This is a genomic window from Planktosalinus lacus (genome assembly GCF_014640155.1).
Taxonomy (GTDB): domain Bacteria; phylum Bacteroidota; class Bacteroidia; order Flavobacteriales; family Flavobacteriaceae; genus Planktosalinus; species Planktosalinus lacus.
In genome coordinates this window covers 1-57671 of sequence record NZ_BMGK01000005.1, presented here as the reverse complement: position 1 = coordinate 57671, position 57671 = coordinate 1, and the positions used below count along the sequence as shown (strand labels likewise).

Genomic DNA, 57671 nt, shown 5'->3' with positions numbered 1-57671 from the left:
TTAAAAAAATACATTCTCTATCTCCTTTTATTTGTTTTTCAAGGGCTCTTTGCCCAAGAAACAATTAAAACCATGTTTTACAATGTTTTTGACTTTCCATCTGCTCCACCTTCAAACAGACCTGTGTTACTTAAAGGTATTTTAGATACTTATGATCCTGACATTTTTATGATTTGTGAATTGGAAAACGAATTTGGTGCAGACCTTATTTTAAACAACTCCTTAAATGCAAATGGCACTAGTTATGAGCGAGCGCCCTATTTTGATAATCAATCAGGAAATGCTGAGTTGCAACAAATGATGTATTTCAAATCAGAAAAATTTTCATTAGCTGCCATAGATATTATTACAACAACCGTAAGAGATATTAACAGATATCGATTATTGATGAACACCATAGACCAAGCAACAAACCCCTTGTATCTTGATATATACGTAACACATCTAAAGTCAAGTACAGGAACATCCAACCAGCAATTACGTTTGCAAATGGTTACTCAACTGACAAATTATCTGGCGGCAATAGATTCAGATTCTTACGTGATTTTTGCCGGGGATTTAAACGTATACACAGCTTCTGAACCTGCATATCAACATCTCTTGGATCCAGATAATTCAATAACATTTGCAGACCCCATTGATGCTCCCGGATCATGGAATAATAATGCCAGCTTCTCTTATTTACACACTCAAAGCACTCGTTTGAGTAGTTCAGGCTTTGGAGGAGGAGCAGGCGGTGGACTTGATGACCGCTTTGATTTCATTCTTCTTTCTGAGAATATGTTTGACAATCCTGAAATGACCTATGTAGAAAACAGTTACAAAGCTTATGGAAATAACAGTAATTGCTTTAATGACAGAATTGACTCTCCCGAATGCAATGGCTTATATGAACAAAGCTTGCGGGATAATTTATATTTAATGAGCGACCACTTACCTGTTGTTATGGAGCTTCAAACTGACAGAACTTTATCATCTTCAAACTTTACAGCGACAGAATTAATTACCTTCCCTAAGGGAAATGTTACTTCGGACATTTTAGAACTAAAAATAAATAACCAGGTTTTAAACCAATTAGAATTTGAAATTTATAATGTTTTAGGACAAAAAATAAACACAGTAAACAATTCAAATAACCAACAAATACAAATAGATTTATCAGGAGTTGCTTCGGGAATGTATTACTTAAAAGTTGCACCTTACAACAAAACATATAAATTTATTAAAAGATAATTGAAAAAGAAGATTAAATTTTTGTGTTTCATTCTGGTGTTGTGCACTTTAAATAGTATGGCACAACATGACCTCCATATTGATGTTAAGCTGGAAACTAAAGAGCATCTTCTTCAAATACGCCAAAAGATAGTTTATAAAAACACTTCAGAGAATACACTGGACACTATTTATTTTCTCGATTGGGCAAATGCCTTTTCAAAAAAAACAACACCTCTGGCTAAACGATTTACAGATAATTTTCAAAGCCAGTTTCATTTTGAACGAAGTCACAAAAGAGGTAAAACTATTGTTCATTCTATTTCAAACGAAGAACTCAATAATTTACATTGGGAACGTGGCAAAGAAAGGGATATTCTAAAAGCTACTCCTCACAAACCCATAAAACCAGGTGAAAGTTATACATTCAATCTGGTATATGAAGTGAAATTACCTGACAGTAAATTTACTCGATATGGACATCTCAAAAATGGTGACTATAATTTAAGGTACTGGTTTATAACCCCCGCAGTTTTTAATGAAGACTGGAAACATTTCAGCCATAAAAATCTGGATGACTTTTATATGCCGCTTTCAAACATTAATATAAACTTTAAAACACCAGATTATTTTCATTTAACTTCCCAACTTGATGTGTTGAGTCAAAGAAAGGAAAATGGTTTTAAAAACACACAACTCTTTGGAATTAAACGAAATGCAGCTACAATCTATCTCAACCAGGAGCCAGCTTTTGAAGTGATAATAACTGATGATCTTGAAGTTCACACCAGTATAGATGACAAAGGTTTGTATCCACCATTAAAAGCCATTCAGATTGACCGAATTATTAAGTATCTTGAACAAGAGCTAGGGCCCTATCCATTCAAAAAAATGGTAGTCTCTAATGAAGATTACTTGCAAAACCCTGCTTGGGGACTCAATCAATTACCTAACTTTATTAGACCATTTCCTGATGGTTTTCAATATGATATTGAACAACTTAAAACCATCACCGGTGTTTATATTAAAAACACCATTCAAATCAATCCTCGTGAGGAACACTGGCTATTAAGTGCATTACAAATATATCTAATCAAAAAATATACAGATCGCTATTATCCTGACATGAAAATAGTTGGCAACCTCAGTAAAGTATGGGGGTTAAGATGGTTTCACGGTGCTCAATTAAATTTTAATGACCAATATCCACTTTTACACTTGAATTCTGCACGCTTAAACATTGACCAGCCATTAACTACTTCCAGAGATTCGCTCATTAAATTCAATGCAGAAATTGCTTCAGGATATAAAGGTGGTGTTGGTTTAAATTACCTGGAAAACTATTTGGGTGGTGAAACCTTATCAAAAAGTATTCAGGAGTTTTACAATCAATATGCGCTCAAAAGCACTTCAGTCTCTTCTTTTGAAACTATCTTAAAATCAAACACTCAAAAAAACATCAATTGGTTTTTTGAGGAGTTTGTGAGCACAAACAAAAAGTTGGATTATAAAATTAAAAAAATTGAACCCAGTGATGATTCACTCAAAGTCACAATAAAGAACAGACGTGAAAACGCAATGCCCTTTCCTCTTTTCGGAATGTATAAAAAAAACATAGTCCATACCCAATGGCAAGAAGGTTTTGACAGCACACAAACAATCACCATCCCAGCTTATGGTGCAGATAGGGTTGCTATTGATTATCATCAAATCCTACCGGAATTCAACAAACGAAATAATTACAAAAAAACCAGTGGCTTGTTTAACAAACCTATTCAGGTTAGGGTACTACAAGATGTTGAAGATCCTGAATATCATCAACTTTTTGTCATTCCAATATTTGAATACAACTTATATGACGGCCTTACTATAGGTTCTCGACTATACAATAAAACAGTATTGGCAAAAAACTTTCTTTTCAAACTTGATCCTCAGTTTGGCTTTACTTCAAAAACATTTGTTGGTGGAGGTAGTTTAAGGTATTTTCATGATTTTGAAAACAAAAAAATGTACTCCCTTCGGTTTGGAACTTCTTATAACAGGTTTTCGTATAACACGGATTTATTTTACAATAAATTTAATTTTTGGAGCACACTTGCTTTCAGGGAAAAAAACCTGAGAAGTAATAAAAGACGTTTTATCAATTTAAGAAATGTCTATGTAAAAAGAGATATTGATCTAGATGTAGTTATTCCTGAAGAACCAAACTACAATGTTATAAATTTTCAATATGTCTATGCCAATGTAAACTTAATAGACCATTTTACTTATAAGCTTGATTATGAGTTGGCCGATAAATTTCAAAAAATATATGCCACTATCCAATACAGGAAACTCTTTTTAAATAACCGCCAATTAAACTTAAGACTTTTTGCCGGAGCTTTCTTAAAAAATAATGATCGCTCTGGTTCAGATTATTTCAGTTTTGCACTCGATCGTCCCACTGATTACATGTTTGATTACAATTACTACGGGCGTTCAGAAAGTACTGGTTTATTTAGCCAACAGTTGATTATTGCTGAAGGTGGTTTTAAATCAAAATTTGAAACCCCTTTTGCCAATCGTTGGATATTAACTTTAAATTCAAGCACCAACATTTGGCGTTGGATATATGCATATGGTGATGTGGGTATGGTTAATAACAGAGGTTTGGGTACTCAAACTTTTTTTGATACCGGTGTTCGACTCAATCTTGTTGCAGATTATTTTGAATTGTATTTTCCGCTATATACAAGTAACGGTTGGGAGCCAGGATTAGACAGATATGACCAAAAAATTAGGTTTATTGTCACTTTAAACCCTGAAACATTGTTCAGGTTATTTACCAGAAGATGGTATTAATAATATTGAAGAGAAGATTTATAGAAGTTCAATACCATCATCTTTAATTGCAATCATTTTATCTTTATACAAAGCACCGATTGCTTTTTTAAATAATTTTTTGCTCAAACCCAGTTGATTTTTAATTTCGTCTGGAGATGATTTATCGTGCAGGGGTAAAAACCCACCGGCAGCTTTTAGTTCTTCATAAATAAACTCAGTATTGGGCTCAATGCTTTTATAACCTTCAGGCTGAATGACCACATCAATCTTACCGTCTGATCGCACTTTTTTGATATAGGCTTCCATTTTATCACCGGTGCGAATGTCTTCAAAAATATTTTCGATGTAAATCAACCCTTCGTGCTTTTGATTGATAATGACATTTGCTCCTTTTTCAGTTAAATGAGACACCAAGATGTTTACTTTATCAAATTTCTCAACACTGATATTATCATTATTTAGGTATTTTTTTGTTTTACTGGAACCCACCAAGCGATTGGTCTTTTCGTCAAGGTACATATAAGTTATATACCAGTTTCCCGCTTTCATGGGCCTCGCCTGTTCTTTAAAAGGAACAAATAAATGTTTTTCAAGACCCCAATCCATAAAGGCTCCTATTTGATTGACTTCCTCACATCTTAAATAGGCAAATTGATGGAGTTGAATAAATGGTTCAAGAGTCGTAGCAACCGGACGTTCTTCATGGTCGAGATAAACAAAAACCGAAAGAGTTTGCCATATTTTAAATTCTTTGGGCACATACTTATTTGGAAGTAACACCTCGTTGCCTTCTTCATCTGCTAAGTAAAGTCCCTGAGGCGTTTCTCTAATTATATCAAGACGATTGTATTGACCTATTTGAATCATAATTGTGCACAATTTTGCTGCAAAGGTAATCTAAAGTCACAAAAAAAGCGCCTTAAAATGGAGGCGCTTTTCTTTAATAAAATTTTGTTGTTTATTTATATGCTGCTTCTTTTTTGAAATGCTTGGTCAACAGATAGTAAACTACAGCTCTGTATTTGTTTCGGTTTGATTTACCATAAAGCTCCATTACAGCGTCAATACCTTTATCAAGATTGGGACCATCGCTTAGACCGAGTTTACCTAATAAAAAGTTCTTTTTTACTGTTTCTAATTCAGAAGGGTCTGAACCTGAAACTGTTGCAGCATCTGCATTATATATAGAAGGACCACAACCAATAGTTACTTTTGTCAATAAATCCATATCTGGATTTACTTTGCATTTGTCTTTTAAATCTGCAGCATATTTTGAAATTAATTCCTCTCTTTTACTCATAATTTGATTTTTTAAGGGTTAATGTTTTAAATTTAACGATTTAACTAGTAAAATTAAGGGATTGAAAGTTAAATTAACATTAAAATTATTTAATGAATTTAAAGTAATCTAATAAAACCTGATCATTGAATTCTCTTGGGGTAAAAATTTCGAGAAGTCGGGGTTGTTTTGATTTATTGAAGAATTTTTTCAATGTATCTTCTAATTGTATTTCCTTGGTTACAGACATATAATCCACTTGAAACATATCACACAAACTACTGGCGTTTAAATTGTGAATGGTTTCAAAATAAGTGTCAAAATTTGGAGTGTTTTTGTCACCTGGAAGAATTCTGAAAATACCACCGCCATGATTGTTGATAAGAATAATTCTGAAATTTGCCGAAATATAATTGTTCCACAACGCATTGGAATCATAAAAAAAGCTAAGATCACCCGTTAGGAAAGTGACTGCTTCATTTGAAGTAACCGAAAATCCAATTGCAGTTGAAGTACTTCCATCAATACCACTGGTTCCGCGGTTGCAATAAACACTGATTGATGAATCAAGAGTAAAAAGCTGAGCATATCTTATTGCTGAACTGTTACTGATATGCAAAACACTGTACTTTGGTAACGTCTTAAATAAATGATTAAACACTTTTAAATCGCTATAATCGATGGTATTTAAATATTCGTCATGTTTTAACTCTCTGTATTTTTTCTTGAGAAGCCAGGTTTTCTGAAAATCAGATTTTTTTAATTTTGTTTCCTTAAAAAAATCTGTGAAAAAATCATTTGGGTTTTGCTTAAAGTGTTTTGACAAGGTAAAAAAAGTATCATAAGCCTTTTTATCGTCAATATGCCAATGATGAGTCGCTGGATATTTTCGTAAAAATGATTTTACTTTTTTTGATACAACCATTCCTCCTATTGTTACCAATATTTCGGGTTGTAGAGCTTCAAATTCTTCGGGTGTAAATGATGCAATCAGCTTATCTATGGAACATATAAAATGATCATGGTGTAAATTTGAGGTTGCTTCAGTAAAAACCAGTACACTGGGGTCTTCAGCGAGAGATAGAACAACTTCATTCTCTAAACTTTTCGGATTTAAAACTCCTGTTAAAATTATTTTTCGCTTAGATGAATTCCAGAGTGCTGCATATTCACTCAAATCTTCTTTGTTGGTTTCACTTTTATTGTTTACAGGTACATTTTGTGGAAACACAGATGTCTGATCACTTTTACCATATAGTGGTTCTTCAAAAGGGGCATTGATATGTACAGGTCCTCTTAACTCTATTGAAGAATTAATGGCCACATTAATTTGAACTTCATTTTCTTTTTGAGAAGTATCTTCAACTTTAAGATTTGCGGAATATAAAATGTGATTTTGAAATACATCTTCCTGTCTGATTGTTTGGCCATCCCCAATGTCAATAAATTCTGGTGGACGGTCTGCAGATATTACAACCAATGGAATATCACTGTAAAAAGCTTCAGCAATGGCTGGATAAAAATTCAACACTGCTGAGCCCGAAGTACAAACTACTGCAGCCGGATTACCTGTTTGCTGTGAAATACCCATTGCAAAAAAAGCAGCGGCACGTTCATCTACTATACTGTAAACTTTAAAATAAGGGTTTTCTGTAAAACCAATTGTTAAAGGTGCATTTCTTGATCCCGGACAAATTACAATATGCTGAATGTCTTTGGCTTGACAAAGCTGAACAATAGTCTGTGCTAAAGGAATGTTTGAATGAATCATCTACAAGACAAAGGTATCAAACAAAAGCAGCATAAAAAACAGAAATCAAGATAAAATTTGCATTATTGTACCCGCTTTGTGAACTGTTTCATTCCACTCATCTTCCGGGTTTGAATCCTTTGTAATTCCACCACCGACATATAATGTTGCGATGCCTTTGTTAATTTTCATACATCTAAGGTTCACATACAAATCGGCATAAGAATTATCTGTTTTTTCTTTATCTGTAAAAGTTGTATCAAGATAATTTAATTCACCCAGAAAACCTGTGTAAAATTCCCTGTCATAAAATTCATTTTCCAAAATAAATTGCTTGGCTTCATCTGTGGGCAAGCCACAAACAGCTGGTGTGGGATGCAGTTTTTTAATTAAACATGGAATATCACACAAACGGGTGTTGATTGTGCCACCTACATCAGTTTTGATGTGCATAATATTTCCAGCCTTGTAAGTTGTAGGTTTTGAAATCATTAAAATGGGGACAACTTTTTCTAAAGCTTTTTCTAAAAAACTTGTTACCATCATTTGTTCTTCCTTTTCTTTTTCTGTCCACATAGCCTTTCCATTTATATCCTCTTTATGTGTGCCGGCTAAAGCCATTGTTCTGAAAGTTTTATTTTCTAAAGAAAAGAGTGATTCGGGCGATGCCCCCATCCATAAACCAACAGATGGATGATACCAGCAATATACAAAGGCTGAAGGGTAACTTACTAAAAGTCGCTCATACATAATCAGCAGTTCTTTTCCTGAATTAAGGGGTTGAATTTTCACCTCTTCCCTTCTTGAAAGCACCACCTTTTTTAAAGTATTGCTTTCAATATTTTCAATTCCTTTTAAGACTAATTTTAAATGGTCAGATTTTAAAATTTCATTTTCAGGAGTAAGTTTTGAAACCTTCGGCTCGGGAATTTCTTCCTCTTTTTTTGGATAGGAAACTGTAAGTAATTCAGATTTGCTAACTGGAAATATCAAAGCGTTTAGCTCTGTATCGAAGGGAGCAAATACAAAACCACTTTCTTTAAAATCGGAAGTTATATAAAGTTTATCATCTTGTTGTAAAACCCCCCTGATTTCATTTTTATTTGGCTTTCTATAAATTGCAAAAGGCAACTCATCGGCATAATGCTTTTGAATCACAGCATATAAACTGTCTAAATCCATAAAAGTTAAGATTTTTTGGCGGGGATGGTTATTGTCATTAATTTGATTAAAGATACTAATTCTTTGTCAGAATTTAAAATTTTGATTTGCCAAAGCTGAGTGGTCCTTCCTTTGTGAATTAAAGTGGCAACGGCATCTACAAACCCATCTCTTACAGACTTAACGTGGTTTGCAGATATTTCTATGCCACGAATCATAAAGTTTTCAGAGTCCAAAAAAATGTAAGCACCGGCACTACCCACACTTTCTGCTAAAGCTACTGAAGCCCCTCCGTGCAATACACCATCCGGTTGATGAACTTTTGGTGTCACCGGCATCCTGGCAGTAAGCGAGTTTTCAGTGAAATCGATAAACTCTATCTCTAATGTTTCCATAAGTGTATTTTTACACATGGCATTGCACCTTTTAAGGATTGCTTCTTTACTGTTTTCCATAGCTTTCAATTACCTTTGTAAAATTACAAAAATCAAAATAGAATGCACAGTCTCGAAAAAGAAGTTTCATATAAAACAATCAACACTTATTCCACGCTTAATGAGCACACTGAAAACACCAAAAACATATGGGTGTGTTTTCACGGTTTAGGCTATTTAAGTAAGTATTTTATCAATTATTTTCAAGACTTGGATCAAGAAAAGAATTATATAATTGCCCCTCAAGCCCCTTCAAAGTATTATCAAGGTAAAAGTTTTAAATATGTGGGAGCTTCCTGGCTCACCAAAGAAAACACGATGTTGGAAACTCAAAATGTTTTAAAATATCTGGATGCTGTATATGCCAATGAAAATCTTCAAAATTCATTAAATAAACTCATCCTGTTTGGTTTTTCACAAGGTGTTTCGGTTGGTTTAAGATGGGTGGCACATCGCAAAATTAATTGCAAAGCAATACTCATTCATTCGGGTGGAATTCCAAAAGAACTCACTGCTGCTGACTTCACATTTTTATCTGAAAACACAAAAGTGTATTTAATTTATGGAAAACAGGATGAATACATAAATGAAGAGCGTATTCAAGCTGAAAAATTGTTAGCCGAAAAATTGTTTGGAAAACGAATAAACATTATGTCTTTTGATGGAAAACATATTGTAAACACAACCTTAATAGCAAAGATTGCAAAAGAGCTGTCCGAGTCTAATTAACTCATATGCAATTTTTTGTATTATGCATTTCATCGAATATATTTGCAGATTAACTTAAGTTATTCTTATCTTCGTTATCAATTAAAGATTTAACCCAAATTAATCTACTTATGAAAGCATTAACCGCACTCTTTGCTTTATGCGTAATCTTTAGTACGACAGCGCAAATTTCAACCACTGAAAGACAAGCTCTTGAAGATTTTTTCCACAGTACAAACGGAACTGATTGGAATACTGAATGGGACTTAAACAAACCTGTAGAAACTTGGCACGGTGTTCAAATAACCAACAATACAGTAACAGGAATTGAATTAGGATTCAATAACCTTCAGGGAGAAATACCGGCTTCTATCCAAGACTTGAAAAACCTGGAAACTCTAAAATTATTTTTTAATCAGCTTAGTGGAGAAATACCCACTGAAATTGGTACCCTTAAAAAATTGAAAGTTCTTGATCTAAACAGCAATTTAATTTCAGGATCCATTCCATCTTCAATTTATGGGTTAGACCAGCTTGAAAGGTTGTTGTTGAGTAGTAATAATTTTACAGGTGTGGTGCCCTCTGAGATTTCAGAACTTAAAAATTTAAAAACATTAGTGCTTTTTGACAATCACTTTTTTGGTGATTTCCCGGTAGCAATTTCCAGATTAAATAACTTAGAAGAGATAGTAATTGCTGAAAACAACTTCAACTCAGAAAGTCTCAAAACTTCTTTAGCTTCTCTTTCAAAAAATGGAATTAAAATTGACTTCGATGAATTTAAGAATGGAACTCAAAATACAGAGTTTGCTATTTTAGTAATTGAAGATGAAGAGAATGATTAATTAAATTTAGCTATATATATCAAATAAAAAGAGCGTTTCTCAATTGAGAAACGCTCTTTTTATTTATGTGTGATTTGAAGGTTTTATTATTTAACTTCCTCAAAGTCTACGTCTTCAACATCACTGCTTTCTGAAGATTCGCCTGAAGGTGCATTTGCATCATCATCTCCGCCCGGAGCAGCTCCACCTTGTTGTGCTTCTGCTTGTGCTTTGTACATTTCTTCTGAAGCAGTTTTCCAAGCCTCATTGATTTTATCTAAAGCAGGTTGAATTACTTCCAGGTCTTTAGTTTCAAAAGCTTTTTTCAATTCTTCCAATGCTTCTTCGATTGGTTTTTTCTTATCATCTGATAATTTATCACCAAACTCTTTCAACTGACTTTCAGTTTGAAAAATCATAGCATCGGCTTCGTTTAACTTGTCTGCTTTTTCTTTGGCAGCTTTGTCACTTTCAGCATTTGCTTCAGCATCAGCTTTCATTTTTTGAATTTCTTCTTCAGTTAATCCTGAAGAGGCTTCAATTCTTATGTCCTGAGATTTATTGGTTGCTTTATCTGTAGCACTCACTTTGATAATACCATTGGCATCAATATCAAAAGTTACCTCAATCTGTGGCGTTCCTCTTCTTGCCGGTGGAATTCCGTCAAGGTGAAAGCGACCTATCGTTTTATTATCGACAGCCATAGGACGTTCTCCTTGCAACACGTGAATTTCAACACTTGGTTGATTGTCTGCAGCTGTAGAAAAAACCTGTGACTTCTTAGTTGGTATGGTAGTATTGGCCTCAATTAATTTGGTCATTACACCACCCATTGTTTCAATACCTAAAGATAGGGGAGTCACATCCAGTAACAATACATCTTTTACATCTCCAGTCAATACACCTCCCTGGATGGCAGCACCAATAGCTACAACCTCATCAGGATTAACGCCTTTGCTGGGTGATTTACCAAAAAACTTCTCAACTGCTTCCTGAACAGCTGGAATACGTGTTGATCCTCCTACAAGGATAATTTCATCAATATCACTTTTTGAAATTCCTGCAGCCTTAATAGCTTTTTCACAAGGTGCAATGGTTCTTTTTACAAGATCAGCAATTAACTGCTCAAACTTCGATCTTGATAACGTTCGCACAAGGTGTTTTGGTCCACTAGATGTAGCTGTTACATAAGGTAAGTTGATTTCGGTTTGTGTTGAAGATGATAATTCAATTTTAGCTTTCTCAGCTGCTTCTTTCAAACGCTGAAGTGCCATAGGATCTTTTCTAAGGTCCATATCTTCTTCAGATTTAAATTCTTCAGCAAGCCAGTTAATTATCTTTTGGTCAACATCGTCACCTCCTAAGTGTGTATCACCATCGGTTGAAAGTACTTCAAAAACGCCGTCACCTAATTCAAGGATAGAAACATCATGGGTTCCTCCACCAAAGTCAAATACAACAATTTTTTGGTCTTTTCCCTTTTTGTCTAAACCATATGCTAAGGCTGCTGCTGTAGGCTCGTTAATAATTCGTCTCACTTTCAAACCTGCAATTTCTCCAGCCTCTTTGGTTGCCTGACGTTGAGCATCATTAAAATATGCAGGAACAGTAATTACTGCTTCTGAAACAGATTGCCCTAAATAATCTTCAGCTGTTTTCTTCATCTTTTGAAGAATCATTGCTGAGAGTTCTTGTGGAGTATACATTCTTCCATCAATGTCAACTCTGGCAGTATCGTTATCACCTTTTACTACTTTGTAAGCTGCATCTTCTGCTTCTTTTTTAGACTCAGAATATTTATTTCCCATAAAACGCTTGATAGAAGCAATCGTTTTTGTAGGATTAGTTACTGCCTGACGTTTTGCAGGGTCTCCCACTTTAATTTCACCACCTTCTACAAAGGCTATTACAGAAGGTGTTGTTCTTTTACCTTCGGCATTAGGAATAACCGTTGGCTCGCTACCTTCCATCACGGCTACACAGGAGTTGGTTGTTCCTAAGTCGATTCCAATTATTTTACTCATAACTTATATTTAAAAATTTACTAGATTTATTTTTTAACTCACTACCTATTAGACAATGATTGTGCCAGCGGAAAGATTATGACAGGTTGGCAGTTTTATGTTTTCTGAATATTAAAAAGGTATTTTCAAGGCTAGGGCTTTTAAAATATCTCAACCATAACTTGCTATTTCACCCATTCAGGTATTTAATTTACTTTAAAGGAAAATTGCATTATAAAATAATGGACTGATATTATATAATAATAGTATCAGTCCGGAAATCAATTAAAAATTTGCTCGTTTAGTTCTATAGATGTTTATTTTTTCGGGATGTTTTCTAAAATTTCCAGCACAAATTTCCAGTATTTTTGAGCAGAGGAAATACTTGCACGTTCGTCAGGTGAATGTGCACCTCTAATAGTAGGCCCAAAAGAAATCATATCCATACCTGGATAATTTTTTCCTAAAATACCGCATTCAAGCCCGGCGTGACAAGCGGCTATATTGGCTTTTTGGTTATTCATTTTAAAATAAATTTCATCAAGAACTTTTAAAATAGCACTGTCAGGATTGGGTTCCCAACCGGGATAATCACCGGTCAATGTGACTTCACAGCCCATCAACTCAAAATTAGAGCGTAAACTGTTTGCCAAGTCCATTTTAGAACTCTCCACTGAAGATCGTGTCAAACAGCCAATGTGAATCTTACCATCTTTCACCAAAACACGTGCTATATTGTTTGAAGTTTCAACTAAATCTTCAATCGCCGGGCTCATTCTGAAAACCCCATTATGTGCGGCATAAATTGACTTTACTAAAAGTTCCTGAGCATCGGTGTCCATAACTTTTTCAGGCTTAGTCGCTTCAATGAATTCAATTTTTAGAGTAGGTTCGAGGGTTTTGTATTCGGCATTGATATCCTGAACCAAAAGCTTCATTTCGGCTAAAAAGGCTTCTTTTTGGGTGTTTGAAAGAACAACCTGAGCATTGCTTTCTCGAGGTATGGCATTGCGAAGACTCCCCCCATCAATAAATGCTACTTGAACACTAAACTCCTCAGTGGCTTTAAAAAGCAATCGGTTCATCAGTTTGTTGGCATTGCCTAGCCCTTTGTGGATATCCATTCCACTATGTCCACCTTGCAATCCTTTAACAGTTATAAGGTAAGCAGTACTGTTTTCTTTGGACTTTTCGGAAATGTAATTTCGGGTAGCAGTAACATCAATCCCACCGGCACAACCAATTCCTATTTCATCATCTTCTTCGGTGTCGAGATTTAACAATATTTCACCTTTTAGTAACCCTCCCTCAAGTCCTATTGCACCAGTCATTCCCGTTTCCTCATCAATGGTAAACAATGCTTCAAGTGGAGGATGTTTAATTTCATTGCTTTCCAGTATCGCCATAATAGTAGCTACACCTAAGCCATTATCAGCTCCTAATGTTGTTCCACGAGCGCGCACCCAATCTCCATCTACATACATATCGATGCCCTGCGTATCAAAATCAAAGTCGGTATCGTTGTTTTTTTGATGTACCATATCCAAATGCGACTGCATCACAATGGGTTTGCGATCTTCCATTCCGGGGCTGGCGGGCTTTTTGATAATGACGTTACCTACTTTATCCACAAAGGTTTCAAAACCCAGGTTTTCGCCAAAGTTTTTCATAAAGGCGATGATTTGTTCTTCTTTCTTGGAAGCTCTTGGAACTGCATTCAAATCTGCAAACTTATTCCAAAGAACATTGGGTTTTAAATTTCTTATTTCCTGACTCATATATTTTTTTGATTTTGCACAAAGGTAAAGAATTGTTTTGGCTTCAATTTTCAATCGTTTCAAAAATTTGCTCTATTTTAGAGGCAAAATGAATAGACGCACTAAAATCATCCTCACCCTCCTGCTTGTGGCCCAAATGATAGGCCTGAGGGTCTTATCATACTTCCCGGAGTTTGTTGAAAAATATTACAGTTTAGGTATCTTTCCCGTATTGTCAAGAATTTCAAGATATCTTTTTGGGTGGATTCCTTTTTCGGTAGGAGATTTGTTTTACAGCGCTTTGGTTATTTTGGCATTGAGATGGCTTTATTTCAATATAAAAAGGATTACCAAGAAACCTGTCGGTTTTTTCCTAGACATTACAGCTACACTTTCTATAGCATATTTTGTCTTTAATGTAATGTGGGGATTTAATTACTACCGAGTTCCGTTGCATCAAACATTAAAGGTTGACCGCGAATACACTACAGAAGAGTTGGTTTCATTTACAGAACAATTGATATTAAAAGCCAGTGAACTTCACAATTCACTCGCTGAAAATGATTCGGTTAAAGTTCAAATTCCTTATACTCACAGCGAAATATTTAATATTTCTACAAATGGCTATGAAACCCTAAGCAAGAGGTTTCCAAGCTTTTCATACCATCCTATTAGCATCAAAGCTTCAACTTGGAGTTTAGGGTTAACCTATATGGGATATAGCGGATATTACAACCCATTTACAGCCGAAGCTCAGGTAAATGATATGATTCTTGGGCATAGGTTTGCTGTAGTTACATGTCATGAAAAAGCACATCAATTAGGTTATGCTGCCGAAAATGAAGCCAACTTTTTAGCTTATTTATCTGCTACACATAATAAAGATACTTACTTTGAATACACAGGAACTATTTTTGCTTTGCGGTATTGTGTCAATGAGTTAGCAAGAAGAGATATGAAATTGTATGAAGAAATTATTGAAACTGTCCCCTTTGGAATTCTTGAAAGCTACCGAGAGGTGAGGGAGTTTTGGAATTCATATTCAGGTCCCACCGAGTGGGTATCTAAAGTATTTTTTGACACCTTTTTAAAAGCCAACAATCAGGAGAAAGGTTTAAAAAGTTACAGTTATATGGTAGCATTACTCGTCAATTATCACAAAAAAAATGCTTTGTAATGATAAATTAAAATCTTAAAGTGTTGTTAAAATAGGTTTTAGCAAGAACTTTTAATGACAAGTGTTTTTATATTTAAAAATTAAACTAAATAATCGATCCTAAGGTATGTTCATCCACAATCTTTTACAACACTTCCATATTAAATTGTGTAGTCATATTTATTTTCTTCTAAAAACTAATCTTATTTAACAAATGAAAAAACTTTTATTACTATTCCCCACAATTCTGTGTGCACTTTTAGTTTCATCACAGGAATATTTTCCGAAAAATGATGGGGTAAGTCACCCCAACAACACATTTACAGCATTTACCAATGCAACCATCTATGTCACCCCTTCTCAAAAGATTGAGGGCGGAACCCTACTGGTGCAGAATGGCAAGGTTGTAAATGTGGGAAAAAATGTAACGGTACCCGCAAATGCGACCACCGTTGACCTGCAAGGCAAACACATCTACCCTTCCTTTGTGGACCCTTACACTGATTTTGGTGTTGAAAAGCCAAAACGTCAAGGCGGTGGCCGGTCTGCCCAATATGAACCTTCCCGAAGCGGCTACTACTGGAATGACCACATAAGAACAGATATCAACGCTTATGAAAAGTTCAAGTTTGATGACAAAAAAGCAAAAGAATTTGTGGAAGCAGGCTTTGGAGCGGTAAGTACACATCATCAGGATGGAGTTGCCCGCGGAACCGGTATGGTCGTTGCCTTAAACACCCAGGGGAACAATAACGAACGTGTGTTGCAGCAAAAAGCTACGCAACATTTTTCATTTTCGCGCAGTCTTGAAATGCAACAGGCTTATCCCAGTTCGGTGATGGGGTCTATGGCACTATTGCGTCAAATGTATTATGATGCCCAATGGTATGAAGACGGAAACAGCACCACCAAAGACCTGGCTCTGGAAGCGTTAATTGCGCATAAAAACCTCCCCTCCATATTTGAATCCGGTGACAAGCTCAACAACCTGAGGGCCGACAAAGTAGGAGACGTTTTTGACATCCAATACACCATTGTTGGGAGCGGCTATGAATATGAAAACATCAACGAAGTCAAGGCAACCAATGCAACCTATATCATCCCCCTCAACTTCCCGGATGCCTATGATGTTTCCAATACCTATCAGGCAGCTTATGTCTCGCTTTCAGATATGCGCAGATGGAACCAGGCACCGCAAAACCCAAAAACACTGGCAGACAATAACATCACCTTTGCGTTTACCACGCACGACTTAAAGTCGCCCAAAGAATTAATAGCCAAAGTGCGAAAAGCCATGGAATATGGCCTTACGTTTGAAAAAGCTTTGGAGGCACTCACTACTGTTCCCGCACAGATTTTAAAGAACAACCGCGTCGGAAACCTCAACACCAATGCACACGCTAACTTTATCATCACCTCAGGTCCCCTTTTTGAAAAGGAAACTACCCTCTATGAAAACTGGATACAGGGAGGAAGACACGAAATCAATGATATGTCCCAAAAGGACATCCGTGGGAAGTATGAGTTAATGGTTGCAGGTACTGCTTATGAATTGGCAATCACCGGTGAACCCGGAAAACCCAAAGCGGAAGTCAAACAAGACACCGTGAAACACAAAAGCAATTTAAGCTACACTAAAAAATGGATGGAGCTGTCTTTTACCAAAGACGATGAAACCTACCGCATGACCGGGATTGTAAGTAATACTTCAGACGACCTTTCCGGAAGGCTGGTATTGCCAAACGGGAACGAGACCAGCTTCAGGGCACGAAAAACAGGCCCTGCAGAAGAAGCCGGTGAAGAAAAGAAAGCGGAAGAAAAAAGTAGCCCGCAAGTCATGCCAGTTACCTATCCTAACATCGCATATGGCAACTCGACCCTTCCCAGGGCGCAGGACATTTTGTTTAAAAATGCCACGGTTTGGACAGGCGAAGAAGCCGGTATCCTGGAAGAAACCGATGTGCTTATCAAAAACGGAAAGATTTCAAGAATAGGAAAAAACCTCTCTGCAGGAGGCGCCCAAGTGGTAGATGCTACCGGTAAGCACCTCACGGCAGGGATTATTGATGAACACTCTCACCTGGCCCTTTCGTCAGTAAACGAAGGCGGCCACAACTCTTCTGCAGAAGTAACGATGGAAGATGTGGTTGATCCTGATGATATAGGTGTATACAGAGCTTTGGCCGGAGGTGTGACCTCAGCACAGTTGCTTCACGGCTCGGCAAACCCCATTGGCGGTCGCTCTGCGGTTGTAAAATTCAAGTGGGGAGAAAATGCCGAGAATATGATTTATGACAATTCGCCCAAGTTTATCAAGTTTGCATTGGGAGAAAATGTAAAACAATCCAACTGGGGATCAAACAGTCGTTTTCCACAATCCAGAATGGGTGTTGAACAGGTCTTTACAGATTACTTTAACCAAGCCCTGGAATATGAAGCGAAGAAGAAAAGCGGAAAGCCCTATAGACATGACGAAGAAATGGAAACCCTTGTTGAAATCCTCAACGGTGACCGCTACATAAGCTGTCACTCCTATGTGCAAAGCGAAATCAACATGTTGATGAAAGTTGCTGAAAAATTTGATTTCAATATAAACACCTTTACACACATTCTGGAAGGCTATAAAGTAGCAGAGACGATGGAGAAACACGGTGTCGTGGGTGCTTCTACCTTCAGTGACTGGTGGGGATATAAGTATGAAGTGAATGATGCAATACCCTATAATGCTGCCATAATGTATAATGCAGGCCTGAATGTGAGCATCAACAGTGATGATGGTGAGATGATCAGGAGATTGAATCAGGAAGCCGCTAAAACAGTTAAGTATGGCGGTGTGCCCGAATATGAAGCCTGGAAGATGGTGACCATCAACCCGGCGAAAATGCTGCATATCGATGACCGTGTAGGTAGTATCAAAGAAGGAAAAGACGCTGATGTAGTGTTGTGGAACGACCACCCGCTATCGATGTATTCCAAACCCGAAAAGACCTTGATTGAAGGGGCGGTTTACTTTGACCTGGAGCAGGACCTCCAAAAACGCAATGCCGTTAAAAAAGAACGCAACGATTTAATCACCATGATGCTTAACGAGAAAAACGGTGGCGGCAAAACACAAGCACCCCGTCAAAAACCGCAACGTGATTTCCATTGTGAAACAGATCACCTGGAAGAAGGGTTTCACACACATCACTAATCAAACGAATGCTTAACACATAAAATCATTTAAAATGAAAAACATACATAAAATATTCACTTTGTTGCTCGTGTTAACCGTCAGTATCCCGGTGACCGCTCAACAAACACCTGCACCAGCACAATCTGAAGCCATTTCCATAACCGGTGTAACCGCCCACATTGGAAACGGAAGCGTGATCGAAAACACTACCATCGTGTTTGAAAACGGAAAAATCACCGCCATGGGTGCCAATGCCCCAACCAAAGGAAGGGTAATCAACGCACAGGGAAAACACGTGTATCCTGGTTTTATTACCGTAAACAATACGCTGGGGCTTGGAGAAGTAGATGCCGTCAAAGCGAGTATGGACGTGAATGAAATAGGAACCATTACACCCAACGTAAGAAGCTTGATTGCATACAATGCAGAAAGTAAACTGGTGGAAAGCATGCGACCAAACGGTGTACTTTTAGGACAAATTGTACCCCGTGGCGGCAGGATTACCGGAACCTCCTCAGTGGTTCAGTTTGATGCCTGGAACTGGGAAGATGCCGCTGTAAAAGTAGACGATGCCATTCACATGAACTGGCCCAACAGCTTCTCAAGAGGCCGCTGGTGGCTGGGTGAGTCCAGAGCTTTTCAACCCAACAAAGATTATAGTGAAGACATACAAAAGGCACGTGATTTCTTTAATGGAGCAAAAGCTTACAACAGTGGACAAACAAAAGAAAAGAACCTTGCCTTTGAATCAGTTAAAGGATTGTTTGACGGCAGCAAAAAGCTTTATGTAAATGCTGACAGCGAAAAGGAAATCATAGATGCTGTAATATTTGCAAAGGAATTGGGTATTCAGCATACTGTTCTTGTGGGTGGCTATCAGGCCTACAAAATAACAGAGTTCCTCAAACAAAACAATGTTGCCGTGATTGTGGGCAGAACCCAGAGTACACCCAGTTTTGAAGATGATGATTATGACTTGCCTTACAAGTCTCCAAAACTCCTTCACGATGCGGGACTTTTGGTTTCCATTGACCCCAGCGGAAGCATGGAACGTATGAATACCCGTAACCTTCCTTTCTATGCCGGACAGGTAGTGGGACAAGGAATGAACAAGGAAGATGCCTTGCAATTAATCACCTCAAATGCTTCAAAAATATTAGGCATTGATGCCGATTATGGAACTTTGGAAGTTGGGAAAAGCGCTACTTTGTTTATTTCAGAAGGTGATGCACTGGATGTAAGGGGAAATATCCTTACACACGCATTTATTGACGGAAGGGAACTTTCGTTGCAAAGTCATCATACAAACCTTTATGAAAGGTATTCAAACAAACTTGAGACTGACAAGTAAAAACATTTAAAAAACCTGTTTTAACCCTCTAAAACAGGTTTTTTTAGTTTATAAAATCACTTTCAGTAGGAGCTTCAAACAATGTCTCTGGTAAAACTGAATCTGAAATTTCTATATTTTCAATGGTTGAAGCTCTTTTTAATTTTGATGGCATGTCTTTTTCTCCATAAAATATTTCAATACTGTTTGGTATCTCAAAGCCTGAAACTTCCTGAAATGATGAATATTTAACAAACTCCCACCGTTTGGATTTATATCTGCCGTAGTTTACAACAGTATATCCAAACCAAGCCAATTTATAGGTTTCTTTATCATAATAAAGCACATACTCATCATCAGGCGATTTGCCTGAACCTCTCCCAAAACCAATGTGTATCACGCCATAGTTCTTCCGCATCACTTCTTCATCAAGGCGCTGTGTAAAAAGAGTTCCTTTCTGCAAAAATGCAAAAGGTCCGGAAGCTATATAATAAGCCAAGTCAAATTGTCTTTTGAATGTTTGCTGATCCAAAATCTTATTTTCATCCTGAAGCCATAAATCTTTACCGTCAAAGGCCGCAGTAAAATCGTTGTTCTGTATATGAATTCTTTCATTTGGTAAATCCACTTTATATGTGGAATTCTCGAAAGGAAAGTTAGTTGTAAACTGAAAAGTGTTGGCTGAGTTCCATTGAACCTTACCCCCATGTGCTTCAATAATTTTATCAAAATCCGGAAGTGGCTCAGTTGGTTGTTCAGTTATGTTTTGTTGATTGATGTTTTGCTTAGTTTTTTGATCTGCACAGGTAATAAACACAAACAAAACCAACAAAAGACTTATTCTTATATTCATAGTAGATTCAGAATTAATTGAACACTAAAGATAACCATTCTCTGAAAGATAAAGAGTATCCACTACCCTATAGTTTTCTAAAAAAAGGAATATCTTTGAGTTATGCAAAAATATATAAGCAGCATACAAAATCCATTAATCAAACAACTTTTACTTCTTCAGGAAAAATCCCGTGAACGTAAAAAAACAGGACTTTTTGTTGTTGAAGGTGAACGTGAAATTGCCTTGGCAGCCAAAGCCGGATATGAAATAATTTCACTCTTTTATTGTAAAGAAATTTACTCTGAAAGTGTTTTAATGCATCTCATCAATCAACCAATAGACCGCATTGAAGTACCTTTAGAGTTGTATAAAAAAATTGCTTATCGCGGAAGCACTGAAGGAATTATTGCTATTACCAAAGCTAAAACTCATTCATTAAATACAGTTATATTTAAGACCGACTCACCTTTGATTCTGATAGCTGAAGCTCCCGAAAAACCAGGAAATATTGGAGCTATTTTACGCACAGCAGATGCTGCAAACCTCGACGCTGTTTTTATAGCTAACCCAAAAACAGATTTATACAACCCCAATGTGATCAGAAGCAGCGTGGGTTGTCTGTTTACCAATCAAGTTGCCACCGGTACAACTTCTGAAATTATAACGTTTTTAAAGAAAAACAACATCAATTGCTATTGTGCTGCATTAAAGTCAAGTAAAAATTATACTGATGTTAACTTCACTTCAGCATCAGCTATTGTTGTGGGAACAGAATCAACCGGTTTGAGTGAAAGCTGGCTTGAAAATGCAACTCAAAACATCATCATTCCCATGGAAGGTGAAATAGATTCCATGAATGTTTCTGTTGCCGCTGCAATTATTATCTTTGAAGCTAAAAGACAACGCAAAAACAGTTAAAACACAATTCCCAATCCACTCAAATTTTCCAACAAGAATTTGGAACTATTAATTTCTATCAATGGAAGCAAACACTCTTTTTTACATCATAATTGGAATACTCGCTCTTAGCTTCTTTGCTGATAAATGGTTGAGTCATCTCAATGCCAAAAATTTTGACAAGTCCATCCCTGATGAATTGAAAGATGTTTATGACGAAGACGAATATGAAAAATCACAACAGTATAAAAAAGTAAATTACAAATTTGGTTTACTGAGTTCGTCAGTGATGTTTATTATTACCCTTTTATTTTTCTTTTTGGATGGCTTTGCCTTTGTAGATGATTTTGCCCGGGAATTCTCAAACAACAATATAGTAGTTGCGTTAATATTTTTTGGAATACTCTTTTATGCCTCCGATCTAATTTCAACACCTTTTTCTTATTATGACACTTTTGTGATTGAAGAGAAATTCGGGTTTAATAAAAGTACCAAAAAATTATTCTTTATTGATAAAATTAAAGGATGGCTACTCACAGCCGTTGTTGGTGGTGGACTATTAGCACTTATTATTTGGTTTTATGAAACTACTGGCTCAAATTTTTGGCTCTATGGATGGTTAATAATTACAGTCTTTTCTATTTTTATTAACATGTTCTATGCAAGACTTATCGTGCCATTGTTTAACAAACAAACTCCTTTAGAAGAAGGAAGTTTAAGAGAAAAAATTGAGGGGTATGCAAAAAAAGTAGGATTTAAACTTGACAATATATTTATAATTGATGGTTCAAAACGGAGTACAAAGGCCAATGCATACTTTTCTGGCTTTGGAAAAGAAAAAAGAATAACACTATATGACACACTAATCAAAGATCTCAATGAAGATGAAATAGTAGCTGTTCTTGCACACGAAGTGGGGCATTACAAACGCAACCACATCATTATTAATCTTGTGAGTAGTGTGGTGCTAACCGGTTTAACGCTTTGGTTATTGTCTCTTTTTGTAGGTAGTCCGTTGCTTTCGCAGGCATTGGGTGTAGAAATACCTTCCTTTCATATTGGGTTGATTGCTTTTTTTATTTTATACAGTCCCATATCTACAATTACCGGATTGGTGATGAATTATTTATCCAGAGTATTTGAATATCAGGCAGATAATTTTGCAAAAGCTACCTTTGCAGCTCAACCGTTAATTTCATCATTAAAAAAACTGTCAAAAAACAATCTGAGTAACCTCACCCCTCATCCATTTTATGTGTTTATTCATTATTCACACCCCACTCTATTGCAACGTTACAACAATTTAAAGGCATAAAATTTGTTGTATCTTATAAAACTTAATTGTACTTTTAGGTTATGACGCAAGAGGTTTTATATAAAGAAAGTAAAGAAATTGCAAAGCAATATAAAGAGCTTTTAAAAATCAGTTACCGTACTCTTACTCCTGAGGATAAAAAACTGATTCGAAAAGCCTTTGACGTTGCTGTGGATGCTCATAAAGAACAACGCCGAAAATCAGGTGAAGCTTATATTTTTCATCCTATTGCAGTTGCTAAAATTGTAGCTTCTGAAATTGGATTGGACGCTACTTCAATTGCAGCGGCACTTTTACACGATGTAGTTGAAGACACCGCCTACACTCTCAACGATATCGAACAACTTTTTGGAACAACTGTTGCAAAAATTGTAGACGGACTTACAAAAATTTCTGCTATAGAATCAGAAAGAGATGTCTCTTTACAAGCTGAAAACTTCAGAAAAATGTTACTCACTCTTAATGAGGATGTTAGGGTAATCATCATAAAAATCGCAGATCGTCTCCACAATATGCAAACCATGGAGTCTATGCGAAGGGATAAACAAGTCAAAATTGCATCAGAAACACTTTACATCTATGCCCCCCTTGCACACAGAATTGGGCTTTACAACATCAAGACAGAACTTGAAGATTTAGGTCTAAAATATACCGAACCTGAAGTTTACAATGACATCCTTTTGAAAATTAAAGAAAGTAAAGAAGAGCAAGATAAGTACATTAAAGAATTCAACGATATCATAAAAACCTCACTTGACAAAGAAAGTTTAGAGTATGAAATAAAAGGCCGTCCAAAATCAATTTTTTCCATTAGACGCAAAATGCTTAAACAAAATGTTTCTTATGAAGAGGTGTTTGATAAGTTTGCTGTACGAATTATTTACAAAAGTGATATCTCTCAGGAGAAATTTCTTGCTTGGAAAATTTATTCGATTGTAACAGACCACTTCAGGCCTAATCCCACACGATTGCGCGACTGGATTTCTTCACCGAAGTCTACTGGCTATGAAGCTTTACATATAACTGTAATGGGGCCTAAAGGCCGTTGGGTGGAAGTTCAAATAAGAAGTGAACGAATGAATGAAATCGCAGAAAAAGGATTTGCAGCTCATTATAAATACAAAAATAAAGACGAACAAGAAGATCAAAATCTGGAACTATGGCTTAACAGGCTGCAAGAAGCACTGGAAAGTTCAGAAACCAATGCTGTTGACTTTGTTGAACAATTCAAACTCAATTTATACTCTAAAGAAATTTTTGTATTTACACCAAACGGTGATTTAATTTCCCTTCCAAAAGGAGCAACAGCACTGGACTTTGCCTTTACAATCCATACAGAAGTGGGTTCTAAAACAAGGGGCACCAAAGTAAATGGAAAACTTGTTCCACTGAGCACCGAATTGAAAAGTGGTGATCAGGTTGAAGTTATTACATCAGAAAATGCAAAACCCAACTCTAACTGGCTTGACTACACCACTACCGGAAAAGCAAAATCAAAAATAAAATCTTCACTGCGAGAAGAAAACAAAAAAATTGCTGAAGATGGAAAGCAAATGCTTGCTAGAAAACTGAAGTCATTAAAAATTACACTCGACGAAAAAACAATCAATCAGCTCGTTAGCTTTTTCAAGCTTAAAACTAGTCAGGATTTGTTTTACAGAGCCGGTAATGGAATTATCGACAATCAACAATTGAGAAATTTTGCTGCTTCTAGAAGTAATGCTTTTTTAGGGTTCTTTAAAAACAGAATTCGAAAGCAACCCAAACCTGAAGAAATTCAAAAAGATGAAATTACCGTAAAATATGACCAACTTGTATTTGGCAAAGAAGAAGAAAAACTTGACTACACATTAGCAATTTGTTGCAATCCCATTCCCGGTGATGAAGTCTTTGGTTTTATAACCGTTAACGACGGTATCAAAGTTCACAAAAACACCTGTCCAAATGCTCTGCAACTTCAAAGTAACTTTACCTACCGGATCATTCAGGCTAAATGGATAGATTCTTCACAACAAGATTTTAGAGCACAATTGAAAATTACAGGTATAGATAACCTTGGGCTTGTCAATTCAGTTACTAAAGTGATTTCAAATCATATGAATATAGACATTAAAAGCCTTAGCTTTGAGAGCGATGACGGAGTGTTTACCGGAAAAATCATTGTGATTGTAAAAAACAAAAATATCCTTAATGAAGTGATTACTAAAATCAAAAAAATTAATGGTATTGATAAAGTAACCAGAGTCTAAAATTTGCGTAAATTTGCACCTGAAAATGACAGACACAAAAAAAAATACCGTAAACAATCAGACCATAGTAAAAAATGTATTTACAGCATTTTTAGAAGAAAAAGGGCATCGGAAAACCCCTGAACGCTTTGCTATCCTGCAAGAAATATACGACAGTACTGAACATTTTGATATTGAATCACTTTATATCAAAATGAAAAATAAAAAATACCGCGTGAGTCGTGCAACACTTTACAACACGATAGAATTACTTCTTGAATGTGGCTTGGTAAGAAAACATCAGTTTGGAAAAAACCAAGCCCATTATGAAAAATCATATTTTGACAAACAACACGATCATGTCATTTTAACTGATACAGGTGAAGTAATTGAATTTTGTGACCCGCGAATCCAATCTATAAAACAAACCATCGAAGAAGTTTTTGACATCGAAATAACAAATCACTCACTTTATTTTTACGGAAACAAAAAATCAACCGAATAACACAAAAACAATGGCAGTAGATTTACTACTTGGTCTGCAATGGGGAGACGAAGGAAAAGGAAAAATAGTTGATGTTTTAACTCAAAATTATGACATTGTCGCCCGTTTTCAGGGTGGACCCAATGCCGGTCACACTCTCGAGTTTGATGGAATTAAGCACGTTTTGAGAACAATCCCTTCCGGTATTTTTCATAAAACAACCATCAACCTTGTTGGAAATGGAGTGGTTATTGACCCTGTTGTGTTTGTCAAAGAACTGGAAGGACTGGATAAATTCAACATCGATTACAAAAGTAAACTTTTGCTTTCGCGAAAAGCACACGTCATACTTCCCACTCATCGACTTCTTGATGCAGCTTCAGAAGCCTCAAAAGGAAAAGCAAAAATTGGGTCCACATTGAAAGGCATTGGTCCTACTTACATGGACAAAACAGGCAGAAACGGTTTGCGACTAGGTGACCTTGAAATGCCAAATTGGGAAACGAGATACAGAGCACTTGCTGAAAAACACCTCGGACTAATTGATTTTTATGATGTTGATGTACAGTTTGATCTTGAAGAAATGGAGGAAGAGTTTTTTGAAGCAGTCAAAACTTTAAAAACACTCACTTTCATTGACAGTGAAGAATATATACACCAGGCACAAAAAGAAGGTAAATCTATTCTTGCCGAAGGCGCACAAGGCTCGTTATTAGACATTGATTTTGGAACCTACCCATTTGTAACTTCATCAAACACAACCGCAGCAGGGGCATGTACCGGTCTTGGAGTTGCTCCAAATAAAGTGAAAGAAGTCTATGGAATATTCAAAGCTTACACCACAAGAGTAGGAAGCGGGCCATTTCCCACCGAACTTTTTGATGAGGTTGGAGACAAAATGGCCAGAATTGGGAATGAATTTGGTGCCGTAACAGGAAGACCCCGAAGATGTGGCTGGTTAGACCTGGTAGCATTAAAATATGCCGTTGCTATCAATGGCGTAACCCAGTTAATGATGATGAAAAGTGATGTTTTAAGTGGGTTTGAGACCTTAAAAGTTTGTACCGCTTATCAATACAATGGTAAAAAAATAGAACACTTGCCTTTTAATATAGAACCAGAATTTATTACGCCCCTTTACAAAGAAATGAAAGGATGGAAAGAAGATCTAACCAAAATCAAAGAAACCGATAAATTCCCAAAAGAATTGAATGATTACATCGATTTTCTTGAAGGAGAGTTGGAAGTTCCAATTAAACTGGTGTCTGTGGGTCCAGACAGGACACAAACCATCCATCGATAGAAATTAAAACACATAGTCTGCTGATGAATGCTAGAAACCGAATCACAAAAACGGTATTAATTGCTTTTCAATTAGCGATTTTCAGCTCCCTTTTGAACGCTCAAGAACCTCAAAAAGTTGTTGTTCAATCTGGTTTTTTGGAAATTAGACCAGATGTACCAGATGCTGCTATTTGGACACGTGAAGCCAATGAGCAAGTCTATATTGTTCATGAAGGAGTCGAAATGTGGTGTGATCAGGCATATATGTATAACAAAGATAATTTTGTAAAAGGATATGGCAATGTACGTATCACACAAGGCGATACAATGACCCTTACCAGTAAATATGCAGAATACAACGGCAATACCAAATTTGCTTTTGCAAGTGGCAATGTTATCCTAAAAGAACCCAATACCACCCTTTCTACTGACACGCTTTATTTTGACAGAAACAAACAGCAAGGTTTTTATAGAAGTGGCGGAAAAGTAGTTGATACTTCCAGTACATTGACAAGCAATATTGGACGTTATTTTGCCGAAACTAAACGCTATCAGTTTCTATCAAACGTGGTCGTTACCAACCCTGATTATATAATTAACACAAATCAATTGGATTTTTACAGTGAAACCGGTCACGCTTATCTTTACGGACCTTCAACAATAACAGGGGAAACTAGTGATATATACTGTGAACGTGGTTTTTATGACACAAGGAATGACAAAGGGTATTTTATGCAAAATGCTAAAATAGATTATGAAAGCAGAACAATTTTGGGTGACAGTCTCAATTTTGACAGACAGAAAAACTTCGCTTCGGCAACAAACAATATAAAAGTTATAGACACCTTAAATAATAGTATTGTCAAAGGCCACTATGCTGAAGTATTTAGGGATAAAGATTCTGTATTTATAACCAAACGGGCAGTCGCAATTACTGTTAGAGATGGAGATTCAATTTATATGCACGCCGATACACTTAGAATTACAGGAAAAGCAGACCATCGCATATTGAAAGGATTTTATGAAGCCAGGATTTTTAAAAGTGATATGAGCGGAAAGTCTGACAGTATTTATAGTGACGAAAAAACCGGGATCACAAAAATGCTGAGAAATCCAATAATGTGGAATGGTGAAAGTCAAATGACCGGTGACACTATCATTTTATTATCAAATACTGAAACTGAAAAACTAGACACCCTAAAAGTCCATAACAACGCTTTTTTGATTCAAAAAGACAGTGCCGGTTTCAATCAGGTAAAAGGAGAAAAATTGATTGGTTTATTTACTGAAAATGAATTAGATACTATAAACATAAACAGAAATGCCGAAGTGATTTTCTATACCCGAAATGAAAATGATGAATTAGTGGGTATCAATCATTCAAGAGCTAGTTCAATTCAAATCACACTTAGCGAACAAGAAATAGAAACCATACGATTTATAAGGCAAGCCGAGGGAAAACTTCATCCGGAATCAGAGTTTCCCGAAAACGCACGTATTTTAAGGGGCTTTATCTGGAGAGGTGACGAGCGTCTACTTTCTAAAAATGACTTATTTAAAGGAAAACCTATTCCAAAGCTTCCAAAAATATCAGGAATTCCGCTTCCAAAATTAGAGGAGGATTTTTTTGATGAAAAACCTGATGAAAATTTAAAAATTCCCAAAGCCTCAAGTCTTGAACCAAAAGATTTGAAAAATGACCCTGAAGGGTTTAAGCCTCTAAGTGAAGAAGATGAAGATCGCAACAAAAAAAATGAGGATGGAAATGAATATTAAAATTGGTTCTCAATGGGAATAAAAGATCAGTTTTTTTTACACCAGGCACAAACTACTTCACACCCACTTGCCATGGAGATAAGCCATGCAAAAGGTTCCTATATTTTTGATTCTGAAGGAAAACCACATTTGGATTTTGTAGCAGGAGTTTCCGCTTGTACATTGGGTCATTCTCATCCGGCGGTGGTTGAAGCCATAAAAAAACAAGCAGATGAGTATTTACATGTTATGGTGTATGGGGAATATATTCAAAAACCGGCTGTTGATTTCACCTCATTACTGGCCAAACATTTACCTGAAAGCCTTTCGGTCACCTATCTTACAAACAGCGGCACTGAAGCGATAGAAGGCGCTATTAAATTGGCAAAACGCATCACTGCCAGAGCTCAGATCATAAGCGCTAAAAACGCCTACCACGGTAACACATTAGGCTCATTAAGCATAATGGGCTTTGAAGAACGTAAAAGTGCTTTCAGACCATTAATGCCTGGGGTGAATCACATTACTTTCAACAATGAAAATGACCTTGAAAAAATCACTGATCAAACTGCCGGTGTGGTTTTAGAAACCATTCAAGGAGGTGCAGGTTTTATTTTGCCAAATGACAATTTTCTGCAAAAAGTTAGAAAACGCTGTGATGAAACCGGAGCACAACTTATACTAGATGAAATTCAACCGGGATTTGGTCGCACCGGAAAACTTTTTGGGTTTGAAAATTTCAATTGTATTCCTGATATATTGGTCATCGGTAAAGGAATGGCAGGCGGAATGCCTGTGGGTGCTTTTGTATCTTCATTCGAAAAAATGAAATTACTGCAAAACAATCCAAAGTTGGGACATATTACAACTTTTGGGGGCCATCCGGTGATTGCTGCTGCTGCTTTGGCTACCCTAAAGGAGTTAACCACAACCTCCCTTGTTCAAGAGACTCTAGAAAAAGAAAAGTTATTTAGAAGTCTACTTGTTCATCCATTGATAAAAGAAATCAGAGGCATTGGTTTAATGCTTGCCATAATGCTTGAAAACGAAGAAATCGCAAATCGCGTAATCCTTGAATGTAAAAGCAAAGGCTTGATCCTTTTTTGGCTTTTATTTGAAGGCAAAGCGATCAGAATAACGCCCCCACTAACAATTTCAAAAGTTGAAATTGTACAAGGATGTAAAATTATCTTAGATGTATTAAATGACATAAAAAAATAAAACAACACTCAATCAACTATATTTCAACTATTTAGCCCATTTATAATGTTGATTATTTTGTTAACAATATAATGGGCATAACCTTTGAACAGTAAATTACATTAGTAAATTTATTAAAAGAAGAAATCCCATAAATCCACGTCTATGCATTTAAGCCATAACGAAGACAAAAATTTCTCACTTACCCGTTTTGAATCCATGTTAAAAACCAATAATGTTCTTTTCTTCGACTCTGAAGAATTTGAAGAAATTATTAATTATTATATGGAAAATGGTAAAATCGCTTTGGCCAAAAAAGCGACAAAACTTGGCCTTGAACAACATCCTACTTCCACAAACTTGAAACTCCTTCAAGTGGAAATGTATATCTTTGAAAACAAACTTGATATAGCTGAAGAACTTTTAAACGATCTTCAGGTTATTGAAAGCTCAAACGAAGAAATTTACATTCAACGTGCTAATATTTACTCCAGAAAAGACGATCATAAAAAAGCGATTAACTTACTTGAAAAAGCACTCGAAATAACAGAAGATGAGCTTGATGTGCTCAACCTTATAGGGATGGAATATCTCTTTCTGGAAGACTATGAAAATGCTAAATACTACTTCATGAGATGTGTAGAGGAAGATCCAGAAGATTATTCTTCTCTCTACAACGTTATCTATTGTTATGAAATTTTAGAACTTCATATAGATGCCATTGATTATCTAAACATTTATCTCAATTCAAACCCTTACTGTGAAGTTGCCTGGCACCAAGTAGGTAAACAATATTTCTTGCTTAAGAAGTATAAAAAAGCGCTTGCTGCGTTTGATTTTGCAATAATTTCAGATGACACATTTGTGGGTGCTTACCTTGAAAAAGGAAAAGTGCTTGAAAAACTCAAACGCTACAATGAAGCCATTGAAAACTATTCAATTACCTTAAATTTAGAAGACCCCACTTCATTTGCACTATTGCGCATTGGTAAATGTCACGAAAAATTGGGCAACGAAGAGTTTGCCCTGGAATATTATCACAAATGTGTTCATGAAGACATTCTTTTAGATAAAGGCTGGATTGCTATAACAGATTTTTATATCAAAAAAAATAATTTCCAAAAAGCACTTTATTTTATTGATAAAGCCATCAATATCGACAGTGAAAATGTGCATTATTGGAAACGATATGCAAAAATAAATAATCGCTTAAACCTTTTTGAAGAAGCTGAAATTGGATATAGAAAAACCATTGAACTTGGTAATTATGAACTGCAAACCTGGATTAGCAGATCAGATATTTTGATGCAACTTGGCGAGTTTGAAGCAGCTATTACCAATTTATTTCAAGCTATAGATTTTTATCCTGAAAATGCCGAATTGGAATACAGACTCAGCGGGCTTTATTATTTCCTAAACGACACCACAAAAGGAAGCTTTCATTTAAAAAATGCTTTAAAACTTGATTTGGAATACAAGTTAATACTTGAAGTATTATTTCCCACAGTTTATGAAATGCCTGAGGTTCAAAATTTAATAAGTAATTACGGAAATACTTCCCAATAAATTTCTTTATTTTTGGGCAAAATTTGCCCTCAATGAAAGAAAATAATACTGTGCAACACCTCTTTTTGTTCTTAAAAGGAATTGCAATGGGCGCAGCAGATGTTGTGCCGGGTGTGTCTGGAGGCACAATTGCATTTATTTCAGGTATATATGAAGAATTGATAAATACCATCCACAACTTAAATTTTTCATTTTTTAAAACCTGGAAAGAAAACGGATTTAAAAAAGCATGGATTTCATATAACCTTAAATTTTTAGCCATTCTGCTTAGCGGTATTTTGGTAAGTTTCATTTCCCTTGCTAAACTTATTGGGTGGCTTTTGGAAAACCATCCCATTTTGGTTTGGTCATTCTTTTTTGGACTCATAGTTGCCAGTATTATTTATGTGGGCAAAGAAGTTAAAACTTGGAATCTGAAAATCATTTTAGCGCTTTTAATTGTTTCTATAGGCTCTTATTACATTACCCTTGCAGAACCCATGGCTTCACCTGAAAATAATTTGTATATATTATTTTCAGGATTTATCGCCATTATTGCCATGATTTTACCCGGTATATCAGGCTCTTTCATACTACTTCTTTTGGGTTCATATGAAGTGGTTATAAATACACTTAATGACTTGACCACTGCTTTATTTTCCGGAAACTGGGATTTGCTTTGGACTTCTATGATTAAAATATTGCTTTTTATCACAGGAGCTATCGTTGGAATTAAGTTATTTTCAGGTGTTTTAAACTGGTTATTTAAAAATTTCAAAAACTTAACTTTGGCAGTGTTAACGGGCTTTATGATAGGAGCATTGAACAAAGTTTGGCCTTGGAAAGAAGTGATGAGCTGGCGTTTAAACTCAGAAGAAATTAAAGTTCCTTTACTTGAAGAAAGCGTTTTACCGGGTGATTTTATGGGTGATCCTCAAGTGCCTTCTGCGCTAATCGCTATGATTATAGGGTTTTTGAGCATTTTCATTTTGGAGCAAATTGCACAAAAAAAAACTGAAACAAAATGAAGGAACCTCGTTCTTTTTCTGACAAAATTTGGCTTATTTTAAAAGGGCTTGGTATGGGCGCTGCAAATAAAGTGCCGGGTGTTTCCGGGGGTGTAGTCGCTTTTGTTGCCGGTTTTTATGAAGAGTTTATTTACTCACTTCAAAAAATAAACAGAAAAGCATTTAAACTTTTAGTTTCAGGAAGATTTAAAAGCTTTTACAGGTATATCAACGGGCAGTTTTTAGGGTTGTTGATTTTAGGAATGCTTATAAGCTACTTTAGTGTTTCAAAGATTCTAGATTATTTAATTTTACATTATGAACTTTTTGTATGGAGTGCATTTTTTGGGATGATAGTGGGCTCCATTTATTACATCGCTAAAGATTTTGATGAGTGGACCAAAAGAAATATTGCCATACTGCTTTGTGGTATCATTGCCGGAGTAGCTATTAGTTTTTTAGAACCAGCTAAAGAAAATGACAACCTCTTTTTTGTTTTTCTATGTGGGATTATAAGTGTTTCAGGAATGACACTTCCTGGGCTTTCAGGTTCTTTTATTTTAATATTATTAGGTAACTATGTGCTGCTTTTAGTAGATTCTGTCAATGCACTGTATGACACTTTTACCGAAGTTATTCTATTTAACTTCGACTTTTTAGAAAATTCTGAGCGAATCAGGTTACTAAAAGTCTTGGCGTCTTTCACTTTGGGATCGATAACTGGTTTAGTAACACTTTCTCATCTACTTGGCTATTTATTGAAACAGTTTAAAAATGCTACATATGCTGGTATAATTGGGTTTATTGCTGGCTCCTTGGGGGTAGTTTGGCCCTGGAAAGAAAAAATCTACTCTTTAGATGCACAAGGAAATTTTCTCTATGACATTGAGGGCAATAGAATTTTGAGTAATTATAAAAGATTTATACCAAATTCCATCGATAGTGAGACATTTATCGCAATCTTTTTTATATTTGTAGGAATCCTTCTCGTATTGGCTTTAGGCTGGTATGGTGACAGAACAAAATCAAACTAAAAACCAACATTTAATCCCCAAAATGTTGATAGTTTTTAAACCTTTACAAAGCTATGGCAACCTACGGTCTTTTGGGGAAAAACATTTCTTACTCATTTTCAAAACCTTACTTTGAATCGTTTTTCCAATCGAAAAATTTACATCATCAATATTTGAATTTTGACATTTCAAAAATTGAAGAAATCACAACAGTTCTAAAGTCACATCCCGATTTAAAGGGACTCAATGTAACAATTCCCTACAAAGAACAAATACTTTCTTTTTTATACAAAACTGATAAAGAAGCAAAAAGAATTGGTGCTGTTAATACTGTGAAAATTTCAAAAAAAGGCAACCTGATAGGTTATAACTCAGATCATTATGGGTTCGCAAAATCCCTTTCAGAGCACTTCCCGCTTACTGATAAAACAGCATTGATTTTAGGCAGTGGAGGTGCCTCAAAAGCCATTGCATATGTATTAAATAACCTCAATTTTAAATACACATTTGTTTCACGTGAGAAAAACAAAACCAATTTCAGTTACAATGAACTTACAACTGAAATAATAGCAAACCATAAACTCATTATAAACTGTACCCCTCTTGGGACGAGCCCAAACATCAATGGATACCCCAACATTCCATACAAAGGCATATCAGATAAGCACCTCCTGTTTGATTTAATTTACAACCCAAAACTCACAATTTTTTTAAAACTTGGAAAGGATCAGGGAGCTAGAATAGTAAATGGAGAAGCAATGCTAAAATATCAGGCAATGAAATCCTGGGAGATATGGAATTCATAAAATCAAAACCACTCTAAAACTTTGCAGTTAGCGAAGTTGTTATTATCTTTCCATCCACAAAAATAATAGGAACCTTAACATTGAAAGAAATGTCAGACCAAGAAAAAGATCAGGAAAGAGAAGCGATTTTAAAAAATGAGCAAGAGCAGGATGTAAACGAAAATTCAGTCAATGAATCTGATACTTCTGATTTAAAGAAATCACCACAAGACACTCCTGATTCTGAAAAAGAATCAATTAAAGAAACAGAACAAAAGAAACAAGAAACTTCTGTTGATGAGTCTGACCAAAATGAAAATAAACCTGGTGATACAACTTCCGAAAAAGTTGAAAACCAGATTGAGGCCTCCGAAAGCGACGAAGATGAAGAAGATGAAATAACTTCTTCTGATGACGAAGAAACAGAAGATGATTCTGAACAAGACAAAGGGACAACAGACTATCACAGTATGTCTCAAAAAGAACTTGTGGGCTCTCTCAAAGACTTGCTGAAAACAGGTAAAATTCAAGAAATTAAAAAAGAGGTTGATGAAATCCGACACGAATTCAACTCTCAGTTTGACGATGAAATCAATGAAAAAAAGGAAGAGTTTATTGCTCAGGGAGGAAACATTATTGACTTCCATTACTCTTCTCCCTTAAAGAACGAATTCAATTCATTGTATTTTGAATATCGTGAAAAAAGAAACAATTATTTCAAAAATCTAAAAAAAGATCTTCAAGCCAACCTTCAAAAACGTTTAGAACTCATTGAAGAACTCAAAGGCTTAATAGATGTAGAAGAAAACATCAATACTACTTACAAGCATTTTAAAGATATACAAGAACGCTGGCGTGAAGCCGGACCGATACCCAGAGACGGTTATAATACTGTTTGGAACAACTACCATCACCACGTCGAAAACTTTTATGACTTTCTGCACCTTAACAGAGAATTCAGAGACCTCGATTTTAAACACAATCTGGAACAAAAGTTAAAAATAATAAACAGAGCTGAAGAACTTGCAAATGAAGAGAACGTCAACAAGGCATTTAGAGAGCTTCAATTGCTTCACAAAATGTGGAAAGAAGACACAGGTCCTGTGGCCAAAGAATATCGTGATGACGTGTGGGATAGGTTTAGCGCTGCTACAAAAGTAATTCACGATAAACGAGCAGAGTACCAAAAAGAAATTGAAAAAGATTTTGAAAAAAACCTTGAACTAAAGAACGAAATTACAAGCCGAATAGAAGAACTCACTGAAAATACTAAAAATAGCCATCAAGCCTGGCAGCAAGGTATTAAAGCTTTAGAGAAATTGAGAGAAGAGTTTTTCAATGCAGGAAAAGTACCGGCAAAAAATAACGATGAAAGCTGGAATAATTTTAAAGAAGCCGTAAGAAACTTTAATCGTAAGAAAAATCAGTTTTATAAAAATCAGAAAAAAGAACAATATACAAACCTTTCAAAAAAGCAAGAACTCATCAAAATAGCCGAAGAAAACAAAGACAGTGATGACTTTGAAGTGGTAACTCCATTGATGAAAAAAATCCAGAATGAATGGAAGCAAATAGGTCATGTACCCAGAAAGGACAGTGATAAAATCTGGAAACAATTTAAAGCAGCCTGCAATCATTATTTCGACCGTTTTCATGCAAGCCGCAACAAAGCAAGTGAAGATGAAGTAAAAAATCTTGAAGCTAAAAACACACTTCTGGAGGAATTAAAAGCATTTGACCTTTCTGGTGAACCAAAAAGTGATTTAAAGTTTATTAAAGAAAAAATCAGTACTTGGAAAGATATTGGCAGAGTTCCTTTTGCTAAAAAGAATATTGAAAGCAAGTTTAATAAAACTATTGATGCCCTCTTCAAAAAGCTTGATGTTAGCAAAAAAGAAATTGAGCTTATTAAATATGACAATAAGCTTAATAACATTACTTCACAAGATGACGAACGCAAAATTCAAAATGAACGCTTTTTTATTACCAAGAAAATAGATGAAGTAAAACAGGAAATTAACCAGCTGGAAAACAATTTAGGCTTCTTTCAATATGTAGATGATTCAAATCCTATGGTCAAAGAAGTTCACAAAAACATTCAAAGACACAAAGACGAACTTGAACTCTGGAAAGAAAAGCTTAAGAAACTAAAAGAAGTTATGTAATTAACAATTGGTTTTTTTAGTTATCTAAATTTTCAGATAGCAGTTCATCAAGGAGTACTCTAGTTTTTTTACTGTTCCAGTTGGCAACACCCGTTTTACTCATAACAATTTTTCCCTTTTTGTCAATGATATAAGTTGTAGGTAATGCATTTGAATTAAGCTTTGAAGGAGGCTGATCCAGTGATTGATATACAGGAAAATTGTATTCATTTTTATTTAAAAAAGCATTGATTGTTGTTCGCTTCTCATTAGAAACGAAATAAAACTCTACCTGCCCACCATAGTCATTATACAACTCTTGAAAAGAAGGCATCTCCGCTATACAGGGCGGACACCAGGTTGCCCATAAGTTTATCAAAACAACCTTGCCCTCAGATTCTGAAAGATTGGCAGCTGTGCCGTTTACTTCTCTAAGTTTCCACGAAAAATCTCCAAGAACCTCACGCTCTTCTTCTTCGATTGCATTGGGACTAAAAGCAATTAATCGCTGCACAAAAACCTGAATAGGTGTGCGGGTTTGAGGAATAATTAAAAGGACCAAAAAAATACCAAAAATTATACTTGAGTAGTGCTTTTTTAAAAAACGCATGAGGAAATTTTAATGAGAATTGAAAAACTTAAATGCAAAGATACTGACACTATCAGCAGAAGCAAACAATTTTAGGCAACCTTAACACCTGTTGTTATGACTTAATTTTTTGAAACAAAAAAGCATCCTTGAATGAGTCCCTAAAATAAACCCAGTCTTTTTTTACAGCTGTATTTATAAACCCGGCTTTTTCAAATAATTTTTTGCTTTGTGCATTATCTTCTAAAACAATTGCAAAGACTTGATGAACATCAAATTGCTTAAAAGCATAATCACAAAGCAAATTGATGGCTTCAAAAGCAAAGCCTTTACCTCGCTGTTCTTTGTCTTTTATTACAATTCCCAAACCTACACGCTTGTTTTTTGGGTCGAAATCATAAAGATCAATAAGTCCCAAAAAAGCGTCATCCAATGTTGTAATTACTAACCGAAGTTGTTTTACTTCATAAATATCTTTAGAAGAATTTTTGAGATACTTTTTTAAAACAAAGCGAGAAAATGGAGTTTGGCTATCACCATATTCCCAAAAATCAGTATTGTTTTCAATCTGATAAAGAAAGTCTAAATCAGTCGGTTCAAGGGCGCGTAATTTAATTTTTTCTCCTGTAATCATTTCCATTCTCCCTTAAAAACCATTACTGCTGGTCCAATTAGACATACGTTTTTATAAACTGTTCCTACCTTTTCAAAAGTCACTGTCAATTCACCCCCGGGCGTTTGAAGAGTAATTTTGTTGGATTGGGTCATCCCCTTGGAATGCATTGCTATTGCAACTGCAGTAACTCCCGTCCCACATGATAGTGTTTCTGCTTCAACACCACGCTCATAGGTTCTAACTGAAAAGATTGAATCACTTTTAGGTTCAACAAAATTAATATTGGCCCCTTCCCTACCATAAAAATCATAACGCAACTTTGCTCCTTCCTGGTGCACGTCAAATTCCGATAAATTTTGACAAACTACTACGTGATGAGGCGAGCCTGTGTCGAGAAAGGTGAAATCCTTCTTTTGTTGTATTTCTGATACTGAATTCATCTTTAAAGAAACCATTCCTTCTTTTAAGCTTGCTTCATGAACACCGTCAATGGCTTCAAAAGTCGCTTTATTTTGGATGATTCCTAAAAAATTGGCGAAATGCACCAAACAGCGACCACCATTACCACACATACTGCTTTGGTTTCCGTCAGCATTGAAATACACCATCTTAAAATCAAGATCTGGATGGTTTTCGAGAAGAATTAAACCATCGGCTCCAATGCCAAATTTTCGGTCACAAAGTGTTGAAATAAGTTTGGTATCATTTTTGGGAAATAACAACTGACGATTGTCGATTAGCACAAAATCGTTTCCGGTTCCTTGATATTTATAGAAAGTGAATTGCATACCACAAAGGTACTATTATTTCAGATGAATATCTGTTGTTAAATGCCCGTTAAAACTATTTTGATTTAAATCACAATCTAATAATTTTACAATAAAAATGTTTAAATACTTAAATTTCAGCCCTATGAAAAGACACGCTAGCTTATTTTTAATTGCGATTTTTTCGGGAGTCTTAACCTTAAGTGGTTATAAATTCTTCCTTGAAGAAACACCCGAATCTTCTATAACCACAAAAGATGAAGCTAAACTAATCCCTACAAATTATATGGCACCCAATTTTGTTGAGGGGTCAGAAATTGATTTTACGTTTGCTGCAGAAAAAACGATCAATGCCGTTGTACACATTAAAAACAGAACAGTGACAACCGGCCCAACAAATATTTATGAATTTTTATACGGAAGAGGACAGCAACGTGAAATTGTAGGCTCCGGTAGCGGAGTAATAATCACTCCTGATGGATACATTGTCACAAACAACCACGTGATTGATAATGCCTCTCAAATTGAGGTGGTACTCAATGACAATAAATCTTATGATGCCGAACTGGTGGGGACTGATCCAAAAACTGACATCGCACTCTTAAAAATTAATACTGAAACTGAACTGCCTTATGTTCCATTTGCAGATTCCAATGCCATTAAAGTAGGTGAATGGGTGCTAGCAGTTGGAAACCCTTTTAACCTTACTTCAACAGTGACAGCAGGCATTGTGAGTGCAAAAGCTAGAAATCTCAACGAATTTGACGGAAATCCACAATCATTTATACAAACGGATGCTGCCGTAAACCGCGGAAACAGTGGTGGAGCTTTGGTTAATATAAACGGTGAACTGGTGGGAATCAATACAGCAATCACGTCTCAAACGGGCGCCTTTATCGGATATTCATTTGCTGTTCCTTCAAATATCACAAAAAAAGTTGTTGAAGACATACTTGAATATGGTAATGTTCAAAGAGCTATTTTAGGCATTCAAATTTTAAATTCAAATTCAAATGAAGCCCAGGAATTGGGTGTGAATAATATTCAGGGGGTATATGTTGCCGATATTGAAAAAGGAAGTGGTGCTGATAAAAGTGGTATCAAAAAAGGAGACATCATCAAACATATCGATCAAATTCAAATCAACAAGTTTTCTGATCTATCAGGATATCTTAGTTCTAAAAGACCTAATGATAAAGTAAACGTTCTGGTTGAAAGAAACGGAAATGAAAAAATAATTCCAGTTACTCTTGCTAAACTAGAAACTTATGAAATGCAGAATTTAGGCCTTGAAGTTAAAAACTTAAACGAAAGTGAATTGAAAGCTTTGGGTATTAAAAGTGGTGTTATTGTCACCAGGCCCCTTACAAGAGAAATGGCTCAATACAATCTTTCAGGAATTGTAATCACAAAAATTAATGACCAAGTGGTAAAATCTATAGACGATGTCAGAAACATTATGGAAAATCAAACTCCAAATACTCCCATAAAGATTTCTTTCATCGATCAACAAGGTGAAACCAACACCTTTATATTCAGATAAAAACATAAAAAAAGCATTGTAGCTACCTCTTTGAAAATCAAACTTCAAAGAGGTTTTTATTTTTATAATTAAGCTTTAATATGACATTTGAAATAACTAATTTTGCACCAAATTTAATCGAGACCTAATCTTTAACAACACACGCTATGAGTTACCAAGAAGTTTATGAAAAAGAACTTTCTTTTCAGGCAGACCGCAGACGCGCTACTGTAGAGTTTATTAAAATTATCAGCGACCTTTGGTATGACAAATCAATCGAATTGGTATTGTTCAGAAATCAATTGATTGATAAAAATGTAAGTGAAATTTTAAACTTACACGAATATGCCGGAGAATTTGTACAAAAACCTATTTCAATTTTTGATTCGGTTGAAATAGCTCAGGCAATTAAAATGCTTGACCTCCCACCGGCAAAACTGGATATTGGTAAATTAACTTACGAGTTTCATCTGGAAGATGACAAATACAGTGATGCACTTGCCTTTGTTTCAGACAAATTAAAAGATGCATCAAAAGAGGAAAATAAAAAGCCAAAAGATGTTGTGCTTTACGGGTTTGGACGTATAGGAAGACTCCTTGCCAGAGAACTTATGGCTCGCACCGGAAAGGGAAATCAACTTCGTTTAAGAGCTATCGTAACTCGCGGAAGTATTGATGAAACAGTTCTTGAAAAAAGAGCTTCCTTACTTCAATATGACTCAGTTCACGGAGATTTTATGGGTACTGTTCAAATTGATGTAGAAAACTGTGCATTAATCATAAATGGAACTACCGTACATATGATTTCTGCCAACGCACCTGAGGATATAGATTATACGAAATTTGGAATAAACGATGCCCTGATAATTGACAATACCGGAGCATTTAGAGACGATAAAGAATTAGGCCGTCATTTAAAGTCAAAAGGAGCTTCAAAAGTTTTATTAACCGCCCCTGGAAAAGGAGTTCCAAACATAGTTCACGGTGTAAACCAAACTGAATACAACCCCGATAAAGTAGATATCTTTTCAGCGGCATCCTGTACAACAAATGCAATCACTCCAATTCTAAAAGTTATTGAAGATTCTTTTGGTATTGTTCAGGGGCATCTGGAAACAATTCACGCATATACAAACGACCAAAACCTTGTTGACAATATGCATAAAAAATATCGCAGAGGTCGCGCTGCAGCGCTTAACATGGTAATCACAGAAACCGGAGCCGGTAGTGCAGTTGCTAAAGCACTTCCGGAGTTAGCAGGCAAATTGACTTCAAATGCAATTCGGGTACCTGTTCCAAATGGCTCATTAGTGGTTCTAAACCTTGAACTAAAAAACAAAACATCAGTAGAAGGTGTTAATGCTGCTCTAAAAAAATATGCACTCGAAGGTGACTTGGTAGAGCAAATTAAATATTCACTGAACAACGAATTGGTTTCAAGTGATATCGTTGGTTCTTCTGCTCCTTCAATTTTTGACAGCAATGCAACCATTGTCAATGCTGAAGGAAACAATGTTGTCCTGTATGTATGGTATGACAATGAATATGGATACAGCCATCAGGTAATTAGATTGGCAAAATATATTGCTAAAGTGAGAAGATTCACTTATTATTAGTAGCTATATATAATTTTAAAAAAACCACTTCAACATCTTGTAGTGGTTTTTTTAGTTTAGAGAGGTTACCCAAAAATAATAACACTAAATTTGTAAATCGAAAATCTGTTTGATACATTTTCAATCATGCGCATAGATATTATAACCGTTTTACCTGAATTATTAAAAAGTCCGTTTGAAGCTTCAATTTTAAAAAGAGCTATCGAGAAGGGTTTGGTGGAAATTTACTTTCACAATTTAAGAGATTATGTAACTGACAATTACAAACAGGTTGATGATTATCAATACGGAGGCGGTGCAGGCATGGTGATGATGATTGAACCCATTGATAAATGCATTACAAAACTAAAAAGTGAACGTTCATATGACGAAGTCATTTATATGACTCCTGATGGTGAAACACTCAAGCAGAAAACTGCAAATTTTCTTTCACTCAAAGAGAACCTGATCATTCTCTGTGGTCATTATAAAGGAGTTGATCAACGCGTGAGAGACCATTTTGTAACTAAAGAAATCTCAATTGGCGATTATGTTCTTAGCGGTGGAGAACTCGGGGCTGCGGTACTTTGCGACACGATCATTCGGCTTATTCCCGGAGTTTTGGGCAATGAATCAAGTGCACTGACAGATTCATTTCAAGATGATTTGCTGGCACCTCCCATCTACACACGACCGGCAGAATATAAAGGCTGGAAAGTACCTGATATTTTATTGAGCGGAAATTTTCCAAAAATTGAAATATGGAGAGAGGAAGAAGCTTATAAAAGAACCAAAGAACGACGTCCCGATTTATTGGATGAATAATTCTAAAATATTGAATTAAATTTCAAATTAAATAATTATATTTGCACCCGCATTTAAAAATGCAATCTCCTCAACCTCTGGCGAAAATCGTGAATGTTGTTTTGATTTTAATTCCAACTTAAGCAACAATGGAAGATTTAGTAAAATTTGTACAAGACGAATTCGTTACCAAAAAAGAATTCCCAAAATTTAGTGCCGGTGATACCATCACTGTGTATTACGAAATTAGAGAAGGTGAAAAAACCAGAACTCAGTTTTTTAGAGGAGTCGTTATCCAGTTAAGAGGAACCGGAGCTTCTCAAACATTCACCATAAGAAAAATGTCTGGAGATGTTGGTGTAGAGCGAATATTCCCTATTAACCTTCCTACATTACAAAAAATTGAAGTGAACAAAAAAGGTAGTGTTCGAAGAAAAAGAATTTTCTACTTCAGAGAACTTACAGGTAAGAAGGCAAAAATTAGAGAAAAAAGAAAATAATTTTTACCTAAAACACACTGAAATCAAAGCTCCGCAATGCGGGGCTTTTTTTATGAACCATTGTTAATAACTCAAGTTAATAAATTGTTAATTTATAATAGAAAAAAAATTGGGTACATAAAACATTAGGTGCTATATTTGAATATCAAAATAAAATTAAACATTGTTAATTCAGGTTTAAGAGTAGTTTTGATCTAAAGTAAAGTTCTTTGTCATTTGTTTAATTATTGTTTGAAATACACTTCCTTTGGAGTTGTATTAGATAATTAAATAAAGGTGTCAATATAAGTTGTAACTATAATCTCACGATTAAAACTACAACTTATCAATTGAAACTAAGTTAAATAAAACCACGGTGCAGGATAGTAACGAGCCTGCCTCAGAAATCTTATGATTTACCGGTAACGGGATTTTTAACTAAATTACAGTTCGAAGTAGCTAACACTAAATTGAAATGTATTTTAGACAATTGAACTTTCTTTACGACAACTTTTGCATTTGCCTGAGTACAACCTGAATTTTATAATTCAGCACTTGTATGAGAATGTAAAGGTTTGGATGAGAACAAGGCCAACATTGTTGAGTCCTGGTTCAAAATCCAGTGAGGTAGTTCACGACACAGATGTTGTAATAACTCTGTCTCAGTCATCTAGCGATGAGTCGGTAAAGAATTATTATCAAGAAAGCCATCCACCTCTTGAGGCGGATGGCTTTTGTCATTTATAATATTTTAATGTTTTATTCTTGCGTTGCAAGTTGCTTGAACTTTCCTTTACTTTTTCTAATGCGGACCGCCACCACTTTATATTCGGGGCATTTTGCTTCAGAATCGTGCACATCACCGGTTATATTATTTATCATAATTTCAGGAAAATGAAAAGTTGTACTTAAAACCCCTTCCTTAACCTCATCTGTGATCCGAGCTTTTACATCTACTTTTCCTCGTGGAGATTCAAGACATACATAATCGCCTTCCGAAATAAAATGTTTCTCAGCATCAATGGGATGAATCATTAAATAATCATCTCCTAGTAACTGCTCATTGCCTGTCCTGCGTGTCATCGCACCACAATTGTAATGTTCCAATTCACGGTTGGTTGTTAAAATATAAGGGTAGTCTTTGGCATTATCAACCAACTCACTAGTTTCCCTCCATTTCTTGAAAATAAATTGCCCCTTCCCTATCTTAAACTCTTTCTGATGTAAAATTTGAGTATCTGTACCATCTTTTGCTACCGGCCATTGCTTACCGTTTTTACCAAGATTTTCCCAGGTTATTCCGGCAAAGAAAGGCACAATTTGAGAAATTTCTTCAAGCATGGTTTTGGGGTCATAATCAGGTTGTGGATAACCCATTCTGTTCATAATATCCACTATGATTTGCCCGTCTGCTTTGGCATTTCCAATGGGCTTTACTACCTGTCTAACTGCTTGCACGCGTCGTTCACCATTGGTGAAAGTTCCGCTTTTTTCTAGGAAAGATGCTCCTGGTAAAAGGACATCTGCATATTTTGCGGTTTCTGTCATAAACAACTCCTGTACAATCACCAAATCAGTATTCTGCAGGGCTTTGATAACTTTTTTAGTGTTAGGATCTGTTTGGACAATATCTTCACCAATTACCCATAATGCTTTTAATTTGCCATCAAGAGCTGCTTCAAACATCTCAGGAATTTTAAACCCAATGTGACTGGGAACATTTACTCCATAAAAAGTGTTGTATCGTTGATTTACTTCAGGAATGGTCAAATCTAAATAACCTGCTCCCTGATGGGGTTGAACACCCATATCAGCACTCCCCTGAACGTTGTTTTGACCTCGTAAGGGGTTTACACCAACTCCTCTTCTACCAATGTTTCCGGTGAGTAAAGCAAGATCCGCTATTTGCATAACAGTAAACGTGCCCTGAGAATGTTCGGTTACTCCTAATCCATGAAATGACATAGCGTTTGGTGCTTTCGCGTAAGCAATTGCAGCTTCTTTAATCAGGTTTCTGTCTACTCCACAAACAGTTTCGATATGATCCAGATCAATACTTAAAATTTCGTTTTTAAAATCATCAAATCCTTCTGTACGAGATTCTATAAAGGATGCATCCACCAGTCCGGCTTCAATGATATAGTACATCATCATATTAAGCACAGCCACGTTGGTTCCGGGACGAAGTGGAATATGGTAAGTGGCATATTTAGCCAATTCAGTACGTCTTGGGTCGATGACTATTGAAATATTACCCGTTTTCATTGCAAACTGCTTCATTTTTGCTCCGGTAACAGGGTGTGCATCTGTTGGGTTAGCACCTATAACTAAAATACAATTAGTATCCTTAATATCATCAATGGAGTTTGTTGCTGCACCGGTTCCGAAAGTTCTTTGCATTCCCAAAGCTGTTGGTGAATGGCAAACCCTGGCACAGCCGTCAATGTTGTTGGTCCCTATTACAGCCCTAATGAATTTTTGCATCAAATAGTTTTCCTCATTGGTACAACGCGCTGACGAAATCCCGGCAATGGAATCAGGTCCAAATTCGTCTTTATAGGTTTGTAGTTTAGTAGCAATAAAGTCATATACTTCATCCCAACTGACTTTTTCAAACACACCATCACGTTTAATCATGGGTGCATCAAGACGTTCAGGATGGTCGTAAAATTTAAAAGCATAACGCCCTTTTAAACAGGTGTGTCCCTGGTTGACTTCTGCATCATAGGGTGCCTGAATACTTAAAATTTCTCCGCTTCGGGTGGAAACATCAAGGTTACATCCCACACCACAATAGGTACAGATAGTGCGTGTTACATCAGTGGCTGCAATGGCTTTGGACTGAAAAATGTCTGAAATTGCCGAAGTGGGACAGGCCTGTGAACAAGCGCCACAACTCACACAATCAGAATCCATAAAACTTTGATCGATGCCTTTGATGATATGAGAATCAAATCCTCTGCCCGACATGCTTAAAACAAACTCACCCTGCACTTCGTCACAAGCTCTTACACAACGGTAACAGTTAATACATTTGGAAAGGTCTGAGGTCATATAGGGATGACTCAAGTCCTTTTCCCTGAAAAGGTGATTTTCACCTGAAGGGTAGCGCACATCACGAATTCCTACCTGAGCGGCTACTGTTTGCAATTCACAGTTTCCATTGACTTCACAGGTGAGACAATCCAGTGGATGGTCAGTTAAAACAAGTTCTATAATATTTTTTCTTAAGGATTGAATTGACTTTGAATCCGGGTAAATATATTGTCCTTCAGCAATGGGAGTATGGCAAGAAGCCAGTGTTCTTGCTTTTCCGTTTTCTTCCATTGCAACATCTACAGAACAAACCCTGCAAGAACCAAAGGGGTCAAGGTTGGGCGCATCACAAAGCGTTGGTACAGACTGTTCACCTTTATGTCTTCTTAAAAAGGATAAAATTGTTTCACCTTCTTGCAGTTCAAATGGTATATTGTTGATAAAAGCTGTTTTCATAACATTGGCTTTTCTAATTAAAATAGTGTTTTAACTCATCTTCAAAATAAGTGAGTGCATTTTTCACCGGCAACGGAATTCCACCTCCATGGGCGCACAGTGATGTTTTTTCCAGAGTCTCAAGCAAATCGTTAAATAATACCCTGTCTATTTTGTAATCTGAAGTAAATGCTTTTTGTGCCAGTTCCTGACCTCTTTTTGTTCCAAGTCGGCAAGGAAAACACTTTCCGCAACTTTCGTAAGAAGCAAAATCAAATAAATGTTCAATGAACTTTATGATTGGGAAATCTTCAGGCACACAAATAATTGAAGCGTGACCTAAAAGAAATCCATTTCGTGAAAACGATTCAAAATCAATTTCTAAATCATTTATTTTACTTACAGGTACTAATCCGCCAAGCGGACCACCTATTTGCATGGCTTTTACCGGTGATTTAAACCCGCCTCCCAGTTCGTAAACCACCTGAGAAAGCGGTGTTCCCATTTCCACTTCATAAATACCCGGATTGTTAAAAAAACTATCCAAACTGATAAGTTTTGTTCCGGTGGATTTATCTGTTCCCAGTCCTTTCCAATTGGCACCGCCATTTTCAAGAATGTAGTGCAGCGTGGCCAACGTTTCCACATTGTTGACGATAGTTGGTTTATTAAACAACCCTTGTTGGGCAGGAAAAGGTGGCCGCACCCGTACTTCAGGACGCTGTCCTTCAATGGAGTTTATAAGGGCGGTTTCTTCTCCACATATATAAGAGCCTTGCGCCTGGATGATTTTAAATTCAAAATCAAACCCACTACCTTGAATGTTTTTACCACATAAACCTGCTTTTTTTATGGCATCAATAGCTTCCTGAACAATTGCAACTGATTCGGGATATTCAGCTCTGATATATAAGACTCCATAACTGGCTCCGGTAACATAACCAGAAACTAGCATTCCAAACAAAACAGAGTGAGGACGCTCTTCAAGCAAATAGCGGTCTGAATAGGCACCCGGATCACCTTCATCTGCATTGCAAATAATAAATTTGACATCGCTTGGGGCGTTTCGGCAAAACTCAAGTTTTAGACCCATGGGAAAACCTGCTCCACCTCGTCCTCTTACGTTTGAAGTTTTGATTTCTTCAAGTACCTCTGCTGAATCTGTTTTTAAAGCTTCTTTAAAAGGAGTATAATATTCTTCAATACTTGTGAAAGTTTTTGTTAGAATTTCATTTCCATTGGCTTTTACGTTATAAGTATCTTTCCCTTGAATATTATCAGAATTTATTTGATTAAAATCCAAAGCGTTGATAGCATCTCCTGAAAAGTTTTTCCCCTGGTAATGAAATGCACTGTTTTCGTGACATCTTCCCAAACAAGTCATATGACCAATTTCTTCGGCCTTGAAATTTTGTTGTAACGTATCAATCACAGCATCTTGAGTCCCTGCACAAACACAAGCCGTACCGTTGCACACATAGACTTTTTTACACTTGTTCTCGGGCTTCATAAAATCATAAAATGAAGCTGTACCAAAAGTGTTTGCTGTTCCAATGAGAAATTCATCTGCAAGTCGTTCCAGTTCTTCATTGTCAGGAGTACCGGTTTGACGGGCAAGTTGACCCAATCGGTCAAATAGATTGTCTTCTAATCCTTTTCTGGCAGAAAGTTCACTTAAATTTTTGGACATGGACACTGAGTAGTTTTAATACCGAAAAAAAATATCCGGATATTGTTTTTACCAAAGATAAGGATTTCTGAAAAGTTTTAGGTCACATTTTCATCTAGAGAACGGGAATAGATGTTAAAACTGTCTTGTTTTAAAAACCCGATGAGTGTTTGATTGTGTTCCCGAGCTAATTCAACAGCCAGACTTGATGGTGCCCCCACTGCAACTATAGTACCTATTCCGGCCATAATGCCTTTTTGAACCAATTCAAAACTGGCACGACCACTAAGTAGTAATATGCGATCATCAAGAGGTAGCAATTGTTTTTGAAAAGCTTCACCAATGAGTTTGTCCAGGGCATTGTGACGCCCCACATCCTCTTGAACAATTTCTATTTCCCCTTTTAAGTTAAATAATGCAGCGGCGTGGATTCCACCGGTAAGACTAAAAAGTGATTGCTGTTTCTCAAGAGTTTTTTTAAGGCCAAAGAGTACTCCTTCAGAAGGAACACGTGATCTATTAATTTGAAACTGAGAAATGGTTTGTATGGCCTCTATACTCGATTTTCCACAAACACCACAACTGCTGGTGGTATAAAAATTGCGTTCACTATTTTCAAGTGCTATAGTTTCTCCTTCATTCAATTGAACAACAACTCTATTTTCACCAAAAGGAAAAGCCTTTTTAACCTGATGATAGTCTTTTATCAATCCCTCAGTAAACAAAAACCCTAATGCGAGGTCAATATCATTTCCCGGTGTACGCATGGTGACTGAAATCGATTTTGCCCGATTCTCACTGGAGTGCTGTATCTGAATTTCAAGTGGTGCTTCCACAGCAACTACATCTTCTAAAGAAGTGGTTGCTGTACTTTTATTTCGTTGTATTTGTATGTATTGAAGTCCGGGGTTCATAAATTAAAAGCCACCTAAAATTACATTTTTTTAGAACCATACTAAGGTAAGGAATATTCATAGAAAAAACAGATTATGAGGCTAAACATAATTTATTCGGTAGCTTTTATAAGGCATTTCAAATGTGTATATTTGTGAACCTTTTGAAATAATACAATCTCTCTTTTTTAAATCCGATAATATGACAAAAAAATCAACTATAATTTATACCAAAACGGATGAAGCACCGGCTTTGGCCACTTATTCATTTTTACCAATAGTTCAAGCATTTACTGGACCAGCCGGGATTCAACTGGAAACCAGAGATATTTCTTTGGCTGGTCGGATTTTGGCTAAATTTTCAGACTACCTCTCTGAAACACAAAAAATCGCTGATGATTTGGAAGAATTAGGAAAATTGGCTAAAACTCCGGAAGCAAATATTATCAAGTTACCTAATATTAGTGCTTCTGTACCACAACTCAATGCTGCAATCAAAGAACTTCAGGATAAGGGCTATGCAATTCCAGCTTATCCGGAAGAACCACAAAATGAAAAAGAAAAAGAAGTTAAAAGTCGCTATGATAAAATTAAAGGAAGTGCTGTAAATCCTGTTTTAAGGGAAGGAAACTCAGACAGAAGAGCACCAAGAGCGGTTAAAAATTATGCAAAAAAACATCCCCATTCTATGGGTGCCTGGAGTAAAGATTCAAAATCGCATGTATCAACTATGAGCAAAGGCGATTTCTTCCACAATGAAAAGTCCACCACACTTCAAAAAGAAGATTATTTAAAAATAACTCACATTGACAACTCTGGAAATGAGACGATCCTAAAAGATAACCTTAAAGTCTTAAAAAGTGAAATTATCGATGCGACTCTGATGAGTAAAAAAGAATTGCTTTCTTTCCTTTCAGAACAAATTTCAGACGCAAAAGATAAAGGAGTCTTGTTTTCATTACATATGAAAGCAACAATGATGAAAGTATCAGACCCTATTATTTTTGGACACGCGGTACAAATATTTTTCAAAGAAGTTTTTGAAAAGCATGGAGCATTACTGGATGATATTGGTGTTGACATCAATAATGGTTTTGGTGACCTAGTTTCAAAAATTGCAACACTTCCAGAGAGTCAACAAAAAGAAATTGAAACAACCATCCAAAATTCTTTAAATTCAGGACCAGATTTAGCGATGGTAAATTCCGATAAGGGTATTACCAATCTGCACGTTCCCAGTGATGTCATTATTGATGCCTCTATGCCTGCAATGATCAGAAATTCAGGTAAAATGTGGAATGCAGATGGAAAATCACAAGATACCAAAGCAGTGATTCCTGACAGCAGTTATGCCTCGATATATCAGGCTACCATAGATTTTTGCAGAGAAAATGGTGCTTTTGATCCTACCACGATGGGAAGTGTCTCCAATGTGGGATTAATGGCTCAAAAAGCTGAAGAATATGGCTCCCACGACAAGACATTTGAAATATCAGCAAGCGGAAAAGTTCGGGTAACCGATACATCAGGAAAAGTGATTTTTGAACACACAGTTGAAACAGGTGATATCTGGAGAATGTGTGCTGTAAAAGATGCCGCTGTTCAAGATTGGGTTAAGCTAGCTGTTAACAGGGCTAAAGCAACTGGAAACCCGGCTGTTTTCTGGCTTGACAAAAACCGTGCACACGATGCACAATTAATTGAAAAAGTAACAACTTACCTTAAAAATCAAGATACCACAGGTCTTGATATTCAAATTATGACCCCTGAGGAAGCAACCTTATTTTCTTTAAAAAAAATCAAAGCCGGAAAAGATGTTATTTCTGTTAGTGGAAATGTATTGAGAGACTATCTCACTGATCTTTTCCCAATTCTTGAAGTGGGAACCAGTGCAAAAATGCTTTCGATAGTTCCACTTATGAATGGTGGAGGATTATTTGAAACCGGTGCAGGTGGCTCGGCTCCAAAACACGTTCAGCAGTTTTTAGAAGAAAACCACTTAAGATGGGATTCACTGGGTGAGTTTTTAGCACTTGGTGTTTCACTGGAACACCTGGGTGAAAAAGATAACAATCAAAAAGCGCTTGTACTTGCAGAAGCACTTGACGAAGCTACTGAAAGTTATCTAGACAATGATAAATCGCCCTCAAGAAAAGCAGGTGAACTAGATAACAGAGGTAGCCATTTTTATCTGGCCAAGTATTGGGCAGAGGCTTTGTCTAAACAGGATGAAGACTCAGAGTTAAAAGAACTGTTTTCAAAAGTTGCTAAACTTATGAGTGACAAAGAGACTGAGATAATAAATGAATTAAATTCTATTCAGGGAAACCCTGTTGATATTGGTGGCTATTACTTACCTGATATCAGTTTAGCAGATAAAGCTTTAAGGCCAAGCGAAACCTTGAATTCACTCTTAAAATTATTAAACAAATAGAAAAAAGCTGCCAAAATTGGCAGCTTTTTTTTTAATTTCCAGGCATGCTATTGATGTACTTTAGTAGTTCACTTTTACTACTCGAATATGAAAGTGCTTCATTGACAACAAAATAATTTTCTGGATCAACAACTTGTGTGTAAGCAGATTTTGCAAATTGTAACCTTCCGGAATCAAATGAAAGCAAATGCAATAATTCTTTAATTTGATGTGAAGTAAAATTATTATTTCTCAAAGTGGACTCCAGTAATTCCAATCTTCCTGAATCAAAAGATTCGTTTTGTACCGTGCTTTTTAACTGATTAAACATTTCATTTGAAATTACAGGAACTTCAACAATAACCGGATCATCGACAAAGTGAGGCTCGATGGCATATACTTCAAAATTTCTATTTCTAAAAAATGAAAAAGTAGTTGCATTTCTAGCCAGGTTAATTCCGCCTCTATAAACTAAAACACGCCTGTTTCTTTTAATTTCAAAAATTAATACTTCGTGAAAACCACTTGGTAAACCTTCCACAAAAAGTATATTTCTATCAACTTGAAAATCCAACTCACCTATTTGAATGGTAAATGAAGCTCTTGAATTTTCAAATTCAACTTGTAAACTTGCATCTCTTTGTTGGCTATGTCCAAAATGGAGTACAAAAAGAAAAAGTGTCGAAATAAGTAATTTTAGTTTCATAATAATTAAGTTTAAATATTTAATCAAAGGTTTCCAATTGCTGTGCCAAACTAATTTAAAAATGTGAATTTCTACTAAAAAGCTAAGATTTTATTAAGAGGTTTATCGTAATTATGCCTTATTTTTACCTAAAAAATTTGAAAAAGAAACTACTCTTTCTTACATTATTATTTAGTGTTCAACTATTTTTTTCTCAAAGTCAGGTAAATAAATATACGGTCAGTGGAACCATTACAGATGCCTCATCAAATGAAACTTTGATTGGAGTGAATGTCATTATCCCTGAGCTACAAACTGGAACAATTACAAATGAATATGGCTTTTACTCACTAACTCTTGAAGAAGGCACCTATGAAGTCACTTATAGTAGTTTAGGGTTTTCTTCGAAAACATTGACTATCTCACTCAATCAAAACATAAGGCAGGACATTTCACTCTCTGAGTCTTTGGAATCTCTTGACGAAATAGTAATCAAGCAAAACATTGAAAAGCTAAATATCAAAAAACCTCAGATGAGTTTAAACTCACTCACTATAAATACCATTAAAAAAATGCCGGTGGTTTTGGGTGAAACTGACATTATAAAATCGCTACTATTACTTCCCGGTGTTACTAGCTCAGGCGAAGGAGCAAGTGGGTTCAATGTGAGAGGTGGTGCCGCTGATCAAAACCTTATTCTTCTTGATGAAGCAACACTCTATAATTCCTCACATTTATTTGGTTTCTTTTCCGTTTTTAACCCCGATGCGATTAAAGACCTGAAACTTTATAAGGGGGGAATTCCGGCAAAATTTGGTGGTCGCATTTCATCTGTTCTTGATATTTACCAAAAAGATGGCAACAACAACGAAATTAAAGCTACCGGTGGTGTCGGTTTAATTTCTAGCAGATTGCTTCTCGAAGGACCAATATTTAACGAAAAAAGTTCTTTTCTAATTGGAGGAAGAAGCAGTTATGCTCACTTATTTTTACCATTGTTTGACAATGACAATGTTGCTTATTTTTACGATTTAAATACAAAATTGAGTTATCGAATTAATGAAAATAACAACCTATATGTTTCGGGATATTTTGGAAGGGATGTTTTTGAAATTTCTGACAGTTTCAGCAATAGCTTTGGAAACTCAACAGTCAACATTAGATGGAATCATTTGTTCTCCAACAAACTATTTTCAAACCTTTCACTCATCTTTTCAGATTATTATTATGGGCTAACTCTTGATTTTGTTGGTTTTGATTTTGACAGCGGAATAAAAAACTACAATTTTAAATATGATTTTAAGCATTATTTGACTGAAAATTTGCAACTCAACTATGGCTTAAACTCCATTTATTATCAATTTATTCCAGGTGAAATAAAACCAAACTCTGAAACTTCAGGCATTAACCAAACTAAACTCACTGATAAATTTGCTTTTGAAAATGCCATATACCTGGATGCTGAATATACGATTTCAGAAAAAATCGCTGTGCAGGCAGGACTGCGTTTTTCTACATTTAACAGATTAGGGCAGGATGAATTATACATCTATGAAAATGATCAACCCAATGTATTTAACAATGACCTCAAAATATATGAAAAAGCACCACCCATTGACACCCTAAATATTTCGAAAGGAAGTACTATAAAATCGTTTCACAACCCTGAACCAAGGTTTTCAATAGCATACCAACTCACAGACGAATCCTCTGTAAAAGCAAGTTACAACAGAATGACACAATATATCCACTTGATTTCAAACACCACATCACCCACTCCATTTGATGTATATGCCCCCAGTGGAAAATACATTGAACCACAAGTTGCAGATCAGATTGCTTTGGGCTATTTTAAAAATTTTGAAAATTATTCACTTGAAGTAGAGTCATTCTATAAAAAAGTAGATAACAGACTTGACTATGTTGACGGTGCAAATCTTATCGCAAACAACGCTATTGAACAAGTTCTCCTTGCCGGAGAAGCTAGAGCTTATGGCTTGGAGATCCTTTTTAGAAAAAATACAGGTAAACTTCAGGGATGGATTGCTTATACACTTTCAAGAAGTGAGCAAAAAACACCCGGAAGGACCAATGAAGAATTGGGAATCAACAATAGTAAATGGTATCTCTCAGCCTGGGACAAGACTCATGATATTTCAATAACTGGAAGCTATGAATTGAACTCAAAATGGACATTTGGAGCCAACTTTATTTTTCAAACAGGACAACCGGTTACCTTTCCAAATGGTCAATATATTTATAACGGAATTGTTGTACCCACTTTTGAAGCTAGAAATAGCAGCAGATTGCAAACCTTTCATCACTTAGATCTGTCTGCAACCTTAACTCCTCAAAAAAACAATAATAGAAATTGGAAGTCTGAGTGGGTTTTTAGTATTTATAATGTTTATAATAGAATGAATGCTGCTTCAATCTCGTTTAGAGAAAATACAGATATTGGCAGAAATGAAGCTGTGAAACTCTCTATCTTTGGAATTATTCCTGCTGTAACCTATAATTTTAAATTTTAATGAAACTTTTAAGACACATATTTTTATTGGTTCTGATTAGCTTAACATCCTGTGAAGAAGAAATTGATTTGGATTTAAACACCGCAGACCCAAAACTTGTAGTTGAAGCCTCTATCAACTATTACCCTGACCCAAACGTTACAGACTTTCCAAAAATTAAACTAAGTTTAACAGCACCCTATTTTGATACTAATATCCTTCCGGTAAGTACTGCTGAAGTGACAATTACAGATGAACAAGGAAATAGCTACCCCTTTATACACAGTGAGAACGGACTGTATTTTGGAGATTTTGAACCCCAACCCAATACAGACTATACACTCGAAATAATTTATGAAAATGAATTGTATACCGCTACCAATCAACTGGTAAGCGCAGTACCTTTAGAATTTGTAGAACAAAGAAATGATGCTGGTTTTTCAGGAGAAGATATCGAATTAAAAGTGTTTTTTAGTGATCCTGCAGGTGAAGATAATTTTTATTTCTTTGAAGGAAAATCAGAAAAAGGAAACATATATGATGCGTTAACTGATGAGTTTTTTGATGGAAACCTGATTTTTGGTTACTATTTGGTTGAAGATATAGAACCAAATGATGTCGTAACGTTTAATTTATATGGCATCAATGAGCAAAATTACAATTATTTATTTACCTTAATTCAACAAGGAGATGCCCCGGCAGGTCCATTTGAAACCCAACCGGCCACAGTGAGAGGAAATATTACAAACCAAACAAATCCGGATAACTTTCCTTTGGGTTACTTTAGAATTTCAGAAGCCTTTAGTTTTTATTATACAGTTCAATAAGTATGTGTAAATTTGTTGAATGAAGTTTATTAAAACTACAGAGTCGGATTCTAACTATAACCATTTAGAAAAAATGGAGGTGAGACAATTGTTGGAAAACATCAACAATGAAGACAAAACTGTTGCCTTTGCTGTAGAAAAAGCCATCCCTCAAATTGAATCCCTTACAAAAAGAGTAATTGAAAAACTCTTAAAAGGAGGGCGCTTGTTTTACATTGGTGCAGGAACCAGCGGACGTTTGGGCATTCTGGACGCCAGTGAATGCCCACCAACATTTGGAGTATCTCATGACCTGGTAATAGGATTGATCGCCGGAGGGGACCAAGCAATCAGAAAAGCAGTAGAGTTTGCCGAAGATTCATTAACCCAAGGTTGGAAAGACCTAAAATCTTTTACTATTTGCGAAGATGACATTGTAATTGGTATCGCTGCCTCTGGAACTACACCTTATGTAATTGGAGCTCTTGAACAGTGCAATAAAAACAATATTATTACAGGATGCATCACCTGCAATCAAGACAGCCCACTATCCAATGTATCAAAATACCCTATTGAAGTTATCGTAGGACCTGAATTTTTAACCGGAAGTTCCAGAATGAAAGCAGGAACAGCTCAAAAAATGATATTGAATATGATTACCACTTCAACAATGATCCAGCTTGGAAAAGTAAAGGGCAATAAAATGGTTGATATGCAACTGAGTAATGAAAAGTTAGTAAAACGAGGTGTTTTAATGATAATGTCAGAATGTAATATTTCTGAGATAGAAGCCCATCGATTACTCGAAAAACATAAAAGCGTAAGAAAAGCGATAGTTAGTTTTCAAAACAAGAAATAATGAAAAACACCGATAAAAAAGTCCTAATGACAGGAATAAAGTTTATGGCACTCTCTTTACCCCTAATGTTTTTAGCGCCATATTTAATAACACTTGGTTTTTTAAATAAAGACAACAGTACCTTTTACATCTTTTTTCCAATCGGGTTAATAATAGGAATTGCTGCCGTCTACTTTGCTTTTAAGGGAATTCTAACGATTATGAAATCTATTTTTCATTAAAAAAGGCTGTCAACAATAACAGCCTTTTATTGAACCAATATTAAAATTCAAAACTACTCTTTAATAACTCTTATCGTTTTGTTGCCCTCTTCTGAAACTACATTAATTAGATAAATTGCTTTAGGCAAATCAGATAGATCTATTGTCAATTGATTTGAACCTACTTTTTGTTCAAGTAATGTTTGACCCAAGAGGTTTGATAAACTTATTTCTGAAATGTTTTTATCATACGATAAAGTAAGTAAACCGCCGGTTGGATTTGGATAATAAAAAAATGAGGAATCATCAAAATCATTAATACTTAATGTAATAGTTACAGTTACCGCAAAAGGTTCACTTAAACACCCTGAAACTATATTTACGGCGTAATAAGTTTCATCATCAACTAAGAGAGTACTTAAAGGCAATGGATTTGTTCCGGTTAACGCATCGGCTTCTGTTGCAAACCAAGTAACACCAGCTGGATCAATCTCAATATCAGCAAGAGTAGCTCCATCTTCAAAAGATTGTTCCGGTGCACCTGTCGGTATTGGAGGTGGAGTACACCCATCTAAATTCAATCTTCCAAAATATTGAGAAGAATTTCCTGAAATCGATGTACTTACACCGGTATCAGGATCTAATCGAAAAATACCTGCTCCACTGGACCAAAGTATTTCTCCATTTCCAAGTTTAGCGACACCTCTTAAATTACCTTCACTCCAAAAGTCAATTATAGAGCCATCTGTTTCAGAAAAGCGATAAACACCATTTTGAGGTGAACCACTAAACACCGCAGCTAAAATAACACCTGGTTCTTCAATTTCTATTTGTTGAATAAAACTTACTACACCGGGCTCTACGATGTTTCCAAGAAAATTTCCATCATAATCCCTACGCTCAATATTATCACTTGAACTGTATGAAATGTAGGCTTCTCCATTTCCGTTATCTATGACATCAAAAGGTGAGTCAGATTGTGGTGCTGTTAGGAAAAAACCAAGATTATTTCCATCAAAATCAAAACGTACAATAGCATCTCCGGGTGCACCATTGTTTGTTCCAGCATTTGTCACCCAAACCTCAGAGTTGTTTATCAAACCTAGTCCCCTAATATTATCAAGACCTCCTTGAATAGAACTTAAAAATACCCCATCAAGATCATATCTGTCAATTTTATCTCCAATTTGGTGGGTTATCCAAATCTCATCACCAACTTGCAATAGAGCTTTAGGAGTTCCGGGGTCTTGTAAATCCAAATCAATAAATGAAGGGTCTAAAATAACACCCGTTTCAGAGTCCATCAAAATAACATTTGGACTTTGAATGACCGCTATACGTTCTTGCGATTGTACTGAAAAGCAAAATACAAAATACACAAACAGAGTAATTTGTAGATATTTAGTAATTTTTTTCATGATATAATATTTTTAGAAGTCTCTAAATATAAAAATATTAACCAATATAAACAACTATTCTAGATTCTATCAATCAATTGATAAATTATTCATAGATAATAAACACTTCATCTGAGAGATTAACTATTTAGGGAAATGTGATTTATTGAAGTAGAAAAAAAGCAAAAAAAAAACCCTTCATCAAAAGATGAAGGGTTTTAAAAGAAGGCGGCGACATACTCTTCCACCGTAATGGCAGTACCATCTGCGCTAACGGGCTTAACTACTCTGT

At 35.9% G+C, this 57671-nt stretch carries 44 protein-coding genes (1 of these 44 running past the window's edge); 28 read left to right on the top strand and 16 right to left on the bottom strand.

The features are described from left to right. Both IEV69_RS06950 and IEV69_RS06945 read left to right on the top strand, forming a co-directional pair. Positions 1 to 1233, top strand: the 3' portion of a protein-coding gene (locus tag IEV69_RS06950) for a T9SS type A sorting domain-containing protein (protein ID WP_188440896.1). 6 nt of this gene lie to the left of the window's left edge; only the last 1233 of its 1239 coding nucleotides appear in the window; the start codon falls outside the window, past its left edge; the stop codon is at positions 1231 to 1233. Between the two features lie 57 nt (positions 1234 to 1290). Beyond that, positions 1291 to 4053 (top strand): gluzincin family metallopeptidase, encoded by a 2763-nt coding sequence (locus tag IEV69_RS06945; protein ID WP_188440894.1) that lies wholly within the window; start codon positions 1291 to 1293, stop codon positions 4051 to 4053. Positions 4054 to 4071: 18 nt separating this feature from the next. Here IEV69_RS06945 and IEV69_RS06940 read toward each other — a convergent pair whose 3' ends face one another. The 5 genes from IEV69_RS06940 to IEV69_RS06920 all read right to left on the bottom strand — a co-directional run bounded on the left by IEV69_RS06940 (position 4072) and on the right by IEV69_RS06920 (position 8680). Next, on the bottom strand, positions 4072 to 4902 hold the full coding sequence (locus IEV69_RS06940; protein ID WP_188440892.1) for a CvfB family protein: 831 nt from the start codon (positions 4900 to 4902) through the stop codon (positions 4072 to 4074). Between the two features lie 91 nt (positions 4903 to 4993). Then, positions 4994 to 5335, bottom strand: coding sequence for a DUF2853 family protein (locus IEV69_RS06935; protein ID WP_188440890.1), 342 nt, complete (start codon positions 5333 to 5335; stop codon positions 4994 to 4996). A gap of 85 nt (positions 5336 to 5420) precedes the next feature. Beyond that, complete coding sequence (menD, locus tag IEV69_RS06930; RefSeq protein ID WP_188440888.1) at positions 5421 to 7085, bottom strand: 2-succinyl-5-enolpyruvyl-6-hydroxy-3-cyclohexene-1-carboxylic-acid synthase; 1665 nt, start codon at positions 7083 to 7085, stop codon at positions 5421 to 5423. A gap of 45 nt (positions 7086 to 7130) precedes the next feature. Continuing rightward, entirely contained in the window at positions 7131 to 8246 is a 1116-nt protein-coding gene (locus tag IEV69_RS06925; protein ID WP_188440886.1) for a chorismate-binding protein, read from the bottom strand. Positions 8247 to 8251: 5 nt separating this feature from the next. Further along, positions 8252 to 8680: a PaaI family thioesterase gene (locus IEV69_RS06920; protein WP_188440883.1), complete on the bottom strand. Its 429-nt coding sequence runs from the start codon at positions 8678 to 8680 to the stop codon at positions 8252 to 8254. 42 nt (positions 8681 to 8722) lie between these two features. On the opposite strand from IEV69_RS06920, the gene IEV69_RS06915 reads away from it, so the two are divergent. After that, positions 8723 to 9388 (top strand): alpha/beta hydrolase, encoded by a 666-nt coding sequence (locus IEV69_RS06915; RefSeq protein WP_188440879.1) that lies wholly within the window; start codon positions 8723 to 8725, stop codon positions 9386 to 9388. Positions 9389 to 9498: 110 nt separating this feature from the next. Then, complete coding sequence (locus IEV69_RS06910) at positions 9499 to 10212, top strand: leucine-rich repeat domain-containing protein (protein ID WP_188440876.1); 714 nt, start codon at positions 9499 to 9501, stop codon at positions 10210 to 10212. Positions 10213 to 10298: 86 nt separating this feature from the next. Here the strand turns inward: IEV69_RS06910 and dnaK are convergent, their stop codons facing one another. Both dnaK and IEV69_RS06900 read right to left on the bottom strand, forming a co-directional pair. Beyond that, the gene (gene dnaK, locus IEV69_RS06905; protein ID WP_188440874.1) at positions 10299 to 12215 is read right to left on the bottom strand and encodes a molecular chaperone DnaK; all 1917 of its coding nucleotides are present in this window, start codon (positions 12213 to 12215) and stop codon (positions 10299 to 10301) included. A 296-nt stretch (positions 12216 to 12511) separates the two neighbouring features. After that, complete coding sequence (locus tag IEV69_RS06900; protein WP_188441269.1) at positions 12512 to 13972, bottom strand: aminoacyl-histidine dipeptidase; 1461 nt, start codon at positions 13970 to 13972, stop codon at positions 12512 to 12514. Between the two features lie 88 nt (positions 13973 to 14060). Here IEV69_RS06900 and IEV69_RS06895 point away from each other — a divergent pair, with 88 nt between their 5' ends. From IEV69_RS06895 to IEV69_RS06885, 3 genes are all read left to right on the top strand, one after another. Continuing rightward, entirely contained in the window at positions 14061 to 15128 is a 1068-nt protein-coding gene (locus tag IEV69_RS06895) for a DUF3810 domain-containing protein (RefSeq protein WP_188440872.1), read from the top strand. Positions 15129 to 15321: 193 nt separating this feature from the next. Continuing rightward, positions 15322 to 18300 (top strand): amidohydrolase family protein, encoded by a 2979-nt coding sequence (locus tag IEV69_RS06890; RefSeq protein WP_188440870.1) that lies wholly within the window; start codon positions 15322 to 15324, stop codon positions 18298 to 18300. Positions 18301 to 18334: 34 nt separating this feature from the next. Next, a complete protein-coding gene (locus IEV69_RS06885) occupies positions 18335 to 19633 on the top strand; it encodes an amidohydrolase family protein (RefSeq protein ID WP_188440867.1) in 1299 nt (432 codons plus the stop codon). Positions 19634 to 19676: 43 nt separating this feature from the next. On the opposite strand, the gene IEV69_RS06880 is transcribed toward IEV69_RS06885, so the two are convergent. Next, positions 19677 to 20465 (bottom strand): hypothetical protein, encoded by a 789-nt coding sequence (locus IEV69_RS06880; protein ID WP_188440866.1) that lies wholly within the window; start codon positions 20463 to 20465, stop codon positions 19677 to 19679. 102 nt (positions 20466 to 20567) lie between these two features. Here IEV69_RS06880 and IEV69_RS06875 point away from each other — a divergent pair, with 102 nt between their 5' ends. The 12 genes from IEV69_RS06875 (at position 20568) to IEV69_RS06820 (ending at position 36125) form a co-directional block, all read left to right on the top strand. Next, complete coding sequence (locus IEV69_RS06875; protein ID WP_188440863.1) at positions 20568 to 21365, top strand: TrmH family RNA methyltransferase; 798 nt, start codon at positions 20568 to 20570, stop codon at positions 21363 to 21365. Between the two features lie 61 nt (positions 21366 to 21426). Then, the gene (locus tag IEV69_RS06870; RefSeq protein ID WP_188440862.1) at positions 21427 to 22659 is read left to right on the top strand and encodes a M48 family metallopeptidase; all 1233 of its coding nucleotides are present in this window, start codon (positions 21427 to 21429) and stop codon (positions 22657 to 22659) included. 41 nt (positions 22660 to 22700) lie between these two features. Further along, on the top strand, positions 22701 to 24908 hold the full coding sequence (locus IEV69_RS06865) for a RelA/SpoT family protein (protein WP_188440860.1): 2208 nt from the start codon (positions 22701 to 22703) through the stop codon (positions 24906 to 24908). A 25-nt stretch (positions 24909 to 24933) separates the two neighbouring features. Further along, positions 24934 to 25392 (top strand): Fur family transcriptional regulator, encoded by a 459-nt coding sequence (locus tag IEV69_RS06860; protein WP_188440858.1) that lies wholly within the window; start codon positions 24934 to 24936, stop codon positions 25390 to 25392. A 10-nt stretch (positions 25393 to 25402) separates the two neighbouring features. After that, positions 25403 to 26674 (top strand): adenylosuccinate synthase, encoded by a 1272-nt coding sequence (locus IEV69_RS06855; protein WP_188440856.1) that lies wholly within the window; start codon positions 25403 to 25405, stop codon positions 26672 to 26674. Positions 26675 to 26697: 23 nt separating this feature from the next. After that, positions 26698 to 28431, top strand: coding sequence for an OstA-like protein (locus IEV69_RS06850; protein ID WP_188440854.1), 1734 nt, complete (start codon positions 26698 to 26700; stop codon positions 28429 to 28431). A gap of 12 nt (positions 28432 to 28443) precedes the next feature. Then, on the top strand, positions 28444 to 29631 hold the full coding sequence (locus tag IEV69_RS06845; protein ID WP_188440852.1) for an aspartate aminotransferase family protein: 1188 nt from the start codon (positions 28444 to 28446) through the stop codon (positions 29629 to 29631). 144 nt (positions 29632 to 29775) lie between these two features. Then, complete coding sequence (locus IEV69_RS06840) at positions 29776 to 31176, top strand: tetratricopeptide repeat protein (protein ID WP_188440850.1); 1401 nt, start codon at positions 29776 to 29778, stop codon at positions 31174 to 31176. Positions 31177 to 31208: 32 nt separating this feature from the next. After that, positions 31209 to 32183 (top strand): DUF368 domain-containing protein, encoded by a 975-nt coding sequence (locus IEV69_RS06835; RefSeq protein WP_188440848.1) that lies wholly within the window; start codon positions 31209 to 31211, stop codon positions 32181 to 32183. Further along, positions 32180 to 33196 carry a DUF368 domain-containing protein gene (locus IEV69_RS06830; protein ID WP_188440845.1) on the top strand — a complete coding sequence of 339 codons (1017 nt, stop codon included), beginning with the start codon at positions 32180 to 32182 and terminating at the stop codon, positions 33194 to 33196. Before IEV69_RS06835 ends, IEV69_RS06830 begins: the two co-directional genes overlap by 4 nt. A 53-nt stretch (positions 33197 to 33249) precedes the next feature. Then, entirely contained in the window at positions 33250 to 33981 is a 732-nt protein-coding gene (locus IEV69_RS06825) for a shikimate dehydrogenase family protein (RefSeq protein WP_188440843.1), read from the top strand. A gap of 89 nt (positions 33982 to 34070) precedes the next feature. Beyond that, positions 34071 to 36125, top strand: a complete 2055-nt coding sequence (locus IEV69_RS06820; RefSeq protein WP_188440841.1) for a DUF349 domain-containing protein — start codon at positions 34071 to 34073, stop codon at positions 36123 to 36125. A 16-nt stretch (positions 36126 to 36141) separates the two neighbouring features. Here the strand turns inward: IEV69_RS06820 and IEV69_RS06815 are convergent, their stop codons facing one another. From IEV69_RS06815 to dapF, 3 genes are all read right to left on the bottom strand, one after another. Then, complete coding sequence (locus tag IEV69_RS06815; protein ID WP_188440839.1) at positions 36142 to 36714, bottom strand: TlpA family protein disulfide reductase; 573 nt, start codon at positions 36712 to 36714, stop codon at positions 36142 to 36144. 94 nt (positions 36715 to 36808) lie between these two features. After that, positions 36809 to 37333, bottom strand: a complete 525-nt coding sequence (locus IEV69_RS06810) for a GNAT family N-acetyltransferase (protein WP_188440837.1) — start codon at positions 37331 to 37333, stop codon at positions 36809 to 36811. Further along, positions 37324 to 38097, bottom strand: a complete 774-nt coding sequence (gene dapF / locus IEV69_RS06805; RefSeq protein ID WP_188440835.1) for a diaminopimelate epimerase — start codon at positions 38095 to 38097, stop codon at positions 37324 to 37326. Before dapF ends, IEV69_RS06810 begins: the two co-directional genes overlap by 10 nt. Positions 38098 to 38221: 124 nt before the next feature. Here dapF and IEV69_RS06800 point away from each other — a divergent pair, with 124 nt between their 5' ends. From IEV69_RS06800 to rplS, 4 genes are all read left to right on the top strand, one after another. Then, positions 38222 to 39619, top strand: coding sequence for a trypsin-like peptidase domain-containing protein (locus tag IEV69_RS06800; protein WP_188440834.1), 1398 nt, complete (start codon positions 38222 to 38224; stop codon positions 39617 to 39619). Positions 39620 to 39765: 146 nt separating this feature from the next. Next, complete coding sequence (locus IEV69_RS06795; protein WP_188440831.1) at positions 39766 to 41214, top strand: glyceraldehyde-3-phosphate dehydrogenase; 1449 nt, start codon at positions 39766 to 39768, stop codon at positions 41212 to 41214. 126 nt (positions 41215 to 41340) lie between these two features. Further along, positions 41341 to 42018, top strand: coding sequence for a tRNA (guanosine(37)-N1)-methyltransferase TrmD (gene trmD, locus IEV69_RS06790; RefSeq protein WP_188440829.1), 678 nt, complete (start codon positions 41341 to 41343; stop codon positions 42016 to 42018). A 128-nt stretch (positions 42019 to 42146) separates the two neighbouring features. Continuing rightward, positions 42147 to 42497 (top strand): 50S ribosomal protein L19, encoded by a 351-nt coding sequence (rplS, locus tag IEV69_RS06785; RefSeq protein ID WP_188440827.1) that lies wholly within the window; start codon positions 42147 to 42149, stop codon positions 42495 to 42497. A gap of 738 nt (positions 42498 to 43235) precedes the next feature. Here the strand turns inward: rplS and fdhF are convergent. From fdhF to fdhD, 3 genes are all read right to left on the bottom strand, one after another. Next, positions 43236 to 45968, bottom strand: coding sequence for a formate dehydrogenase subunit alpha (gene fdhF, locus IEV69_RS06780; protein WP_188440825.1), 2733 nt, complete (start codon positions 45966 to 45968; stop codon positions 43236 to 43238). 13 nt (positions 45969 to 45981) lie between these two features. Then, positions 45982 to 47637, bottom strand: a complete 1656-nt coding sequence (locus IEV69_RS06775) for an NADH-ubiquinone oxidoreductase-F iron-sulfur binding region domain-containing protein (protein ID WP_188440823.1) — start codon at positions 47635 to 47637, stop codon at positions 45982 to 45984. Positions 47638 to 47714: 77 nt separating this feature from the next. Beyond that, positions 47715 to 48530: a formate dehydrogenase accessory sulfurtransferase FdhD gene (gene fdhD / locus IEV69_RS06770; RefSeq protein WP_188440821.1), complete on the bottom strand. Its 816-nt coding sequence runs from the start codon at positions 48528 to 48530 to the stop codon at positions 47715 to 47717. Between the two features lie 181 nt (positions 48531 to 48711). On the opposite strand from fdhD, the gene IEV69_RS06765 reads away from it, so the two are divergent. Further along, positions 48712 to 50943, top strand: coding sequence for an NADP-dependent isocitrate dehydrogenase (locus IEV69_RS06765; RefSeq protein ID WP_188440820.1), 2232 nt, complete (start codon positions 48712 to 48714; stop codon positions 50941 to 50943). Between the two features lie 31 nt (positions 50944 to 50974). Here the strand turns inward: IEV69_RS06765 and IEV69_RS06760 are convergent, their stop codons facing one another. Beyond that, entirely contained in the window at positions 50975 to 51628 is a 654-nt protein-coding gene (locus IEV69_RS06760; protein ID WP_188440818.1) for a proline and serine-rich protein 1 family protein, read from the bottom strand. Between the two features lie 113 nt (positions 51629 to 51741). Here IEV69_RS06760 and IEV69_RS06755 point away from each other — a divergent pair, with 113 nt between their 5' ends. The 4 genes from IEV69_RS06755 to IEV69_RS06740 are packed head-to-tail and all read left to right on the top strand — an operon-like array spanning position 51742 to position 56003. Beyond that, positions 51742 to 54138, top strand: a complete 2397-nt coding sequence (locus IEV69_RS06755) for a TonB-dependent receptor (protein WP_188440816.1) — start codon at positions 51742 to 51744, stop codon at positions 54136 to 54138. Beyond that, a complete protein-coding gene (locus IEV69_RS06750; protein WP_188440815.1) occupies positions 54138 to 54944 on the top strand; it encodes a DUF4249 domain-containing protein in 807 nt (268 codons plus the stop codon). Before IEV69_RS06755 ends, IEV69_RS06750 begins: the two co-directional genes overlap by 1 nt. Positions 54945 to 54963: 19 nt before the next feature. Next, a complete protein-coding gene (gene murQ, locus IEV69_RS06745) occupies positions 54964 to 55782 on the top strand; it encodes an N-acetylmuramic acid 6-phosphate etherase (RefSeq protein WP_188440813.1) in 819 nt (272 codons plus the stop codon). Further along, positions 55782 to 56003 carry a DUF6095 family protein gene (locus tag IEV69_RS06740; RefSeq protein WP_188440811.1) on the top strand — a complete coding sequence of 74 codons (222 nt, stop codon included), beginning with the start codon at positions 55782 to 55784 and terminating at the stop codon, positions 56001 to 56003. The genes murQ and IEV69_RS06740 overlap by 1 nt, the downstream gene beginning before the upstream one ends. Positions 56004 to 56056: 53 nt before the next feature. Here the strand turns inward: IEV69_RS06740 and IEV69_RS06735 are convergent, their stop codons facing one another. Next, complete coding sequence (locus IEV69_RS06735) at positions 56057 to 57400, bottom strand: T9SS type A sorting domain-containing protein (RefSeq protein WP_188440809.1); 1344 nt, start codon at positions 57398 to 57400, stop codon at positions 56057 to 56059. Positions 57401 to 57671 lie beyond the last annotated feature (271 nt).

Excerpts from the sequence above, each read along its gene's own strand:
- IEV69_RS06945 (WP_188440894.1), top strand. The coding sequence starts at position 1,291 with ATGGCACAACATGACCTCCATATTGATGTTAAGCTGGAAACTAAAGAG.
- IEV69_RS06940 (WP_188440892.1), bottom strand. The coding sequence starts at position 4,902 with ATGATTCAAATAGGTCAATACAATCGTCTTGATATAATTAGAGAAACG.
- IEV69_RS06935 (WP_188440890.1), bottom strand. The coding sequence starts at position 5,335 with ATGAGTAAAAGAGAGGAATTAATTTCAAAATATGCTGCAGATTTAAAA.
- menD (WP_188440888.1), bottom strand. The coding sequence starts at position 7,085 with ATGATTCATTCAAACATTCCTTTAGCACAGACTATTGTTCAGCTTTGT.
- IEV69_RS06925 (WP_188440886.1), bottom strand. The coding sequence starts at position 8,246 with ATGGATTTAGACAGTTTATATGCTGTGATTCAAAAGCATTATGCCGAT.
- IEV69_RS06920 (WP_188440883.1), bottom strand. The coding sequence starts at position 8,680 with ATGGAAAACAGTAAAGAAGCAATCCTTAAAAGGTGCAATGCCATGTGT.
- IEV69_RS06915 (WP_188440879.1), top strand. The coding sequence starts at position 8,723 with ATGCACAGTCTCGAAAAAGAAGTTTCATATAAAACAATCAACACTTAT.
- IEV69_RS06910 (WP_188440876.1), top strand. The coding sequence starts at position 9,499 with ATGAAAGCATTAACCGCACTCTTTGCTTTATGCGTAATCTTTAGTACG.
- dnaK (WP_188440874.1), bottom strand. The coding sequence starts at position 12,215 with ATGAGTAAAATAATTGGAATCGACTTAGGAACAACCAACTCCTGTGTA.
- IEV69_RS06900 (WP_188441269.1), bottom strand. The coding sequence starts at position 13,972 with ATGAGTCAGGAAATAAGAAATTTAAAACCCAATGTTCTTTGGAATAAG.
- IEV69_RS06895 (WP_188440872.1), top strand. The coding sequence starts at position 14,061 with ATGAATAGACGCACTAAAATCATCCTCACCCTCCTGCTTGTGGCCCAA.
- IEV69_RS06890 (WP_188440870.1), top strand. The coding sequence starts at position 15,322 with ATGAAAAAACTTTTATTACTATTCCCCACAATTCTGTGTGCACTTTTA.
- IEV69_RS06885 (WP_188440867.1), top strand. The coding sequence starts at position 18,335 with ATGAAAAACATACATAAAATATTCACTTTGTTGCTCGTGTTAACCGTC.
- IEV69_RS06880 (WP_188440866.1), bottom strand. The coding sequence starts at position 20,465 with ATGAATATAAGAATAAGTCTTTTGTTGGTTTTGTTTGTGTTTATTACC.
- IEV69_RS06875 (WP_188440863.1), top strand. The coding sequence starts at position 20,568 with ATGCAAAAATATATAAGCAGCATACAAAATCCATTAATCAAACAACTT.
- IEV69_RS06870 (WP_188440862.1), top strand. The coding sequence starts at position 21,427 with ATGGAAGCAAACACTCTTTTTTACATCATAATTGGAATACTCGCTCTT.
- IEV69_RS06865 (WP_188440860.1), top strand. The coding sequence starts at position 22,701 with ATGACGCAAGAGGTTTTATATAAAGAAAGTAAAGAAATTGCAAAGCAA.
- IEV69_RS06860 (WP_188440858.1), top strand. The coding sequence starts at position 24,934 with ATGACAGACACAAAAAAAAATACCGTAAACAATCAGACCATAGTAAAA.
- IEV69_RS06855 (WP_188440856.1), top strand. The coding sequence starts at position 25,403 with ATGGCAGTAGATTTACTACTTGGTCTGCAATGGGGAGACGAAGGAAAA.
- IEV69_RS06850 (WP_188440854.1), top strand. The coding sequence starts at position 26,698 with ATGAATGCTAGAAACCGAATCACAAAAACGGTATTAATTGCTTTTCAA.
- IEV69_RS06845 (WP_188440852.1), top strand. The coding sequence starts at position 28,444 with ATGGGAATAAAAGATCAGTTTTTTTTACACCAGGCACAAACTACTTCA.
- IEV69_RS06840 (WP_188440850.1), top strand. The coding sequence starts at position 29,776 with ATGCATTTAAGCCATAACGAAGACAAAAATTTCTCACTTACCCGTTTT.
- IEV69_RS06835 (WP_188440848.1), top strand. The coding sequence starts at position 31,209 with ATGAAAGAAAATAATACTGTGCAACACCTCTTTTTGTTCTTAAAAGGA.
- IEV69_RS06830 (WP_188440845.1), top strand. The coding sequence starts at position 32,180 with ATGAAGGAACCTCGTTCTTTTTCTGACAAAATTTGGCTTATTTTAAAA.
- IEV69_RS06825 (WP_188440843.1), top strand. The coding sequence starts at position 33,250 with ATGGCAACCTACGGTCTTTTGGGGAAAAACATTTCTTACTCATTTTCA.
- IEV69_RS06820 (WP_188440841.1), top strand. The coding sequence starts at position 34,071 with ATGTCAGACCAAGAAAAAGATCAGGAAAGAGAAGCGATTTTAAAAAAT.
- IEV69_RS06815 (WP_188440839.1), bottom strand. The coding sequence starts at position 36,714 with ATGCGTTTTTTAAAAAAGCACTACTCAAGTATAATTTTTGGTATTTTT.
- IEV69_RS06810 (WP_188440837.1), bottom strand. The coding sequence starts at position 37,333 with ATGGAAATGATTACAGGAGAAAAAATTAAATTACGCGCCCTTGAACCG.
- dapF (WP_188440835.1), bottom strand. The coding sequence starts at position 38,097 with ATGCAATTCACTTTCTATAAATATCAAGGAACCGGAAACGATTTTGTG.
- IEV69_RS06800 (WP_188440834.1), top strand. The coding sequence starts at position 38,222 with ATGAAAAGACACGCTAGCTTATTTTTAATTGCGATTTTTTCGGGAGTC.
- IEV69_RS06795 (WP_188440831.1), top strand. The coding sequence starts at position 39,766 with ATGAGTTACCAAGAAGTTTATGAAAAAGAACTTTCTTTTCAGGCAGAC.
- trmD (WP_188440829.1), top strand. The coding sequence starts at position 41,341 with ATGCGCATAGATATTATAACCGTTTTACCTGAATTATTAAAAAGTCCG.
- rplS (WP_188440827.1), top strand. The coding sequence starts at position 42,147 with ATGGAAGATTTAGTAAAATTTGTACAAGACGAATTCGTTACCAAAAAA.
- fdhF (WP_188440825.1), bottom strand. The coding sequence starts at position 45,968 with ATGAAAACAGCTTTTATCAACAATATACCATTTGAACTGCAAGAAGGT.
- IEV69_RS06775 (WP_188440823.1), bottom strand. The coding sequence starts at position 47,637 with ATGTCCAAAAATTTAAGTGAACTTTCTGCCAGAAAAGGATTAGAAGAC.
- fdhD (WP_188440821.1), bottom strand. The coding sequence starts at position 48,530 with ATGAACCCCGGACTTCAATACATACAAATACAACGAAATAAAAGTACA.
- IEV69_RS06765 (WP_188440820.1), top strand. The coding sequence starts at position 48,712 with ATGACAAAAAAATCAACTATAATTTATACCAAAACGGATGAAGCACCG.
- IEV69_RS06760 (WP_188440818.1), bottom strand. The coding sequence starts at position 51,628 with ATGAAACTAAAATTACTTATTTCGACACTTTTTCTTTTTGTACTCCAT.
- IEV69_RS06755 (WP_188440816.1), top strand. The coding sequence starts at position 51,742 with ATGCCTTATTTTTACCTAAAAAATTTGAAAAAGAAACTACTCTTTCTT.
- IEV69_RS06750 (WP_188440815.1), top strand. The coding sequence starts at position 54,138 with ATGAAACTTTTAAGACACATATTTTTATTGGTTCTGATTAGCTTAACA.
- murQ (WP_188440813.1), top strand. The coding sequence starts at position 54,964 with ATGAAGTTTATTAAAACTACAGAGTCGGATTCTAACTATAACCATTTA.
- IEV69_RS06740 (WP_188440811.1), top strand. The coding sequence starts at position 55,782 with ATGAAAAACACCGATAAAAAAGTCCTAATGACAGGAATAAAGTTTATG.
- IEV69_RS06735 (WP_188440809.1), bottom strand. The coding sequence starts at position 57,400 with ATGAAAAAAATTACTAAATATCTACAAATTACTCTGTTTGTGTATTTT.